This window comes from Fictibacillus sp. FJAT-27399, from assembly GCF_001510655.1.
Classification (GTDB): domain Bacteria; phylum Bacillota; class Bacilli; order Bacillales; family Fictibacillaceae; genus Fictibacillus_C; species Fictibacillus_C marinisediminis.
In genome coordinates this window covers 1,018,152-1,075,822 of sequence record NZ_LMVC01000002.1, presented here as the reverse complement: position 1 = coordinate 1,075,822, position 57,671 = coordinate 1,018,152, and the positions used below count along the sequence as shown (strand labels likewise).

Here is a 57,671-nt window from a genome sequence, read left to right as displayed (position 1 = left end):
ATAGATATCAACCATCAGTTTAGCTTGTGTCGGCGCTGCAACAATAATGTCACCGACTTTGCCGTCACTGTCGAGCGCGAAACCGAATTTTGCGGTTAATCGGGCAGGATCCAGTTCTTTCGCTCCTACAAGCCCTGACTCTTCCCCAACTGTGATGATGAACTGGATGTCTCCGTGTTTAATATTTTGTTCCTTTAAAAGTTTAACGGCTTCGAGCATCGCTGCGAGGCCTGCCTTGTCGTCCGCCCCAAGAATGGTCGTTCCATCGGTTACAACATACCCATCTTTAATCGAAGGTTTTACCCCATTGCCAGGTACGACCGTATCCATATGGGAGGTGAAATAAATTGGATCCACCCCGCCTTTGTTGCCTTTCAGCGTACAAATCAGGTTGCCGGCGCCGTGTTCAGTTTTGGACTCAGCGTCGTCTTCGAATACTTCGACACCAAGATCAGTGAATTTTTTAGTAAGGACTTTGGAGATTTCCTTTTCAAATTTTGTTTCAGAATCGATCTGTATCAATTCCAAAAACTCTTCTAGTAATCGTTGCTCATTAACCATTGTGTCTTCCTCCATTATAACGGGATATTGCCATGTTTCTTCCAGGGCCTTTCCTCATGCTTCGTCCGCAGCATTTCCAGTGCTTGAATACATTTGATCCTCGTATCCCGTGGGTTGATGACATCATCGACCATTCCTCTTGCAGCTGCAACGTAAGGATTGGCAAACTTCGTCCGGTACTCGTCAATCTTAGCCTGCCTTGTCGCTTCAGGATCATCGCTTTGTTCGATTTCTCTGGCAAAGATGATGTTCGCCGCACCCTGCGGTCCCATGACTGCGATCTCCGCATTTGGCCAGGCAAAAACAAGGTCAGCGCCGATGGACTTGCTGTTTAATGCCACATAAGCCCCGCCATAAGCCTTGCGGGTAATGACCGTTATTTTTGGGACGGTTGCCTCGGAATAGGCATACAGGATTTTAGCTCCGTGTCTTATGATGCCGCCGTGCTCCTGTTTAATTCCTGGAAAAAATCCGGTGACGTCCTCAAAGGTGATAATCGGAATATTAAAAGCGTCACAAAAACGAATAAAGCGCGATGCCTTATCCGAAGAATCAATATCAAGGCCGCCAGCCATAACTTTTGGCTGATTACATACTAATCCTACCACTTCACCCTTAATCCTGGCAAAACCAATGACTATGTTTCTGGCAAAATACGCTTGAACTTCTAAAAAAGTATCCTGATCGACCACTTGCTCGATGACCTTACGAACATCGTAAGGTTTTGTGGCATCCACAGGTACCACCTCGGCAATATCCGGGCGGTCATCATTCTTGTGCTCCTGAACTTCTATTCTAGCCGGTTTTTCTTTATTGTTTTGAGGAAGCAAGGCTACCAGCGCCCTAACCTGCTCGAGCACTTGAGCCTCTGTTTCCCCCATAAAATGGGCGTTTCCACTTTTCGTGCTATGTACCTTTGCCCCGCCAAGATCCTCAGATGAAATTTTTTCGCCCGTTACCGTTTCGATGACTTTCGGCCCGGTGATAAACATTTGGCTTGTCTGCTCCACCATGAAAACGAAATCCGTAATAGCCGGTGAATAGACAGCTCCACCTGCACAAGGCCCCAGAATAACTGAAATCTGTGGAATGACACCAGAGTAGATGGAGTTTCTGTAAAAGATCTGCCCGTAGCCGTCCAGAGAAACAACACCTTCCTGAATTCTCGCTCCTCCTGAATCGTTCAGTCCGATAAACGGTGTTCCATTCTTAGCCGCAAGATCCATCACACTGGCGATCTTGTGAGCATGCATCTCTCCTAACGCTCCTCCAAAAACCGTAAAATCCTGAGCAAATAAATAAACCGGCCGGCCGTGAATCTTTCCATAGCCTGTAACAACTCCCTCTCCAGGAGCCTTCATATTCTGCAGACCAAAATCGGTGCAGCGGTGCTCAATAAAAGGATTCAACTCCACAAACGTTCCCTCATCGAGCAAAAGATCGATTCGCTCCCTTGCGGTCAGTTTTCCGCGCTCATGCTGTTTATCAATCTTCTCGTCTCCGCCGCCAAGCTCAATCTCACGTTTCCTGTCATATAATTCGTCCATTTTATCGTACATATCCATCAGGACACTCCTCCTCCCTTTTCGTGTTTTTCGCACAGTTCAAACAGCACCTTATGAGTAGAAGATGGATGGATGAATGCGATGGATGCCCCGCCCGCACCTTTCACCGGCTGATCCTGAATCATGTTAACACCGGCTTTCTTCAATTCTTCGATTCTCGAAGCAATATCTTCCACACCTAGAGCGACATGGTGGACCCCCTGTCCGCGTTTGATAATAAATTGCCGGATCGGACTCTGTTCATCCATTGGCTCTAGAAGCTCCAGCCGTGTCTGGCCGATCTTCAAAAAAGCTACCTTTACCTTTTGAGACTTCACGTCTTCGACAGCTTCAAGCTTAAGACCGAGTGTGTTCACATAAAACGGAAGAACCTCATCGAGGGATTCGACGGCTATGCCGATATGGTCGATTTTTTTTGGCGGTTCCATGCCTGCTGGTGCTGGATAACCATCCCGCTCGAGCACGGCTGCCTCAATGAATTTAGCGGTTTCAACCGTTGGTGTGCCGGGTGTAAATATCTTTCTTACGCCCGCTGATTCAAGGAAAGGAATGTCCTCCCAGGGGATAACACCGCCTCCTATTACGATAATATCCTCTGCTCCCCGCTGTTTTAAAAGCGACATCACCTCAGGAAACAGTTCATTATGTGCTCCAGACAGACAAGATAAACCGATGGCATCCACATCTTCCTGCACAGCAGCAGCTACAATTTGTTCTGGCGTCTGGCGAAGGCCGGTATAAATGACCTCCATCCCATAATCACGAAGAGCCTGAGAGATCACAAGAGCTCCGCGGTCATGCCCGTCAAGCCCTGGCTTTGCTACCAGCACACGTATTTTCTTATTCATTGTTCTTCCCACTCCTGTCTGTCTATATTCCTGTAAATTCCCCAAACTCTTCCCGGAGGATGCCGCAGATCTCTCCGATCGTGCAATAATCACGCACACAGTCCAAAATGAGCGGCATAAGATTTTCTGCTCCTTGAGCACCTTGGCGCAGCGCATCCAACCGAGCGCTCACTCGGTCGTGGTCCCTCGCAGACTTCAAACGGTTCAGCTTTTCTTTTTGCTTCTCCCCCAGTGTTGGATCGACTCTTAAAAGTTCAGGCTGGACTTCATTATCAACCGTGAATGAATTCATGCCTACGATGACTTCATCCCCTTTTTCAATCGCCTTTTGTATTTCATAAGACGTATGATGAATTTCGCGCTGCATGTAACCTTGTTCAACAGCAGCCACTGCTCCGCCCAGTGATTCGATTTTTTCAAGATAAAGTTTGACTTCTTCCTCCATGACATCCGTCAGGTGCTCCACATAATAAGATCCGGCCAGAGGATCCACCGTATCCGCCACCCCGCTCTCATGGGCGATGATCTGCTGAGTTCTTAACGCGATTCTCGCAGAATCCTCGGTCGGAAGGGCGAGTGCTTCATCCCTCGAATTCGTATGCAGGCTTTGAGTGCCACCCATTACGGCTGACAGCGCCTGAAGGGTTACACGGACAATATTGTTATCAGGCTGCTGGGCCGTCAGCGTAGAGCCGCCTGTTTGGGTGTGAAAACGAAGCTGCCAGCTCTTCGGGTTCTTTGCCTGATAATGTTCCTTCATAAGTTTGGCCCATATTCTTCTGGCTGCCCTGAACTTGGCGACTTCCTCAAAGAACTGATTATGGGCGTTAAAGAAAAACGCCAGCCTCGGTGCAAAGTCATCGATGTTCAATCCGGCTTCCAAGGCTGCATCGACATACGCTTTTCCATTGGCAATCGTAAATGCCAGCTCTTGAACAGCATTCGCCCCGGCTTCGCGGATATGGTAGCCTGATATACTTATGGTGTTCCATTTCGGTACCTGTTCCTTGCAATATGCAAATATATCCGTGATGAGGCGCATAGACGGCTTAGGAGGAAAAATATACGTTCCCCTCGCAATGTACTCTTTTAAAATATCATTCTGAATCGTACCGGATATTTTTTCTGAAGAAACACCTTGCTTTTCTGCCACAGCAATGTACATTGCCAGCAAGACGGATGCAGGTGCATTGATTGTCATCGAAGTACTGACCTGATCCAGCGGGATATCCCGTAAAAGCGCTTCCATATCTTCCAATGAATCGATGGCTACCCCTACCTTCCCTACTTCTCCCTTGGACATCGCATGATCAGAGTCATAGCCGATCTGGGTAGGAAGATCAAAAGCGACGGAAAGACCCGTTTGCCCTTGTTTTAACAGGTAGCGGAACCGCTTGTTGGTCTCTTCAGCAGAACCAAAGCCGGCATATTGCCTCATCGTCCAGTAGCGGGCCCTGTACATCGTTGGCTGTATACCCCTAGTATAGGGATATTCGCCAGGCAATCCAAGTTTCTCTATATCGTAATCTTCTGCTTCTGCTCCATAAAGCCGGTCAATCTCAAACTTTGAACTCGTTTCAAATGTTTGCTTTCGTTCTGGAAACCGCTGCATGCTTTTCTCTGTTGCCAGCTTCCAATTCTTTACTCTCTCCTGATGCTTGCTCATATGGCTGCCTCCTATAACCTATCATTCGACATTTTCTTTCTTACATTACTTTCTTTTTGAAAACGCTTTTTCCTGCCAAAATTGCTAAAATTATAGACAGATGGAAGGAAATCTTGTTACACTGTTCAATTCCTTGTACAATAATAATTGGATAAGGAGGGTAATGATGTCTCGAAAATTAATAAAAACCATAGTCTTTATCATGCTTGGCTCCTTGCTGCTGACAACCTTGCTGACGGGGATAAGTGCATTGTTCTAATAAAAACCAAAAAAAATAAGCCTTTGCGGCTTATTTTTTTTGCACTAAATATCACTTTTCTTAAAGCTTTTCTTAATCTGCAAGTAACGCTCAATCTCATTTAAAAGATGAAGCAGCTTCGATCTTGTCTCAAATTCTTCCCGGTCTTTCGGCAAATCCATCTCTCGGAACTTGCCTCTCAATTTTTCAATACTATCAAGATAGATGACTGCCGTATTGCCCGGATGTACGGCTTCGCTCAATTCATTGAAGAAATTTCCAAGGATGTACCCCTGCATATATCTCTGATCAATAGAAGAAAGGATCGGCATCATCCTCTCGATCAGTTCAAGCTGCTTTTCCCTCATCCTGAAATAAAGGTAATATTCATTTTCATAGCGTACCGTATGATTCTCCACATCACGGAAAGCAAGATCCTTCCCCTCATCGATCAGCTGGGCCGCTTTAGTGATCTCATGCCCGTCCCAAAGATGGTTATGGTCATACAGATAGTCCCGAAACTCAAGAAAGATGGATTTGAATTGTTCCTCGAGGTCCGACTGGATCTTCTTAACGGTATGTTCCATGCTTGGCATATACAAGTTGACGATAAGGGCCATGCCGATTCCGATACAAATCAGGGCAACTTCATTCCCTACCGCTTTCCAGCTGAGGTATTCCAGTGTATACAGATGAAGAATGATTACCGAACTTGTAATGATGCCTTCCTTAAGGTTTAAGGCAACAAGGACAGGGATAAACATCAGGATCAGCAGCCCGATGCTCCAAGGATGGTACCCTAGAACATTGAAAAAAACCGCGGCAAACAATATACCGATAATACATGCCGCAAACCGTTCCCAGGAACTGATCAAGGACCGTTTCTGCGTCACTTTAACACAAAGAATTGTTAATATTCCTGCGGAGCTGTAGAATTCCAGACCCAACCACTGAGCGATGCCGATAGCAAGAGCCGTCCCGATTGCTGTCTTTACCGTCCTGTAGCCGATTTTGATTGCTGGCATATTAGCCTTCCTTTCTTGCTGTACTCCCAACGATTATCTCATGTTTAGCATGCGGCAGAAAGAATTTTCACATGCACATAGAAAAGCGGAAGCGCCCTGTTAGGTCCGACAAGCGCTGGAATTCTTACACAGCAACACGTAGTTTGTGTTGTGAAGTAAGAGTGAGGCGACCAAGGATGAAAAAGAGATATTAACTTTTCATCTTTCAAGGACCAGGGATGAAATAAGATTCATATTTCATCTTTTATGCTGAAAACAAAAAACATGTTTTCAGCTTTGGGTGCTGGAGCTGGACATTACTTCCAGCAAAAAAAGAGACCTGAAAAGGTCTCTTATAATACTTTTTCAAGAAAGGATTTCGCTCTTTCTGTTTTTTGCTGTTCAAAAAATTCAGCCGGCTCAGCATCTTCCACAAGCACACCGTCATCCAAAAATAGAACACGGTCCGCCACTTCCTTGGCGAAGCCCATCTCATGAGTGACGATGGCCATGGTCATCCCGCTTTGAGCAAGGGATTTCATAACGTCAAGTACTTCCTTTACCATCTCAGGATCAAGAGCAGACGTGGGTTCATCAAAGAGCATTACTTCCGGATTCATCGCAAGAGCTCTTGCAATCGCTACACGCTGCTTCTGGCCACCGGAAAGCCTGCCGGGATATTCGGCTTCTTTATCAGCAAGACCGACTCTCTTCAGAAGCTCACGGGCAGCTGCTTCTGCCTCGCGTTTAGAAACTTTATTAACGGTAACCGGTGCATACGTTAAGTTGTCCATTACAGTCATATGCGGAAAGAGATGAAAATGCTGAAACACCATCCCGATCTTCTTTCGGACTTGCTGGATTTTAGATGCTTGAGCAGTTACCTCCTGATCCTTGAATAAGATTTTTCCATCCGTCGGTTCTTCAAGCATGTTTATACATCGGAGGAAAGTCGATTTCCCTGAGCCGGAAGGACCGATGATCGCAACGACCTCGCCTTGTCCGATCTCAGTGGAAATGCCTTTTAATACTTCGTTTTTTCCAAATCTTTTATGAAGGTTTTCGATTTTAATCACCGCGGCTCATTCTCCTTTCAAGCTTTCGTCCCAGAACAGTTAATGCCATTACCATCAGATAATAGATGATTCCTGCAGTTATCAGCGGCTCAAAATAACGGTACGTATCCGCCCCGACAATCTGTGCGCGCCTCATGATATCTGTCGTACCAATCACCGCAATGATGGCTGATTCCTTCGTTAGGGTAATAAATTCGTTCATCAGTGCCGGCAGAATGTTCTTCAAGGCTTGAGGAAGGATGATCTGTCTCATCATTGAACCATAGGAGACCCCAAGCGCCATAGAAGCTTCACGCTGCCCTTTATCAACTCCATTGATTCCGGCCCTGATGATTTCGGAAACGTAAGCTGCTGAGTTCAATCCAAAGGTCAGTACACCCGCAAGAAATGGTTCGATTTTATATCCAGTCAGCTGAGGTGTCGCATTATAGATGATGAGCAGCTGAAGAATAAGCGGTGTTCCACGGAAGATGGACGTATAAGCGTCTGCTCCCCATCGAAGCACTTTCACTTTGCTTATTTTGAACAGAGAAAGGATCGTACCAAGCACAAAGCCTAAAAGAATGGACACAACCACAAATTTCAGGGTCGTTAATATGCCTTTTAAAATATACGGTACAGATGGCATGATGGTTGAAAAGTCAACAATCGATTTCTTCTCTGCTTTTTTCTTGGATTTCGGCTCAAACCATTTCTTGGCGATTTTATCCAGCTCGCCATTCTTTTTCATCAGCGCAATCTGCTGATTAAAATCATCCGTCAGCTTACTTCCTTTTTGAAGGGCAACCGCAGAACCGGCAGATGCGGAATCAGGTATTTCAAAAGCACTTAAATCTGAGTTTTTATTTAGATATTCAATAGCGACTCCGTCTTCAATAACGGCTCCATCAAATCTTTTTGACATAATTTCCTGTACAAGGTCAGGAACTTTATTTCTTTTTTCAATATGAACCTTGTCCACTTTATCAGCAATTTTTTTCGCTTCATTTTCCTGGATGGAACCTAGCTGGACACCAATTGTTTTTCCTTTTAAATCCTGAATCGTTTTAATTTTAGGATTATCTGTAACTACCAGTTGCTTAGCTTGATAGTAGGTGTTTGAGAAATCCACCTTCTTCTTCCGCTCTGCATTCGGCGTCATGCCAGCCATGACGAAATCGACCCGCTTTGAATCAAGTGCAGGAACCAACCCGTTAAAATCCATATCTTTTATGACGAGATTATAGCCAAGCTTGTCCGCGATGTGATTAGCCACATCCACATCAAAACCAATGATTTTGTTGCCTTTGGTCGTATCGATATACTCATAAGGCGCATAATCGGCAGATGTTCCCATCACCAGTGTTTTTTTATGTTTTTCTTTTGCTAAAGCCTGGTGCTCGCCCATTGGCAATACAGCCCCCACTGCACTGAAAATGATCAATAGCGCAAGTGAAAGCAATACATAGGTTCTTTTTAGCATTATATCCCCCAACTTTCTTAAAAAGTGTCTCTAAAAAATTTATGCATTCATATTTATTCAATATAATGTATTTTAACACAAAAAGTGAGTGATATTAGTTTTTAGATAATTCCGAATGTATTTCTATTCATGATAGTGCATAATAAAACCCATCCTCTAAAAGAGAATGGGTCTTAAATGTTTATTTGCAATAGGTATTAAACGCACTAATTAATTTATTGACAACTTCCATCGGTTCTTCGCCTTCAATTTCGTGTCTTTGTACCATCGTTTGAATTTCTCCATCTTTTAGAAGCGCAAAGGATGGGGAAGAAGGAGGATAACCGGTAAAATAAGAACGCGCTTTCTCTGTCGCTTCCTTATCCTGTCCGGCAAAAACGGTAACGAGATGATCCGGGCGGATACCCTGCTTAACTGAATAAGAAGCAGCCGGCCTGGCAATACCGCCTGCGCATCCGCATACAGAATTGATCATAACCAACGTTGTTCCATTTTTAGCTAGTGCTTCATCTACCTCTTCAGGCGTCGTTAATTGCGTATATCCAGCCTCTACGATTTCTTTTCGTGCTGATTCAACGGCATCATTCATGAAAAAGTTAAAATTTAAATTCATTGCTGACCTCCCCTTTCTACCTTTATTTTACCCGTTTTCTCTATGAATACAAAGAAAAGACGCTTACCGAAGCGTCTTTTCTTTAGGGGGTTATGGGGTATGGAGGTGTTGATACTTCTTACTTACCCTTTTCATTCCCACATAAACCTCTTTTTAATAAATAGATGTTGTTTCACTCGAAATATTTTCCAAGCGTTCTTTAACACGGGCAAGGAACCTTCCGCAGACAAGTCCGTCAAGTACGCGGTGATCAAGTGACAAACAAAGATTAACCATATCACGGACTGCGATCATACCGTTATTTATAACAACCGGACGTTTTACAATGGATTCTACCGAAAGAATCGCTGCTTGCGGGTAATTAATAATCGGTGTAGACATGACAGATCCAAAAGAGCCGGTATTATTGACAGTGAACGTGCCGCCTTTCATATCATCAGCGCCCAAACGGTTCGTACGGACTTTATCTGCCAGTTCCTTCACTTCACGCGCTATACCTTTGATGCTCTTCTCATCTGCCTGTTTGATAACAGGAACGTAAAGTGCAGTATCGGTCGCTACAGCGATAGAAATGTTAATGTCTTTCTTCTGTATAATCTTATCGCCAGCCCACATGGAATTCAATTGAGGGAATTCTTTCAGTGATTCGACGACAGCTTTGATAAAGAAAGGCAGGAACGTTAAGTTGTAGCCTTCTTTTGATTTAAAATCGTTTTTCACGCCATTGCGGTAAGACACCAGGTTAGTAACATCTACTTCGACCATCGTCCACGCATGAGGAGCTTCGTGTTTGCTCCTCACCATGTTGGCAGCAATCGCTTTTCTTACACCTGTAACTGGAATCTCAATATCGCCAGGCTGGCTTTCAACCGATGCTGCTGGTTTTGGTGCTTCAGTTTGAGGAGCCGCCTGTGGTTCTGGGGCCTTGACGTTTGCTGCCTCCTGAATCGGAGCTTGAGCCGGTGTTGTTCCTTGTGCCGGAATATTACCGGATTCAATCAATTTCATTAAATCTTTGCGGGTAATCCGGCCATTCATTCCGGTACCTTCCACTTGGTTCAGATCAATGTTATGTTCATCCGCTATTCGAAGGACAGCTGGAGAAAAACGGTTTTTCTCAGATTTGTCCCGCTTAGGAAGCCCAGTTTCTGCAGAAGCAGTCGCCGTTCCTTCTTCTTTTTTATCAGAAGAAGAAGCTGCTGGTGCTGCTTGATCATTACTTTTTTCCGCTGTCCCGCTTTCCGTATCGATATAACAGATCAACTCGCCTACAGCGAGTGTGTCGCCTTCCTGAGCAGACAATTCTTTAATAACTCCAGTAAATGAAGAAGGAATTTCTGCATTTACCTTATCGGTCATTACTTCAGCAAGCGGATCGTATTTCTTTATATGATCACCAGGCTGTACAAGCCATTTGCTGATTGTTCCTTCTGTAACGCTCTCCCCGAGCTGGGGCATTAAGATTTTTTCCGTAGCCATTTATTCACCCTCCTGCTAGAGTGCTGTTTTAGAATTCAGCAAGTTCTCTCATTGCTTTTTCTACCTTATCTGGATTCACCATAAAATACTTCTCCATCGTTGGAGCGTAAGGCATTGCAGGCACATCAGGCCCGGCAAGACGTTTAATCGGTGCGTCCAGTTCAAAGAGGCAATGTTCACCGATAATAGCAGAAACTTCGCTCATAATGCTTCCTTCTTTATTATCTTCAGTCAATAGCATTACTTTGCCTGTTTTTGAAGCAGCTTCAATAATCGCTTCTTTATCAAGAGGATATACGGTCCTTAAGTCAAGGACATGAGCGGAAATTCCGTCTTTCTCAAGCTTTTCTGCTGCTTGAAGAGCAAAATGTACACATAAGCCATATGTAATGACCGTAATATCATCACCTTCACGTTTAACATCGGCTTTGCCGATCGGCAGTGTATATTCTTCTTCTGGAACTTCACCTTTAATCAAACGGTAAGCGCGTTTATGTTCAAAGAATAGAACAGGATCTTCATCACGAATCGCAGCTTTCAGAAGGCCTTTTACATCATAAGGAGTCGAAGGCATCACGATCTTAAGTCCAGGAACATTAGCGAACAATGCTTCGACTGACTGAGAATGGTACAGAGCACCATGAACCCCGCCGCCATACGGAGCGCGGATAGTGATCGGACATGTCCAGTCATTGTTCGAACGGTAACGGATCTTCGCAGCCTCGGAAACAATCTGGTTTACAGCAGGCATGATGAAATCAGCAAACTGCATTTCAGCAATAGGCCGCATGCCATACATCGCTGCACCAATTCCTACGCCTGCAATCGCGGACTCCGCCAATGGAGCATCAATTACTCGATCTTCACCAAACTCTTCTATCAATCCAGCAGTGGCACGGAACACTCCTCCGCGTACTCCAACGTCTTCTCCAACCACAAAAACTTTTTTATCCCGTTGCATTTCTTCTCGTATCGCCTGTGTTACTGCATCTATATAGGAAATAATCGGCATGGTTTCTCCCCCTTACTCTGCATAAACAAAGCGCATTGCAGATTCTGGGTCTGCATACGGCGCTGCTTCTGCATAATCAGTTGCTTCATCAATGATCGCTGCAATTTCTTCATGGCATTGCTTCTCAAACTCGTCAGTTAGAACGCCTGCATCTCTTAGATATTGAGCAAACGTAAAGATCGAATCCTTTGCCTTTGCTTCTTCAACTTCTTCCCTTGTACGATAGGCACGGTCATCATCATCACTGGAGTGAGGAGTCAGCCTGTATGACACGGCTTCGATCAATGTTGGACCCTCTCCGCGGCGTCCGCGGTCTGCAGCTTCTTTTACTGCTTCATATACAGCCAACGGATCGTTTCCGTCTACGGTAACACCAGGAATGCCATAGCCTAAAGCACGGTCTGAAACATTTTTGCACGCCAGCTGTTTTTGGATCGGTACAGAAATGGCGTATTTATTATTTTCACACATGAAGATAACAGGAAGTTTGTGAACACTGGCAAAGTTGATGCCTTCATGAAAATCTCCCTGATTGGAGGAACCTTCTCCAAAGGTAGTAAATGTAACAAGATCTTTTCCTTCAAGTTTTCCGCCAAGTGCCATACCGACAGCGTGTGGCACTTGAGTCGTAACCGGGGAAGAACCTGTAACGATTCGATATTTTTTTCCTCCAAAGTGACCCGGCATCTGCCTTCCGCCGCTGTTAGGATCTTCTGCTTTTGCAAAACCTGAAAGCATCAAGTCTTTTGCAGTCATCCCAAACCAAAGGACGACTCCCATGTCTCTGTAATACGGCAATGCGAAATCTTTTTCACGGTCCAGCGCCATCGCGGCTCCGACCTGTGCTGCTTCCTGCCCCTGGCAAGAGATAACGAACGGGATTTTACCAGCCCGGTTCAACAGCCACATACGCTCATCGATTTTTCTGGCCATCAGCATCGTTCTATACATTTCAAGGACTTTTTCGTCCGTTAAACCAAGTCTTTCATGGCGGTTTTCGTCCATGATAGATCCCTCCTATTTTTAGAAATGAATCGCTTTTCCATCGACGGCAAGCGCTGCTTCGCCGAACACTTCAGAAAGTGTAGGATGAGGATGTACAGTCTGGGCGATCTCCCATGGTGTAGCATCCAAAACTCTCGCCAGACCTGCTTCAGAAATCATATCGGTAACGTGCGGTCCAATCATATGGACTCCCAAAAGATCGTCCGTTGCTTCATCCACTACCAGTTTAACAAATCCGTCTGATTCTCCATAAACAAGAGCCTTACCGATTGCTTTGAACGGAAACTTTCCGACCTTTACAGTATACCCTTTCTCTTTCGCTTCCTTTTCCGTATATCCCACACTCGCCATTTCCGGGCTGGAGTAAATACACTTAGAGATCATGGAATAATCAATAGGGTGCGGGTTCTGGTTGGAAAGATGCTCAACTGCTGCAATGCCTTCATGTGATGCCACATGAGCAAGCTGCAGCCCACCGATAACATCTCCGATGGCATAGATATGGCTTTCTGCCGTTTGGTAATATTCATTTGTTTCGATAAACCCTTTTTCTACTTTGATCGCTGTGTTCTCCAGGCCAATTCCTTCCACATTTGCCTGGCGTCCAACGGAAACAAGAATTTTTTCTGCTGAAAACGATGCCGTTCCGCCTTTATGCTCAGCATCAATCTGAACAGATTCCTCTTTTTTCAGCGTTTCTGAAAGAACTTTCGCACCTGTAACAAGTTTGATTCCTTTTTTCTTCAAGATGCGCGCAGCTTCCTTGGAAATCTCTTCATCTTCTGTCGGAAGGATTCTGTCCGCATATTCTACAACCGTAACTTCGACACCGAAATCATTGAGCATGGAAGCCCATTCGATGCCGATTACTCCGCCTCCGATGATCAGGATGGATGCTGGAAGAGTCTCCATTTTCAGTGCATCATCTGAAGACATGACCAATGTGCCGTCAATCTCTAACCCAGGCAGTGTACGAGGCCTGGATCCAGTCGCTACAATAACATTCTGCGGAATGAGGATTTCATTCTCGTCTCCATTGTTAAATTCAACCGAAATGGTTCCAGCCATCGGAGAAAAAATGGATGGCCCAAGGATACGGCCTGTCCCTTCGAAGACTTGAATGTCTCCTTTTTTCATGAGGTGCTTTACACCGTTATGAAGCTGATCAACAATTTTTTGTTTGCGTTCCTGTACTTTATTAAAATCAAGGGACACACCTTCAATGGAAACACCGTATTCAGCTGCTTTTTTAGAAGTAGAATAAACTTCTGCACTTCGCAGCAAGGCTTTGCTTGGAATACACCCTTTATGAAGGCAAGTTCCGCCAAGCAATCCTTTTTCCACTATCGCTACTTTTTTGCCTATTTGAGCTGCACGGATGGCTGCAACATAGCCGCCTGTACCTCCGCCGAGGATGACTAAATCAAAATCAGTTGCCATACTGTTTCTCCTTTATCACTTTAATTCGTTCGGACAGAAACATCTGATGCAGGATATTCTTTGGCTTCTTCCTCGCCCTTTAATACGCGAAGCCCTCCTTCGGCCAAAGCCTGAAGCTCATTTTCACCGGGCTGAACGATAACATCAGCAATCCATTCTACACGTTCTGTAATCTTTTTCACAAATTCCTTGCCGTAAGCTAGTCCTCCGGTAATGATGATCGCGTCAACTTGCCCTTCTAATACGGTACTGGAAGCGCCTATCTCCTTTGCCACCTGGTAGGCCATCGCATCGTAGATCAGCGCCGCTTCTTCATTTCCATTCGCGATCATCGCTTCGACCCTTACTGCATCATTCGTGCCAAGGTATCCGACAAGGCCGCCTTGTCCGACCAGTTTCTTCATGATCTCATCGGCATAGTATTCGCCTGAAAAGCATAATTCCACTAAATCTCCGACTGGAACGGTTCCGGCTCGTTCAGGAGAAAATGGACCTTCGCCGTGAAGACCGTTGTTTACATCAATAACCTTGCCGTAAAAATGAGCACCAACGGTAATTCCTCCGCCCATGTGCGTAACAATGAGCCTAAGGCTAGAGTATGGCTTACCAAGTAGAGAGGATACTCTTCTTGCAACAGCTTTTTGGTTCAATGCATGAAAAATACTCTTCCGCTTAATCTCTGGGATTCCCGAGACTCTCGCTAGCGGCTGCATCTCATCGACGACAACAGGATCAATAATAAATGATGGAATGTTTAGTCCGGATGCGATTTCGTATGAGATGATCCCGCCGAGATTAGAAGCATGCTCTCCCGCATAGCCCTTTCTAAGATCCGCAAGCATCAGATCATTAACATGATACGTGCCGCCCTCGATGGGACGCAGCAAACCGCCGCGCCCTACTACCGCACTTAATTTAGAAATGTTGATTCCTTCATGATCAAGGGTTTCGAGAATTGTATTTTTTCGAAATTCATATTGATCGATAATATTTTCAAATTTATTGATACTGTCGCTGTCATGCCGTATAGTTTTTTCAAAAACAGCACGTTCATTGTCGAAAATCCCGATTTTGGTAGAGGTTGATCCTGGATTGATGACGAGTAAGCGATATTCTTTTGTAGGCACCATATAAACCTCCAATGTTCAAACCGAGATTAGCGGGTCCTGCTGGACAGGATATGACGTTCGTTCAAAAGGAACTGGCTTCTGGAATTGCGCATTCTTTCAATTCGTTCTTCAGCGAGCCTGTCAGCAGCCAAATAAGTCGGAATACCATCGCGTTTAGAAATCTCGATAACTTTCGCAATGTTGTCATAGATTGTCTCAACTTTTTTCATTGCACGGTCGCGGTTGTAGCCATTCAATTCATCTGCTACATTGATAACACCGCCCGCATTGATTACATAATCAGGAGCATAAATGATTCCCATTTCGTGGATCGCATCACCATGACGTGTTTCACGAAGCTGGTTGTTTGCGGCACCCGCGATGACTTTTGCCTTAATCTGACCGATCGTTTGGTCATTGATGATCGCACCTAATGCACATGGTGCAAAGATGTCACATTCAACTCCATAGATTTCGTCAGGGTCGACGGCTTTCGCACCAAATTCTTCAACGACACGGTCAACCGCTTCTTTGTTGATATCTGTAACGATTAGTTGTGCGCCTTCTTCGTTTAAATGGCGGCAAAGATTGTAGGCAACATGTCCCACACCTTGAACTGCAATTACTTTCCCTTCAAGTGAATCCGTGCCAAACTCTTCGTTGGCTGCCGCTTTCATTCCGCGGTAAACACCGTAAGCTGTAACTGGTGATGGATTGCCTGAAGAACCGAAAGCAGGAGAGACACCTGTTACGAATGGTGTTTCTTGGTAGATGATATCCATGTCTTCAACCGTTGTACCTACATCCTCAGCTGTAATGTATCGGCCGTTAAGACCTTGAATAAAACGTCCGAACGCACGGAACATTTCTTCATTCTTGTCTTTTTTCGGATCGCCGATAATAACCGTTTTTCCGCCGCCAAGGTTCAGACCTGCAGCCGCATTTTTGTAAGTCATACCCCGTGCGAGTCTAAGTGCATCTTCAAATGCATCTGCTTCAGTGTTGTACGTCCACATTCTTGTCCCGCCTAATGCTGGCCCAAGTGTTGTATCGTGAATAACAACAATGGCTTTTAATCCTGATTGTTTATCTTGGCAAACCACCATTTGCTCATAATCATAAGTTTCCATGTATTTGAATAGTTCCATTTTATTTTTCCTCCTGGTTGTTGTTATTTTTTTCAAGTGATTTTACAGCAAGAGCAATAGAGTACAGCTTGCTTGCAGCCGTATCCGCTCTGGAAGTCAGAACGATTGGTGCACGGGCACCTGCGATTACTGCTCCCACTTTGGCATTTGCAAAATAGATAAGTGATTTATACAAAGCGTTGCCTGTCTCGATCGCAGGAACAACCAGTACATCGGCATGCCCTGCAACCTCGCTGGATATGCCTTTGTGTTCAGCCGCTTTTACTGAAATGGCATTATCCAATGCAAGGGGACCATCGACGATACACCCGCTGATTTGTCCTCTCTTGTTCATCACCATCAGAGCACTCGCATCCAGCGTTGCCTGCATGGCCGGGTTCACGGATTCAACAGCCGCCAAGACCGCAACCTTAGGCATTTCCACTCCGATACTTCTTGCAACCTGCACGGCGTTCTCGATGATCTGGGCTTTTTGCTGAAGATCTGGAGCAATATTCATTCCTGAATCGGTTACAAACAGCAGCCGATCATAGCCCGGAACTTCAAAGGCAGCGACATGTGACAGAATCTTACCCGTCCGCAGCCCGTTTTCTTTGTGAAGGACTGCTTTAAGCAGGTCAGCTGTAGGAATCAGTCCTTTCATCACGATGTCAGCTTGACCGCTACTAACCACTTTCACAGCTTCAAGTGCAGCGTTTTCAGGTTTTGACTCCATAATCAAAAGCTCTTCATTCTGCTCAAGCTTACTTCGCTGTAGCAAAAATTGGATTTTTTCTTTATTTCCAACAAGGATAAATGATGCAACCCCTTTTTCATAGGCCTGCTTCACTGACCGAATGACTTCTTCATCTTCAGCAGCGGCAACTGCCACTACTTTTTTTGATTCCGTTGAAATGGAGTTGAGCAGATGTTCTAGTTTCAATGTTCAGCCTCCTTTTGCCACCCTTCTATTACCATGCAAGAACCATGCCAACTGTTTCCCCCATTTAAATTGGCTAAATTGTTATTTTTCCTATGAATATAATTGCACACCGTGAACAAAATTGCATGCATTTTCATTCATCCTGGCTTATTCCATACTTTTCAAGTTTGTAGTAGAGGCTTCGCAATGAAATGCCGAGTGCTTTTGCGCACTTGGTTTTATTGCCCTGGACACTAGTCAACGTATCCTGCAGGATGTCTCTTTCAACTTTTTCCATCTGCAGCGCTAAGGGTTTAAACTCTCCAGCCAGTATGGGGCGAGACTTTTGATCCTCAGTTTTATCCAGCGATGGCAGATCAATATGGCTGGAGCTGATGGATTGTTTATGATGATCCATATGAATCATCGCTCTTCCGAGAACATTCTCCAACTCCCTGACATTGCCCGGCCATTCATACTGTTTTAGTATTTCTTCAGCTTGATTTGTTATTTCCTCAATATTTTTTCCATAATCCTGATTGAGCTTATGGATAAGGTGGCTTGCCAATAGCCGGATATCCTGTTTTCTGGCACGTAAAGGTGGAATATAAATCGGCATCCGGTTCAGGCGGTAATAGAGATCTTCCCGAAAAGCACCTTCACCAATTTTCCTTTCCAAGTTAATGTTCGTGGCCGCAATGACCCTTACATTTATTGGAACGGACTTTGTTCCACCTACTCTCCTTATTTCCTTTTCCTGAAGCACTCGAAGCAGTTTGGCCTGCATGGCTGGAGCCAGTTCACCGATTTCGTCCAGAAAGATACTTCCTCCGTTGGACTCTTCAAACAGCCCTCTTTTCCCTCCGCGCAATGCGCCAGAAAAAGCTCCTTCTTCATAACCGAACAGCTCACTTTCAAGAAGGGATTCTGATATGGCAGCGCAGTTGACCCTGATAAATTTATTGTACTTTCTGCTGCTCCCATTATGGATGGCGTGGGCGAAAAGTTCCTTCCCTGTTCCAGATTCTCCTCTCAGCAGTACAGTTGCAGGTGTTGAAGCGGCCAGACGGGCCTGCTCGACGGCAAATTTCATTTCCTCAGACTCACCTTTTATATCTTCAAAGGAATATTTAGCTTCAAGTGTACGGATAATTTGTCGGGCACGGCTCAGCTCCTCAGTAAGGGATTTAATTTCCGATACATCATGGATCACGCCGACACTTCCCTTTAGCACACCGTCTACAATAATAGGTGCCACGTTGACGACAACATCGCGCCGCTGCGGCCCAACTTTTAGCCGGGCACCTCTGACAGGCTTTCTCGTTTTAAGGACCTGCATATGTATACTCTCACCTTCAGAGATATCAATCGTAGCAGGCTTTCCAATCACTTTTTCTGATGTTAGTCCGGTAAGCTTCGTATAGGCAGGGTTAATCATCAACCCTTTTCCTTCTTCATCAACAACCGAGATTGCTTCTTCAGAAGACTGAATAATCGCATGAAGCATGGACTGGATGCTTTTCAGATTGGTGACTTCCTCTGCAAGATCAATCATTTCGGTGATATCCTTAAATACTGCAAATGCACCCATCTTGTTGCCAAAATCATCAATAATCGGGATGCGGGTTGTAATAATTTTTGTGCCATTGTCCAGTATTTGTTCCTGGTTGATTTCTTCCTTGCCATCGGACATTACTCTAGGCAGCTGGCTGTTGGGGATCACTTCATGCACAGGATGGCCAAGTACATCTTCTTTCTTGCTCCCCGTCATTTTTTCTGCACTCTTATTAAATAAAGTGACAGATAAATTTTCATTAATAGCAATCATTCCATCATGTGTCGAATCAAGTATAGTATTAATCTTATGGAGTTTGCTTTTATAAGAAGGGATATAATGTTCACTCGCAGACAGCGTCTGGCAGAACTCCCAGGCAATTGAGGATGGGATAATACTGACCCGGTCCCCAAAATGAAGCATTGCCATTTGTCTTGGCAGTTGATTGGTAAAATCGATCAAAAAATCAACAGAACGGTCAGCAGCTCCATCCAAGCTGTCTTCGATCGGGATATTAAATTGCTCTGCCAGCCGGTTTAATCCTTCAGAAGCAGAAGATCTTAAAATTATGGCACTGATTTGAATCACGCGGGACGAAGCCAAAAGGAGTACCAGAGACTCAAGATGCTCCCCTGTCCCGTAAATAACTGCTTTTTGCATACCCAGCTCCTTAGTTTTGCAATTATTTTCACACCCTAATCATACGTTTTTATGAAAAGGTTTGCAAGATTGGGATTTTCATTCGACACCCAACTACAACTGCAGTAAAATGAAGGAGTAAAAGGAGAGGACAACCATGCAACGTTTAATTGCTCTGCTCATTATGGTGATCCCGGGAATTGCAGGTGTAGTCGGAATAAAATTAATGAGAGATGTTTTGTTTGGCATTCATTACGGATTCGGTGCCCTGTGGCTTCAGTTTGCCGCCGGTTTCATCCTGTTTGTATGCGGTCTGTCATTTGTAGCCGGCTTTGTATTTTACCGTGACCGAAAAAGAAATAAAGTTCAGACCCGTTTCCAAAAAAAATAGTCCGCAGAAGAACTATTCTTCCGTGGACTATTTTTTATTGCACACAAAAACAGAAGACTCTTGCGGAGTCTTCTGCGGAATAAGGAGGTATACATTCAAAGGCTAGGAAGGAATTGAATACAAGTTCGTTCTCCCTATTCCCAAAGCCAGGGCGTTAATTTAAACGGTCATACTGGATTTATGTTCGATTCTCAGCTTGTCTGCGACCATGGCGATAAACTCAGAATTGGTCGGTTTTGCTTTTGACATGGACACCGTATAACCGAACAGGGATGAAATACTGTCGATGTTGCCTCGGCTCCACGCTACTTCAATAGCATGGCGGATCGCACGTTCGACTCGGCTGCTGGTTGTATTGAACTTTTTAGCGATATCAGGATAGAGGACCTTTGTAATGGATCCTAGCAATTCAATATCGTTGTATACCATTGATATGGCTTCACGCAGATACATGTATCCTTTAATATGGGCAGGAACCCCAATCTCGTGGATGATGCTCGTGATGCTCGCGTCAAGATTCCGCGGCTGTTTCATTGTATTTAATGCTGCTGATCGAGCAGTTGATGGACGCTGTACAAAAGACTTTTCCGTTCCGCTGATCTGGCGAATCTGACTAGCGAGATTTTCCATATCAAACGGTTTCAATATGAAGTAAGAAGCACCAAGTTCCACTGCTTTTTTTGTTACGTCCTCTTGGCCAAATGCCGTCAGCATAATGACGTTTGGCTGCGGAAGATGATCGTTTGAACGAATTCTTTCAAGTACTGCAAGCCCGTCAAGATGAGGCATGATAATGTCCAGTACAAGGACATCAGGATTTTTATCTTCAAGGACGTTCAGGCACTCCTGACCATTGAAAGCGACACCAATCACTTCCATATCATCCTGATTTGCCAAATATTCTTTTAACAAACTAATTAATTCACGGTTATCGTCAGCTAAACAAACTTTTATTTTTTGCACGGATATTCCTCCCTATCCAACATTTTCTTCGTTTCTCTTATAAGATTTCCACAAAAAACCTGTTTTCCCTTTATTTTTTCTCAAATTTTTAATTTTGGTTAATATATCACATTTTCTCTTCAATTACCTTAGATTTTCGACACTATATCAGTTTTCTTAACCACGCTTGTCGAATTTTCTTTATCTACTATGTATTGTATAAAATATTCATTCAAATGTCTATGAAAAGGAGAAGGTTTTTCCTTTTGATGGAAAAAAAGCAGAGGCTGCTTTTAACTCGCCTTCTGCTTTTGTTTTCCATATATATTTATACCTGCTTCATCCAGCATCCATTCAATATGAACACCATACCCTGAAGTCGGATCATTTACAAACACATGAGTAACCGCACCAATGAGCTTTCCGTTCTGGATGATCGGGCTCCCACTCATCCCCTGAACGATTCCGCCTGTTGTTTTCAAGAGCTTCGGATCGGTAATTTTTATAACCATCCCTTTTGTTGCAGGGAACTTTTGAGGAACTGAACTGACAACTTCCACTTGGAATGCCTGTACTTTCGTTCCGTTAACGACCGTCAGGATCTTGGCGGGTCCTTCTTTTACTTCATCAGAAAAAGCAACCGGCAGGGGTTTATCCCACCGTCCGTTTGATAAACCGTCATTCAGCTTTCCAAAGATACCGAATGGACTGTTTCTCGAAATACTTCCAATGCTTTCATTTTCGTCAGAAAAACGCGCTAATTTCTCGCCAGGATGACCATTGCTTCCCTTTTCAATAGAAGTAACGGTTGATTTTAAAATTTCTCCTTTGTTCACGACTATCGGCTGCTTCGTATCCATATCTGAGATCACATGGCCAAGTGCTCCATACTTATGTGACTGAGGATGAAAGAACGTCAGTGTTCCGACTCCTGCAGCAGAATCTCTGATATATAACCCGATACGATAAGATAAGTCGTGTTTATCCTGGAGCGGCTGTAATGTTCGATGGTACGTTTTTTTGTTTCTGATCACTGTTACATCCAGCATGCCGCCTGATTTACCGGCTTTTCTTACAAATGGGGCAACATCTCCCATTTTTGCAATGCTTTCACCGTTGATTTTAGTAATAATATCACCAACTTGTATATCTGCGATTTCACCTGGTGATCTTTGTCCTTTTTTAGTATCTACAAGATGATGGCCTACGACCAAAACACCTAAGGTATTCAGTTTAACCCCAATTGATTGTCCCCCTGGCACCACTTTCAATTCCGGCAATACACTTATCCCCATTTTTTTCACCGGAAAGCCTCCTGCTTCGAGCGTGACCACAGAATCACCATCCTCATGAGCATTGACTGAAAATGAGTGTCCGCCACTCGATTTGCCTATTGAAAAGATTGCATTTGTTCCTTTTGCTGAAGCAACCTCAGTTCCCGCAGGAAGGTTGGAAACGATACGATCCTGACCTTTAAACACCTTTAGGGCTGAAGGCAGGCCTACATAATCCTGGACCGGCTCAAGGAAACCAATTCCCACCAGGCAACCAAGGAGAATCACACCTAAAATCCGCCTTAATTTATCTTTAACCATCTTTCACTCTCCTCGCTCCTTACCCACACCTCCAACATGGCTGTACTACTAATTTTGCCTTAGAACTGTAAGATTATAACCGCTTAAAAAGAAAAAGCTATCCTTAAATGGATAGCTTTACATACGTATAATGCCCAAAATGACTTTAACGCTTATGATGTTTTTTTTATTTCTTCGGCAAGATCAAGCAGTTCCCTTGCATGCTGTTTTGTCAGCTCTGTGATCTCAACCCCGGAGATCATTCTTCCGATCTCATTGACTTTTTGTGTTGTTTCCAGTGAGACGACATGTGTCGTCGTCCTTTTCTTCGACGTTTCTTTGGAGATATGCAAATGAGTATCTGCCATGGCTGCCACCTGCGGAAGATGAGTAATACAAAGCACCTGGGAACCTTCTGAGACCCGGAAGATTTTTTCAGCAATCGCTTGTGCGACACGCCCGCTTACCCCTGTATCCACCTCATCAAATATAATTGCAGTAATTCCCTGATGATGTGAGAAGATGGATTTCAGCGCTAGAATAACACGGGAAAGCTCTCCTCCAGAAGCCACTTTTGCCAGCGGCTTCAATGGTTCTCCAGGGTTAGTGGAGATGAAGAACTCCACTTGATCAGAGCCGTATTTACCGAAATCCTGTTCACGCAATTGCTCGGCTTCATGTTGCAATGAAGTAATCTTAATGTCGAACACAGTCTTCTCCATATACAGTTCTTTTAATTCTTGAAGAATTTCAGAAGTCAGGCGCTCGGCAAGGTTCTTTCTTTTTTTACTAAGCTTTTGAGCATGTTTCTGAAGGAGTTTTTCCTGTTTTTGAAGCTGCTGTCTTATTGCTTCGATATTGCCGTCCTTATTCTGCAGAATATCTAATTCTTTTTCAATCTTAGATGCATATTCCAATATCTCATTTACAGTGTTGCCATATTTTCGTTTCAACTTGCTGATTTCGTTCAATCTCGTCTCTATAAAATCCAGTCTTGCCGAATCAAATTCCATGGTTTCAAAATAGTTACGGATGGAAAAAGCCGCTTCTTCCAGTGCATAAAAATGATTTGCCACATTCTCCTGCAGCTGGTTCAACTCATCATCGAGATGGGAAATATTCTGAAGATGGCTCAATGCGACAGAAACGTGTTCAATCCCTTTTTGTTCACCATATAGCGACTGATAAGAATCCTGAAGGCTGTTAAAAAGCTTCTCATAGTTCCCGAGCTTCAGTTTCTCTTCCTGCAGTTCTTCATCTTCATTGGGCAATAGTTCGGCGCTGTTGATTTCTTCAAGCTGATACTGGATCAGATCAACCCTTTGGTTCATCTGCTGTTCGTTTTCTGTCAGATTTCTTAACTGCTTCCTCAAATCCTTATATTCATAATAGACGGATTGATATTGGCTTACAAGAAGCTCCATATCATCATCGCCAAAGCTGTCGAGCAACGAAAGATGCATCTCAGGCTGCATTAAGTATTGTGTCTCATGCTGCCCATGGATATCAACCAGAGATTGCCCGCATTCTTTTAAAAGTGACAGCGTCACAAGCTTCCCGTTAATCCTGCATACACTTTTGCCGGACTCCATAATGTCCCTTTTTAAAACGACCATTCCATCCTGTATATCGATCCCCAATTCTTCAGCTTTTGAAAAAACGGGATGAGGAGCATCCACTAAAAATAACCCCTCAATCTCCGCTTTTGGTGTTCCATAGCGTACGAACTCTGAGGAACCTCTCCCTCCGATCAATAGACCGATGGCATCAATAATTATGGATTTACCGGCACCAGTTTCCCCGGTTAGCACGGTGAGCCCTTTATTGAAGGAGATGGTTAATGCATCAATAATCGCAAAATTGCGGATGCTTAATTCTGCCAGCAATTACATCACACCTTACTTTTTAAGCTTTTGAGGTTAGAAACCCATTGATTTTACAGCATGTCAAGAAACCGCTGTGACACGTCGGGAGAAACATCTTTCGAACGGCATATTACCAGAATCGTATCATCACCGCAGATGGTTCCCATAATCTCTTCCCAGTCCAGATTATCGATCAAGGCACCAATCGCGTTGGCATTACCGGGCAGCGTTTTCATAACAATTAAGTGATCAGCCTGGTCGATGCTTACAAAGCTGTCGATCAGTGTCCGCCTTAGCTTTTGCAGCGGGTTGAAACGCTGATCTGCAGGCAGGCTGTATTTGTACCTTCCGTCTGACATCGGCACTTTTACAAGATGCAGTTCTTTAATATCACGGGAAACCGTAGCCTGTGTCACATTAAAATGAGCATTGCGAAGCTGCTCGACCAGGTCATCTTGTGTCTCAATTTCTTTATGTGTAATGATTTCTCTTATTTTAATATGACGTTGGCCTTTGTTCACGTCTTTCACCTCATTTAATATCAATTGGAGCCCAAATTCTTATGTCATCTGCTCTTATCTTATAATATTGTCCGGTACTTGTACATTTTTTCTCTATTCTTACAATAACCACTATGAGCAAAAAAATAACCCGTATCACTGATTTGTAATACGGGCCATTGTTTATTTATTCTTCTGCATCTGTTTTTTTGAATTGAAGGTGAGCTTCCGAAACGACTTTCGCAATATCTTCCTCTTGAAAGGTATCTGCTGTTTCTTCTTCAGACTTTAAGTGAACAAGAAATTCGATGTTTCCTTCCCCGCCAGTTATAGGAGAAAAAGAAAGATGCTTAACACTGTATCCTTCGTTGCGGGAAAATCGGATGATTTCTCCGATAACCCGTTCGTGGGTAGCAGGATCTCGTACGATTCCTTTTTTGCCAACATCCGCTCTCCCGGCTTCAAACTGAGGCTTGATCAAAGCCATGACCTCTCCGCCCGGTTTTAAGATGGTCTTAAGAACAGGCAGAATCAGTTTTAACGAAATGAACGAAACATCAATCGTAGCAAATTCCGGCAGACCAAAGGCAAGATCCTCTGGTTTGACGTACCTGAAATTTGTTCTTTCCATTACAGCTACACGTTCATCCTGTCTGATTTTCCAGGCAAGCTGATTGTATCCGACATCAAGGGCATATACAAACTTCGCCCCATTTTGGAGGGCACAATCGGTAAACCCACCGGTGGATGCCCCGATATCCAGAACTATTTTTCCTTCAAGGTTCAAGCTGAATACCTTGATCGCTTTCTCCAGCTTTAAACCACCCCTGCTCACGTATGGCAGTGCATTGCCCTTTACCGCCAGAGGAGCTTCAATATCGATCTTTAAACCCGGTTTGTCTAATCGCTCGCTTCCCGAATAGACAAGCCCGGCCATTATTGAACGTTTTGCTTTTTCCCTCGTCTCACTCAAACCCCGTTCAACAAGCAAAACGTCGATTCGTTCTTTCTTCATGTATATAGACCCTTTTTCTTTTTTTCTAGAACGAGCTTCTTCGTCCGTTCTACAACCGCTTCTGTCGTCATCCCGATCTCTTCAAGCAGCTTTGTTACACTCCCATGCTCAATGAAGCAATCCGGTATCCCCATCCTGTCTACCATAGATGAGTAGAACTGATGCTCGTTGGCATACTCAAGAACTGCACTGCCGAAACCGCCTTGCAGGACTGCTTCCTCGATTGTGAGGATCGGCAACCCTTCACGAAGGATTCCCATCATCATCTCATGGTCAAAGGGCTTGATGAAGCGGGCGTTGATCACCCTGGCGGAAACACCTTGTTTTGCAAGGATTTCCCAAGCTTCCAATGCCATCGGAACCGTTGTTCCAAATGTAAGAATGACGGCTTCGTTTCCTTCTTTCAATACTTCCCAGCTTCCGATTGGAATCTCTTCCAACTCAGGATCTAATTCAACTCCGAGTCCGTTTCCTCGTGGGAACCGAATTGCAATCGGGCCATCATCGTAATTCACCGCGGAATGGACAAGATGCTGAAGTTCATTCTCATCTTTCCCCATAGCGATCACCAGGTTTGGAATATGGCGCATGAACGCTATATCAAAAACGCCTTGGTGGGTTTCACCATCAGCTCCAACAAGTCCTGCACGGTCAATGGTTAAGATCACATTTAAATTTTGTCTCGCCACATCATGTACGAGCTGATCATATGCCCGCTGCAGGAATGTAGAGTAGATGGAAAGCACGGGCTTCATGTTTTGAGTAGCGAGCCCTGCAGCCATCGTCATGGCATGCTGCTCTGCAATCCCAACATCATACAGCCTGTCAGGGAACTTTTGAGCATACCCTTGAAGCTGTGACCCTAAGATCATGGCAGGTGTGATCACCACAACCCGTTCATCAGTCTCTGACAACGTACTCAGTGTATCACTGACGAGTTTGCTGTAAGAAGGAGCAGCCTGTTTCGCTTTAATCTTCTCTCCGGATTCAATTTTATATGGCCCAACTCCGTGCCAATGATCCGTAAGGTCCTGTTCAGCCGGTTTATAGCCTTTGCCTTTTTTCGTCAATACGTGGACAATAACAGGTCCTTCTGTCTTTTTCGCATAACGAAGGTTTTCTTCCAGATCAGAAAGGTCATGTCCGTCCACAGGGCCAAGGTAGGTATATCCCAGTTCTTCGAAGAACATTCCTGACACAAGCATGTATTTCAGGCTGTCTTTCACCCTTTCAGCAGTTGCTGCGAGCTTTCCGCCAAAAGCAGGGATTTTGCGGATCAGAGATTCCAGTTCATCCTTTGCTTTATTGTATTTTTTAGCTGTCCTCATGCGGCCGAGCACACTGTGCAGAGCACCGACATTCGGGGCAATGGACATCTCATTGTCATTTAAAACGACGATCAGATCTTTCTTCTCGTGCCCGATATGGTTCAGTGCCTCAAGAGCCATACCGCCTGTCAAAGCGCCATCTCCAATAACGGCTACTACTTTTTCATCTGTCCCTTTTAGATCACGGGCAATGGCCATCCCCATAGCAGCTGATAAGGAAGTAGAACTGTGTCCTGTTTCCCAGACATCATGTTCGCTTTCAACTCGTTTCGGAAATCCGCATAAACCTTTATATTGGCGCAATGTATCAAATTGCGATGTTCTGCCTGTCAGCATTTTGTGGATATAAGCCTGGTGGCCGACATCCCAGATCAGCTTGTCCTTCGGGCTGTCAAAAACCTTATGAAGGGCAAGTGTCAGTTCTATTACCCCAAGATTGGCACCGAGATGCCCGCCTGTAACAGAGAGCTTGCTGATTAAAAATTGTCGGATCTCCTGCGCAAGCTTCATAAGCTGTTCTTGATCGTAGGACTTCAAGAACTGAGGGTTTTGAATATCTTCCAGTTTCATGGAAAATCCTCACTTTCCAATTTAATTCCTTCTCTTTCCTCTATTAGAAGAAGTATCAATTAGTTTAATCTTTAATTTTTCCTCAAAAAAATATATTAAACGGCCCACTTGAAAAATAATGGCTGTGGCATGATGGATCGCATATGATTTTCCGAACGCTTTTCCTCCAACCGTAATAGACGCAATAATCCCGGTAAACAAGATGGAAACTGTATGTTCAAACACCGTTCCTTCTCCACGCCCAAGGTTCATTGTCAATTCAACAATTACCGCGGCCGAAGCCGTTCCGCTGATAATGCCTGATATATCTCCAATCACATCATTGCAGAAATTGGCTACCCTGTCAGCATTCCTTGTAATTAGTATGGCATGTCTGGCACCCGGCACTTTTTCAGATGCCATGGCATGAAAGGGAACTTCATTAGCTGCAGTTGATGCTACTCCAATGATATCAAAAAATACCCCAATAAGAACAATAATTAACACAATCACCATACCCATGCCCCATGATACACCACTCAGCAGCAGGGTGGAAGCTACTGAAAAAATTGCCGCTAACACGAGCGTGATAACGGCAATGCCTGTACTCCATTTTAGCGATTTATGAAAAGAATGTTTCATAAAATCTCCCTAAATATAATGAACGCCTTACGCCAAGATCAAACGTAAGGTTCCATTTGAATTATGTAATAGGAGTGGTCATTCAAAAAGTAAACGCTGCGGCTTAGGTCCAGTAGGTTTTCCCAAGAGGAAACGGAAATGTCGCCATCTCCGCGGTTTCCCTTTACTTCCTCCTTAACGATGTCGCCAAACGTTAGACTGGATTGCCACTTAGTCCGCACTATAATCCTTTTTGAATGTCGGTGGGAACAGTCTAGGAGTTTTCCTCAACAGCCCTTCCCCATTTCCCTAGCCTCTTTTGCAGAGATGATTTCATATAGCATGAACAGATTTCAGGCGGCCAACCATCCATCGTCCCTATGACCATAATCCCCTCAAGCTCCACTCAAGGCAGGCTACGCTGCATGTTTCCGCTGTTCGCAGAACATAAACAGGTTCAAACCCCATTTCACAGCAAGGTATTAGAACGCAAGCCGTAAAGATGGGGGTCTCCGCGGAAGCAGGGTCAACGCCCACATGCCATTGTGGATCGCCCTGCGACCTTAACTCCCAGCGTTAACCCAAGGCTGGGCGCCTCAAGCCAACACCAGGAACTTCATCGATGTGCCCTTTGGCGGATTTTTAGGCCCGCCTTCAAGAATGGGAGACTGACTAGAATACTGCACCACTCCAAAGTATTTTCTATCATACCATAAATCTCGAATACCAACAATATGGCTGAAACACTAGTGGTTTCTACTTACAATATAATCCGTGATCCCTTCAAGTATGACAGGATCCACTTTTGTTTTCCGAAGATTATCTTTAGCCAGCTTGATATGATGAGCTAGCTGTACCTTGGCTCCCTCAAGAGTCAGAAGTTTTGGATAGGTGCTTTTATAGTTATGTTCATCGCTTCCGGCTTGTTTGCCCATGAGCTGGGAATCGCCGGTCACATCAAGAATATCATCCTGTATCTGGAAAGCGATTCCCAGATGCCGGCTGAACACTCCGAGGTGCTCGAATTCTTCAGCATCCGCATCTGCCAGTACAGCGCCAAAAAGAACCGATGCTTCAAGCAATCGCCCAGTTTTCCTTTCATGGATCGATTGCAGTTCCTCAATCGTCAGTTCCTGATTTTCTGATTCCATATCCACAGCTTGTCCGGCCACCATTCCCTCTGCCCCGGATGCTTCGGACAGAATGGTAAGAAGGGCCACTTTCTGTTCGGGGGTATACGTGCTGCTGCCAGCAATCATCTGAAAACTGAACGTTAACAGTGCATCCCCTGCCAGTATGGCTGTCGCTTCTCCGAAAGTTTTATGGTTAGTCGGCTTGCCTCTCCTGTAATCATCATCATCCATACAAGGAAGATCATCATGGATCAATGAATATGTATGCACCATCTCAAGTGCACAGGCGGCTTCAATACCAGCTTCCGAATTCTTTCCGAACGCATCAAGAACAGCCAATGTCAAGATGGGTCTCAGCCGTTTTCCTCCTGCTTGAAGCGAATAGAGCATGGAATCTTTTAATAGGCTAGGAATGGATTTTTCAGCTAAAAAGGAAGGGAGATGATCATTGATGAGCTGCCTTTTGCCTTGCAGGTAATGTTGGATATCCATATTATTGATCTTCTTCCTGAATGATAAACGGTGCAGCATCTCCATTATCTTTCATGATGGTATCCATTTTCTTTTCAATGTTCTGCAGTTTAGAATGGCATACTTTCGAAAGAGCCATTCCCTGCTGAAACAGATCTATGCTCTCTTCTAGAGGAACATCCCCTTCTTCCAAACGCTCAACGATTTGTTCAAGCTGTTCCATTGCTTCCTCAAAGGTAATATTATTTTTTTCAGCCATTGTTCTTCTCCTCCAATCCCCAAACCTGGCAATCCAGTTTTCCATCCTGCAGGCGAACCTTAATGGTATCTCCAGGCTGCACCTGGCTCACATTTTTTACGAGCTGCTCGTCTTCCGTATAAACAAGACTGTAGCCCCTTTCCATAACCGCCAGCGGACTCAAGGCATTCAAGCGTGAAAGTTTGCTTTGAAAGCCTGACTGACCGCCCTTTACTTGCTGTTCCATGTATCGAATCAATGATTTCCTAAGCTTCAGCTGCTTCTCTTTCAATTTAAGGATCTGATCTCCAGGGGAGAAATAGGACAGCTGTTTTTGATTCTGGCTGATCCTGTTTTTCTGGGACTCGATATTCCGCTGCACCTCTCTCGTCATCGCTTCAAGCACCCTGTCGAGATCAACCTCTTTTTGCTTGATCAGCTGATCAGGATAGCGAAAGGCATATGACTTTTGCAGCCTTGACAGCTGCTGGCGATTTTGTGAGATTTGGTCACCCATCGCACGGGTCAACCTCAATTTGCGCTGAGCGAGCCTGTCTTCGAGCTCAGCGATATGAGGAACAGCCAATTCAGCAGCTGCAGTCGGGGTAGGCGCTCTCAAGTCAGCTACAAAATCGGCGATGGTAAAATCAGTCTCATGTCCGACAGCAGAAATAACGGGTATCGAGGATTGATAGATCGCCCTAGCTACCAGTTCTTCATTAAAAGCCCAAAGTTCTTCAATGGATCCGCCGCCCCGTCCAACAATCAAGACATTGGCAGAGCCCCTGTTGGCCTTTTCAATCGCATTTGCGATAGAAGCAGCCGCTCCGGCCCCCTGAACAAGCACAGGATAAACGGTTACTTTTGAAATGGGAAAGCGGCGTTTAATCGTTGTCAAAATATCCCTTACCGCTGCTCCGGTCGGTGAAGTGATGACCCCGATTTCATCCGGAAACGAAGGAATTTTCTTTTTCCGGGAAGATTCGAACAGACCCTCCATTTCGAGCTTTTTTTTCAGCTCTTCATAAGCCAGAAACAAATTTCCTACTCCGTCTTTTTTCATGGTCCGGGCATACAGCTGGTATTGGCCCTGCGGTTCATATACCGAGATTTCGCCCTGAATCAGTACCTTCATCCCATCTTCGGGCTGAAAAGAAAGAAAGCGGTTATTGCCGGCAAACATCACGGCATTGACTCTGCTTTGTTCATCTTTTAGTGTGAAATACAAATGACCGCGGCTATGTCGTTTGACATTGGATAGTTCTCCGCGGACCCAGACGTTATTGAGATTGTCATCTTCTTCGAATACCCGCTTAATGTAACGGGTAACTGAACTTATCGTTACATAACGGTCATTTTGCATGAAACGTCTCCTTTTGATTTTGAGCCTACCGCATCTCTTGCAGGTACGTACCCTATTTTGAAAAATGCTGGACAATCTTTACGAGAACACCGTTGACAAAACGGCCTGACTCTTCTCCTCCGAAGATCTTTGCAAGTTCAATCGCTTCATTCATGGATACATTAACGGGAATATCCCCATGAAACTGCATTTCATAAACTGCAAGGCGCAGAACTGCCTTTTCAACGTTCGCTAAACGGGAGAAGCTCCAGTTTTCCAAATGATTGGCGATGATTTCATCTATCTCCTGTTTGTTTTGAACCGTTCCGAACACGAGGGAATGAAGAAATTCGTCCTCTTTTTCTCCTTCTTCCAAAACATGTGCGATTGCAGCTTCCGGTTCAATATCACTGACCTCGATTTGGAATAAAGACTGAAATGCCTTTTCTCTTGCAAGTCTACGTTTCATTTTTTACTTCCTTTCTCGTTCGTACCTTAATATAAGTGAAATCATATCATATGTCCTTAAGAGTTAACAATCGCAAAAAAATAAAGGGGATATGAGAATCCCCTTTATCAGTATGCTTCAGGCGCTTCCAGCGGCTTTTCTTTTGTCTCAAACTGGACACCGACAACAAAAATGTTAATCTCACTTGCCTCAAGGGCTGTCATATTCTTGAGTCCTTGCCGGATATGGTCCTGGATACTCTGTGCCACTTCAGGTATAGAAACACCATAATTCATGATCACATATACACTGATGGCAATACCTTCTTCTCCCAGCTCAACTTTTACGCCCTTGCTATGAGACTTTTTCCCGAAGCGCTCAGCTACACCCGTCGCAAAGTTGCCTCGCATTGAAGCGACACCTTCAACATCAGATGCAGCGATGCTGGCAATCACTTCAATCACTTCGGGAGATATTTCCACTCTTCCAAGTTCAGATTGATGCTCTTCCATCTCAAATGTAAGCTCACTCATCATTGATTACACCTCCGTGCCTAATTTACAGACTTTGACGTCAAGTCGTGAATTTCTAAAAACTTAGTATTAAAGTCGCCGTTTACAAAAGTGGCATGATTTAAAAGGCGCAGATGGAACGGAATGGTGGTATGCACGCCTTCAATGACAAACTCATTCAATGCCCTTTTCATTCGGTCGATTGCTTCTTGTCTCGTATTGCCATATGTGATCACCTTTGCAATCATGGAATCATAATACGGAGGAATCGTGTAGCCCGGATATGCGGCTGAATCCACTCGGACTCCCAACCCGCCCGGAGGCAGGTACATTTCAATCTTGCCTGCAGACGGCATAAAATTCTTTTCGGGATTCTCTGCGTTAATCCGGCACTCGATGGACCAGCCCTGGAATTCAATGTCTTCCTGCGAAACACTTAAATGTTCACCAGAAGCGACACGAATCTGCTGTTTGATCAAATCAATGCCAGTTACCATCTCTGTTACCGGATGTTCAACCTGGATTCGGGTGTTCATTTCCATAAAGTAAAAATCACCGCTGTTATGATCGAAGATAAACTCAACCGTTCCGGCCCCTGAATAGTTTACCGCTTCTGCGGCCTTCACAGCGGCACTTCCCATCTCCTCACGCTTTTCCGGTGAGATGGCCGGTGATGGTGTTTCTTCTAATAGCTTCTGCAGCCGTCTCTGAATACTGCAGTCTCTTTCGCCAAGGTGGATGACATTTCCGTAATTATCAGCAAGAACCTGAATTTCAACATGACGGAAATCTTCAATGAACTTTTCAATGTAAACTCCCGGGTTTCCAAATGCTGTTGCGGCTTCCTGCTGAGTAATGGAGATGCCTTTAATCAGTTCCGCCTCCGTCTTTGCGATACGGATACCCTTTCCTCCGCCCCCGGCAGTGGCTTTAATAATAACAGGATACCCAATTTCTTCCGCAAGTTCAATTGCTTCTTCTTTCCCCGAAATAATTCCGTTTGAACCAGGTACGATCGGCACACCTGCTTCTTTCATCGTTGCACGGGCAACGTCTTTTATGCCCATTTTATTAATGGCTTCAGCACTCGGCCCGACAAACGTAACATTGCATTCTGCACAAATCTCAGCAAAATCAGCATTCTCCGCTAAAAATCCGTAGCCTGGATGAATGGCATCACTGCCTGTCAGCATCGCCGTACTCATGATGTTGGTGAAGTTTAAATAGCTGTCTTTAGAAGACTTAGGCCCAATGCAATACGCTTCATCCGCTAAACGCACATGCAGCGCATCCTTGTCCGCTTCTGAGTAGACAGCGACTGTTTCTATGTTTAATTCTTTACATGCTCTGATGATCCGGACCGCAATTTCTCCCCGGTTGGCAACTAACAGCTTTTTAATCATAGTAGAAGACACCTCTATTCCGCTTTAACTAAAAAGAGGGGCTGTCCATACTCAACGAGCTGCCCGTTTTCAACGAGGATTTCTACGATTTCCCCGTTTACTTCTGCTTCAATTTCATTAAACAGCTTCATCGCCTCAATAATACATACGATGGAGTCTTTGCTGACTTTATCTCCTGTTTTTACATAAGCAGGGTTTTCTGGTGATTGTGATGCGTAAAACGTACCAACCATTGGAGATTCAATCTTATGTAAGTTGGCATCTTCCTTTTTCTCAGTAACAGGAGCTTGAGGAGCTTCTGCCGGAACCGAAGCTTCAGGAGCAGCCTGAGCAGGCGCCGCCTGAATGGCTGCCGGTGCATCAGCTGGTTCATATCCTTGCTGTACACTCGTTTCATTTTTCTTTAGGACGATTTTTTCACCGTCATTTTCATATTGGAATTCATCAATACTGGATTTGTCAATTAGTTTAATCAATTCTCGGATTTCTTGTATTTTCAACACGCAAATTCCACTCCTTTTTCGATCTATACACGGTGTTGTCTGCCGTAGTTTAGCACCTTCTATTGTTACCTGGTACTAGCAAAGCATATCATAATTTAGGTATAAAGAATAGATTAAATCGCTTTACATGTACATACTACATGAATTCTTTCTGCATTGTAAGCGGTTGCTCTATTTTTTCTTCAGTATCATCTTGACCAATGTTACCAATTGCCATACTACCTGGAATAAATGGAAAAAAATAAAAAACCGGGGCATAATCCCCGGCTTACTTTGCAGGTTTTTGAAACTCAACAGCCACTTGTTTGTTCCCCAGCTGTTCTTCAGCCTTTTTCATAATCTTAACTGCTTCTTTAGAAGAATGTTTTCCTTTTACAATGATTCTGACTTCATCATCCATCGTATTTACGAGAGCATCATCGTAGCCCATTGTTTTAATCAAGGTTTCCAATGTAGACTCTTTCATGGTCAGGGACTGCAGTTCTGAAATTTTAGCAAGCGCTTCCGTTTGAACCTCGGCTGAAGCATTTGGTGAAGCGATAGCCGCTGTATACTTGCTGCTTAGTTCGTCGCGTGATTCGTCTCTCTTCATGCGGAGAGCGGTAAATAGATCATCTCCTGCAGCACTTGTAACGGCTGCTTCAGATCCTTTCTTGTTCTTTGCTGCCTGCTCCTGCTTAGATGACGCTGTATTTTTTCCCTTTTCTAAATAAGCAAGGTCATCTCCCGATCCTGGAGCGGTGATATAGTATACGGACAGGACGATGATCAAGCTAAGCATTGTTAATAGCCAAACAGTTTGTTTCTTTAATAGCATTTCTTATTCCCCCTCAAATTTTTTCGGTATCACTGATACTCTGTCGCTTCCAATATCAAATACTTTTGTAACCGCATCTATGATCATTTCCTTTATGCGCAGGTTTTCCGCACCCTCTGCAGCCACGATTACACCACGGACTTTAGGCTTCTCCGTCGTTATGATGATGGGCCTTTCTTCATCACCGCTTTTAATCGTCACCACTTCTTCATCGGTTTTGATGTCATTGATCGTTCGCTCTCCGCCGTTCTTATCCGTTTCTTTGGTCGTCTGATTTTGCCTTCTCTCGTTCTTCTCAATCTCCTTGATCTCCGTAGTATCAAGAGTAACCATCACCCTGACCTTCTTAACACCGGAGATCTGCTCTAAAATGTCTTTCAATTGTGTTTCATAGTTATCTTCGTACGCTCTGAACTTCTTTGAAGTAGAGGTCCCGGAGGATTTAAATACGGTTTTTGCTTCTTCCGGCGCCTTTATGGCAGCCGTTGGCAAGCTACCGTTCTCCGAAGATGGCGGGGTGAAAATTTTACTTGCGATCATAATGGCAAAACCAAGCAGCAGAAGAAGCCAGATATAAGGAGGCGGCCCTTTTTTGCCGTTGCCGCCGGGAAGCAGGTCCAATATTTTTTGAAGCGACCCCTTACTCCTACCCGGCATTTTCCTCTCCTCCTTCCGTAGAGATCAGTACGTTCTCTTTTTTCATCTGCCATTTCTTTGCTAGGAACGTTTGAACAGGATTAGCTTTAATTTGCGTTTCTTTTTCTTTCTGGACAGGTTGATCTGCGTTTATTTCCACGTTCTTAACAGCCGGTACCATTATGTCTTTCTTATCTCCGCCCTGCCCGATGATGACATGGACTGAATCTATGTCATTTGCTTTCAGCTTACCTTGAGCAGGTCCATTTTTAGGGATCAATTGCAGACTTAGTATCGTTACACCATAGTTTGCCTTCAACTCCTCTTTTACTAGGTTTTCCATGTGGACACGCGTTTGTTCTAAAATATATGCAGACTGGGAGTCTTGTATTTCTCTTTTATTCTTTTCTATCGAATTTTTTATATCATTCTCATTGAACTTATGCTCAACACCGATCGCCTCGAATACTTTGTCCACATTGGATCCAGCAATTTTTAGTATCGGGTTGAGGATCGCCAGGATCAGAAGCAGTCCGACCACCATTTTGATATATTTTTGAAAACTGCTATTGGGTATGAGCAAATCCACGATAACAGCAAGGAGAATGATCAGTACGATATTTGAAATCCAGTCTGTCAAAAAATTCATTTTGGCCTCCTGCTAACGGATCATTAATGATAGATTTCCTGCTGCTACAATAACCGTTACCGCAAGAAAGAACATGATGGAGACCGTTGCCAGGGCTGCAAAAATATACAACACGCTTTTTCCGATAATACCCAGGCATTCGATGATCGGTCCGCCTCCCAGCGGCTGAAGGACTGCAGCTGCAAAACTGTAGATAAACCCCAGAGCAAGTACTTTGATGGCTGGAAAAACAGCCAGGAGAAACAAGATGGCAACGCCTGCAATACCAACTGTATTTTTCAATAGTACTGAGGCACTCATGACTGTATCCGTCGCATCCGTGAACATCCGGCCCACGACCGGGATGAAGTTGCCGGTGATAAATTTGGCGGTTTTTACCGTAATTCCGTCAGCTACCGCTGTCGTCGCTCCCTGTACACTGATCACACTTAGAAAAACCGTAAAAAAAACAGCCAGCGCCCCCATTCCAATAGTTCTCAGCAGCTTTGCCAGCTGGGTGACCTTATGATGCTCAGACAGTGTGCTCACAATGCTCAGCAACGCCGACAGGAATAATAGGGGGAGAACAAAATTGTTGATTAAAAGACCGCTCGAATTGACCAGAAACACGATGACCGGGTGAAAAAATGCAACCGATGTCACGCTTCCTACTGTGGCCATCAGAGCGAGCAGGAGAGGAACGAGAGCCATCATAAAGTTCATCATCGTGCTGATCGATTCCTGGGCATATTGCATGGCGATGTGGAAGCTGTTTAAGGCAAGTATGATCAATACCATATAGATGATAGAGTATGCGACCTTGCTGATAGTATGGTGCTCAAAAGCATTTTGGATCGTCTGCAGCAGCATACTGAAAACAGTCAGTAAAATGAGCGTGCCAAGCAGCTTCCCTTGAATAAGAACTTCATAGAATAAATATTTTAAGATGCCTAATGCCCATGCTTTTATACTAAAATCTTTTTCTCCTTTTATGAATTCCATCAGAGACCCTTTTTGCGTTTCCGGCAAAAAGCCTCCGTAGTCTGTCATAATGGTTGTCCAATATTCTTTAATATCCTCTACCCCAAGCTTGGACAGCTGATCATCCATGATGTTTTGGGTGATGGAAGAGGCTCTGGCCGGCTGCACTCCATTGTTCCATGTATAGAGTCCATATAACAAAAGAAATAAAAAGATTAATTTCTTGGATAATAATTCCTGCTGTGCCGTCTTCATCACCTCCTACTTCGGAATCAAGTTAATGACTGTCTCAATAATGATAGACAAGATCGGGATCGCCATGACAAGAATGAGAATTTTGCCCGCAAGTTCGATCTTGGCAGCGATTGCACCCTGCCCGGCGTCCCTCGTAATCTGTGAACCGAACTCGGCAATATATGCAATACCGATGATCTTCATGATCGTTTCAACGTACATAAGATTGATATGTGCTTCTTCAGCCAGGTGCTCCAGCATCCTTAACACTAGAGCAATCTGATCGATCAAGAATAGAAAGATCGTAATTCCTACAACGAGGGTAAGCAAAAAGGCAAAGGACGTTTTTTGTTCTTTCAGAATGAGAGCAAGAAACGTACCTATTAAACCTAATCCTACAATTTGAAGAATCTCAATGTTGGAAACCCCCTTCAGTTACTGAAAAAGAAAGACGCCTTTCACTTTTTGAAACAGGTCGCTTAAAAGTGAAATAACGATAAATAACGCTACTATGAACCCAAGCAGTGTCACCCAATTTGCATAATCTTCTTTTCCAACCATCTTCAGAACACTGTGCAGCATCGCCACAATGATTCCAAGACCAGCAATTTGAAAGACAACGTTCACTTCAAAACCCATCTGATTTCCTCCCATGACTAGAACAATAAGATGATGAGAAGCAGCCCCGCAAGAATACCGAGACTCTTGTACATTCTTTCATATTTCAACTGTGCTTCGTTCGCTTCAGAAAGTTCTCTCTCCAGATGTACGAGTGTTAACTTGATTTGTCTTTGCTGGTTTTCCCGGTCGTGTCTCCCAAGGGTTGCGCCGAACTGCCTGAGGATCTCGATCTCCTCTTTTTTAAAGGCAGAGGCGTCGGACAGACCGGCTAAACCACTCTCCCAAGCATCCAGTACAGAAGAAGCCGATTCCTCCAGCCGATTCGATACATCGAGAAAAAATTCGGCAACCGGCCCTTTCAGCTGGGTACTGAGATGGAGGAAGGCTTCATCAAGCGGAATGAGGCCGTACATGATTTCAGCCTCCAGCGATTGGAGGCCTACTTTCAGCTGTCTAAGCTGTTTCGGCCTTTCTCTTACTTTTTTAGCCAGCTCAAAGCCGATCCATGTAGTCGACAGTAGAATAAGTACCGCTCCAAACCAGTTCATGGCCTGCTCTTCATTTCTGCAGAGATACGCTTCCTGTTCTCATCATAGATCCCTCGGACGGTGCCAGGTTTGCCTGCCCTTGTCAGTTCAATGTACCTGTCAAAAAGCTTCATATCAGCAAGAGGGGAAATGGCAGGACGCCGGAGCGCTTCTTCAAGGGAGTGTCCGTGAACGGTCATCATCATTCCTACCCCTGCGTTCATCGCTTCCAGAATGGCATCCACATCTTCTTTTCTTCCGATCTCATCAACAATCAGCACTTCCGGGCTCATCGACCGGATCATCATCATCATGCCTTCCGCTTTGGGACAGGCATCGAGCACGTCCACTCTTTGTCCCAATACAAACTGCGGCACCCCCTTCACACTCCCTGCAATCTCTGAGCGTTCATCAACAATGCCTACTTTGCTGGATGGTATATTGTTTTCCGGCCATCCTGCACTGACCGCTCTTGCAAGATCCCGCAGCAGCGTTGTTTTTCCTGTCTGAGGCGCTCCCACGATCAAAGTGTTAAGCCACCGGCGGTTATGGTAGAGAACCGAAAGGAAAGGATCAGCGCTTCCGATTTTTTGTCTGGCGATGCGGATGTTATAAGAACCGATATCTCTAATCGCTTTTACTTCACCTTTTTCCGTGATCACTTTACCCGCGAGACCCACCCGGTGTCCGCCTTTGATGGTGATATAGCCTCTCTTCAGTTCTTCTTCCAGAGCGTAAAGGGAATACCGGCTTAGCTTATTGATCAGCTGAACGCCATCTTCCGGACGAACGATATAATATCCGCTTCCGGTGGAAGGGTATTCAGGTTTGCCATTAATGATCAGCTCAAGCGGTTTTTGCAATCGAAAACGGATTTCCTCAAGTTGATCTAACCGCTCCTTCGGGTACTTTATAATCAATTTACAGACAGCTTCCGGCAACACGGCCATTACATTTTCCAAGCGCACCACCCCAAAAAGAAATAGGTATTATACCTTATGCTTGTCAGCACGCTTTATGACCTGAGGAAATACAAAAAAGCTCCATCCCTCCGATGAGGAATGAAGCTTTTTGCATGTGTAAATTTACGCTCTGGAAACGTAGTCACCTGAACGTGTATCAATGATTAATTTGTCGCCTTGGTTAATAAAGAAAGGAACTTGTACAATCAAGCCAGTCTCAAGAGTAGCTGGTTTTGATCCGCCTGAAGCTGTATCGCCTTTAATTCCAGGTTCTGTTTCTGTAACTTCCAATTCTACCGTGTTCGGCAGCTCAACCCCGATGGTTTCGCCTTGATAGGTCATGATCTGAACGACCATGTTCTCAAGCAGGAATTTTAATTCATGCTCAAGCTGAGCGGATGTGAGTTCGGTTTGTTCATACGATTCATTATCCATGAACGTATGTGTATCACCTGAAGCATATAAATATTGCATTTTTCTATTCTCGATGTGAGCTTTAGCTACTTTTTCACCGCCGCGGAACGTTTTTTCCTGAATGCCCCCTGTACGGAGATTGCGGAGCTTAGAACGAACGAAGGCAGCTCCTTTTCCTGGTTTTACGTGCTGGAACTCCATTACCTGCCAAATCCCGCCGTCTACCTCAATGGTCAATCCTGTTCTAAAATCATTAACTGAAATCATCGCTTTTCCTCCTGATCATACTAACCTAAAATAAGCATTTCTTTTGAAGAATGAGTAAGAGATTCATTCCCCTGTTCCGTAATAAGGGCATCATCTTCAATCCTTACTCCGCCTAAACCGGAAACATAGATTCCCGGTTCTACCGTGACGATCATACCCGCCTCAAGAACGATGTCTGAATGGACAGCAAGACTAGGTCCTTCATGAACCTCGAGGCCAATGCCATGACCCGTCGAATGCCCGAAATTTTCACCATATCCCTGTTCGGTAATATAGTCCCTCGTCAAGGCATCTGCCTGCCTTCCAGTCATTCCGGGTTTTATTCCCTGCATTCCCCTTGCCTGTGCTTCATAAACCGTTTCATAAATCTTCCGAAGCTCCGAAGAAATTTCGCCAACAGCAACCGTCCGTGTAATATCCGAGCAATAGCCTTTATAGTATGCTCCAAAATCAAGGGTGACGAGTTCTCCCTCGCTTATTTTCTTCTGAGAAGCTACTCCATGCGGAAGTGCGGAGCGATAGCCTGATGCCACAATAATATCGAAAGAAGAAGACGATGCCCCATTCTTCCTCATGAAAAATTCAAGCTCATTCGAGACCTCAAGCTCAGTTAGGCCAGGTCTTATGTAAGAAGTGATATGAGAGAATGCTGCATCCGCAATTTGTGCGGCTTCCTTTAATATCTTAATCTCTGAATTATCCTTAATCAAGCGTAATTTTTCAATCAGACCGGAAATCGGCACAAGCTCCGTGTCCTGGCTGCAGATGTACTTCTCGTACGTGCGGTATTGCGCAAAGGTGAGATGATCCTGCTCGAACCCGGCTTTCCTTATTCCCATTTCGGCCGCGGCTTGAACAGCTTTTTCCTGAATAGCAGCAGTGTGCTTAATAACCTCAAAGTCTCTCGCTTGTTCTGCTGCCTGATCCATATACCTGAAATCGGTAATGAGTTTCGCTTCTTTTTCAGAGATGACAAGCACACCAGAACTTCCTGTAAATCCGCTGAGGTATCTTCGATTTTTCCCGGATGTTACGATGAGCCCGTCAATATCATGGTTTTGAAATTCCGCTCTAAATTTCTCTAATCTTGACATGCCTTTTCCTCCCCTAATGCCCTATTTTAGCTGAACGAATCAAGCAGTGCTAAAACCGCAAGCTCATAGCCCTTGAACCCGAGACCTGCGATCTGTCCGGCCACAACAGGTGCGATGACCGAATGGTGGCGAAATTCCTCTCTTGCATGAATGTTTGAAATATGTACTTCAACAACCGGGATGTTCACACTAGCAATGGCATCCCGAATTGCATAACTATAATGTGTAAAGGCCCCTGCATTTAAGACGATCCCGCCAAATTTACTCTCTGCTTCTTGAATCCAGTCCAGTAAGATCCCTTCATGATTGGATTGCCTGCACTCTACCTTCACGTTTTTTATCTCTCCGAAATGAATGAGCCGCTGTTCAAGAGAAGCCAGTGTGTCATCACCGTATATGGAGGGCTCCCTTGTACCGAGCCGGTTCAAATTCGGGCCGTTAATGACCAGTATTCGTTCCATGATTGGCCCCCTTAAAAAAATAGAATGTTCCATGAACATTCTATCATACAGGTATTTTTTTGAATAGTTAGGTACTTTCCCCGCTTTTTGAAGGTTGCCGTTCCTGATATTCGAAAGATATGGAGTACCCAACGAAAATGCCATACAGAATATACAGGCACAGTGTAGTGGCAATCGTATTTCTTCCTATTTTACCCATCGGTTCCAAGCCTGGAAATATGGGGTGGAGCAAGTAAAAAACGATGACCCAGAGAACAATACCGAAAAAGAGGCCGCCAGCCATACTTTTTACTTTTGCTAGAAGATATCGGTAACAAATAGCAACGAGAATGGAAAGAAGAGAAATGGCAATGACACCGATGAGCTGGCCAAGCCATAGCGACTTCCATTTTCCAAGCGCCCATGGTGCAAGGATGAGCCCTGGTCCAATCTTGGACAAATTAAGGTAGTATGCAAAATAACCGACAAGCCCCCAGAAAAGCCCCCCAAAGAATCCAACACTGACCACCCTGGCCATAAAGGACATCGGTTCTTCTCGCTTATTCTTGTCCTGTTTAAAATCATCCATTGGAAAAAACACCTCCATCATACAGTATGTCCCGTTTTCTTTCATTGCTTTCAATAAGTTGAGTTCTATTAATATTCCGTGTTAAAAATGTATAAAATGGGAAAAATAAAGATAACGCACGATTGCCTAGAGGTTTATAGCTTTTTCCTGTAGAATTAAGCTAATAAACATAAAGGGTAGAGGTGTAGAAATGACAGAAAACAAAAAACCGGCATACGGCGGCCAGGCAGTCGTCGAAGGGGTGATGTTTGCCGGCAAGCACACATATGTTACCGCCATCCGCAGGAATGATGACAGTATTGAGTATTTCGAAGTGATTAAGCGCTACAGCCCATGGCTGAACAAGATTAAAAAGGTTCCTTTTCTTCGGGGGATCGCGGCTATTCTGGAGGCCAGTTCAAACGGAACCAAACATTTGAACTACTCTACTGAAAGATATAACGTCCCGCCAGGTGAGGAATTAAAAAAGGAAGAGTCCTCCCCATCCAAAGCGATGTTCGTTTTCAGTCTGGCCATTATTGGCATCGTCTCTTTTCTGTTTGCAAAATTTGTTTTTACCCTAGTTCCTGTTTTTCTCGCAGAAGCATTCAGGCCTTGGGTGCAAAGCCATATCGGCCAAAACCTGCTGGAGGGATTCTTTAAATTTCTTTTTCTCCTATCGTACATTTACTTTGTGTCTTTAACGCCAACAATAAAAAGAGTCTTTCAATACCACGGAGCGGAACACAAAGTAATTAATGCCTACGAGAACGGTTTTGAACTTACCGTTGATAATGTAAAGAAGCAAACCAGGCTTCATTACCGCTGCGGAAGCAGTTTCATACTGTTTACGGTAGTGGTCGGAGTCTTTATCTATCTGTTCGTTCCGTCTGATCCTTTATGGCAGCGGGTTGTTTACAGACTAGTGCTGATTCCGGTAGTCCTCGGTGTTTCTTTTGAAGTTTTGCAGATTACGAACAAACTAAGGAATGTCCCTGTTCTCAAATATCTCGGATTTCCTGGCTTATGGCTACAGCTTCTCACCACGAAAGAACCTGACCGTGAACAGACCGAAGTGGCCATCCTGTCATTTACCGAAATGCTCCGCCGGGATGCCGAACATGAAAAAAGAAAACTCGAAAACAGTACAAAAATCGTTTAATTCTTCAAGGAGGTGAACCTGTTGCATCGAAAATCATTTCATCCAGTCATTTGGGTTATTATCGTGTTGGCAGTAATTGGACTTGGGTCACAATTATTCTTTTCACCTCAAAAGTTAATCACGAATTTGCTCATGATCGGCTTGGTTGTTGCTCTTGTTTATTTTATCTTTCAGCGGTTTCGTCCCGGTGAAAACGGAAAATACAAAAAAGCGGTAAAGCAGTCCAAACGAAAATATAATCAATCTGCCCCACCGATTAAGAAGAGTTCAGCTGCAAACAAACCCGCTCCATTCAAAAAACGTAAAAAAGAACACAACCTCACAGTAATTGAAGGAAAAAAGAATAAGAAAAAAAATCGAGCTTCTTTTTAGGCTCGATTTTTATATGGGGTCCATATTTTTTTTCCTGCCACCCACCGGTTTAAAAACTCTGTTCCCTGCAGATACCCAAAATCCATTAAAGCATTTTTCGTTTCCTCTGCCAGTTCGAAATCAACGACTGAAATTTCCTTTACAGGGATAAAAATAATATCACTCGCATCATACTTGGAAATATGGCGGTTATCATGGGCTTCCATCATCGTCTGAAACAGAGCCTTAAACAAGTTAAAGGCATTGTTCACTTTATGCGCCGGAATATTTCCGTACGATGAACTTAACTGAAACCCAAGGACCGGCCGTTCAGACGTTCGGTCTTTTCGCTGAAACAGCCAAATCGGAAAATTGCTTAAAACACCCCCATCTACAATAAAGCTTTTTTGGCCCAGGCGGTTATAAAGGGTGATCGGATAAAAAAAGTAAGGAATGCTGCAGCTCATCCTTACCGCTCTGGCTACCGGAAACTTTTCTTTCAGCAAACCGTATTCCTGCAGGTCATCAGGCAGAACGACCAGCCTTCCACGGGTAATATCTGAAGCTATAATTTTCAGCGATCCGTCCTGAATATCCGCAAAAGTCTCAATGCCTTTTGCCTTTAAAAGCTCCTTAACCCATCTTTCAAGGGCATCCCCTTTATAAAGACCTAATTTCCAATACACCTTCAGCCAATTCATAAACGGTATGGGCACCCATGATTTCTTTTCATCAAGAAACTGTTTCAAATCGACATTGTGAATAAGATCTTTCAGTTCAGCAGAGGTATATCCAGCTGCTACGAGGGAAGCCACGAGCGCCCCGGCACTCGTTCCGGCTACACGTTTGAATTGAAGGCCCCTCTCTTCTGCTGCCTGAATGGCACCTATCAATGATATCCCCTTAATGCCACCGCCTGAGAATACTCCATCCACCATCATCATGAATTCCCCCCTTTATTATCCTAATCACGAGGGGAAGTACAATATTCAACAAAAATAAAAACAATCACAACGCCTGTTATGATTGTTCCTGATTTTTTTGCTGTATCTCTTTTAATACTTCAACTCTTTGCGGATCTTCCTCAAAATATTGCAAAAGATCCCCGATCCTGTCGATGGCATTCCAGCTTAAATGATGCTCGATTCCTTCTACGTCGTCAAAGATTTTTTCCTGGTCAACACCGATAACTTTTAAAAAGCCTTCCAGTAATTCATGCCGGTAAACGAGGCGTTTGCCGAGTTTTTTTCCGTTTGGCGTTAATACGAATCCGCGATACTTTTCATAGACGAGGTACTTTCCTTTATCCAGCTTTTGTATCATTTTTGTAACTGAGGAGGGATGTACTTCCAGACTTTCAGCAAGATCAGAAACCCTGGCATATCCTTTTTCTTCAATTAACGCATAGATTCGTTCAATATAATCTTCCATGCTGGGTGTTGGGGGCATGCTGTTCCCTCCGATTCATTCTTTCTCTGCTCTGTCTAAAATTTTACTATACAAAAGAAAGGGTGACAAGGCTGTTTGATTTTATATGTAACAGAGTGCACTCTGGGCTCTGCGCTTTCGTGATGAATTTACTGCTTTCGGGCGGCTGAGAAGTTTTTTCGGGCGCCTTAAGAAAATATTCGGGCGGCAGTGGGATTTTGCCTTTCCAGTACTTCCGTCCGTAAAAAAAGAGGCCGACCCGCAGGTCATGCCTCTTTTATAAAAGAACTGTTCTTACAATCCACATTTTAGCTGAGTGTTGCAGTTCGTGCACGTGTTGCAGCCGCCGATTTCTTTTACTTTTCCTTTGCGGCAGACTGGGCATGTATTGCCAACCTCGTTTCCGACTGTAACATCTGTTGAGCGAAGATCTGTAATCGTATCTACAAGTACTACTTTACTTTTTTCTTCTTCCCCAAGGTTCATTTCTGTTTGTTCAAATGACTCCTCAGCCTTCAGCGTTAAGACTTGGGCATCACGGCTTCCGTCCACATACACGGTCCCGCCTTTTGCTCCGCCTTTGTATAAACGCTCATACACTTTTTTCACCTGATCGACAGAATAGCCCTTCGGCGCGTTCACCGTTTTACTTATGGAGCTGTCTACCCAGTTTTGGATCACACATTGCGTATCCGCATGCGCTTCAGGAGACAATTCCATAGCTGAAACAAAGAATTCAGGCAGGTTGTTTTCGTCCGCTTCCGGATTCCGATCCAAATATTCTTTGACGATATCCGCTTTCACTTCAATAAATTTACCCAGTCTTCCGCTTCTGAAGTACGAGAAGGAGAAGTAAGGTTCAAGCCCTGTCGAGACACCAACCATGGTCCCGGTGCTTCCTGTAGGAGCCACAGTTAATAAATGCGAGTTTCTGATCCCGTATTTCAAGATGCCTTGTTGGATATCTTCCGGCAGTTTTTTCATATAGCCGGTTTTAATAAAGTTCTCACGAAGCTGTTTCGTTTCTGCTTCTGTCTTTCCCACCAGGAACGGGAAGCTTCCTTTTTCTTTGGCAAGCTCGATGGATGTACGGTATGCGGTAGTGGCGATGGTTTCAAAGATTTTATCCACCATCTTGTTTCCTTCTTCTGAACCGTACATTGTTTCGCAATAGATGAGTAGATCATGAAGACCCATGACACCAAGGCCGACACGGCGCTCACCGAGTGCTTGGATGCGGTTTGGTTCAAGGAAGTAAGGTGTCGCGTCAATTACATTGTCTTGCATTCTAACGCCAACTTCTACTGTGCGCTCCAATTTCTCAAAATCTATCGTTTTGTACTCTTTGTCTGCCATGGTGCCGAGGTTAACAGCAGCAAGGTTACAGACAGAATATGGTGCAAGAGGCTGTTCTCCACATGGATTTGTCGCTACAACCTTCTGCCCATAGGCAACAGCATTGGTCATGTCGTTAGCATTATCGATAAAGAAGATGCCTGGTTCAGCTGAGTAGGTTGCACAAATGTTAATGAGGTTCCAAAGCTCTCTTGCTTTGATCCTTTTATAAACACGGATGCTGTAGCCCTTTTCTTCCCAGACTCTTACATCACCAGCTTCATGCCATTCTTTGTTGTAAGCTCTCATTTCTTCCGGTGTGTAATTTTCAACGTTCGGGAAGCGAAGAGCGTACTCTTCATCATTTTCTACAGCTTCCATAAATTCTTTCGTGATCGTTACTGAGATATTCGCCCCTGTCAGGAATTCGGAATTGTGAACACTGTATGTTCCCCCATCACGCAGCATACGCTCTGCCTCACGGTGAACATCTGCATCAAATCCACCTGTTCCCGGAATCTCTTTGTAACGTAGAATTCCTTCATACATCGCTTTTTCCGTCGGTGTCAGCGGAGTAAATTTAAGCTTGTCCTGAGCGACCTGCTTAATTTTTTCGTCCTCTGTATTTTCGATCAGGTAACGAAGGATTCTTGGGTTTTGCATTTTTGAAATAATAAAATCGATAATGTCAGGGTGCCAATCCGCGAGCATGATCATCTGAGCGCCGCGGCGACTCCCGCCCTGCTCAACCAGATGGGTAAGCTTCGCAATATCATCCAGCCATGATACCGATCCGGATGATTTCCCGTTTACTCCGCGCGCCAGAGCGTTTCTCGGCCTTAAGGTCGAACCGTTTGTTCCTACCCCTCCGCCGCGGCTCATGATCTCCATTACTTGTTTACGATGATCAGAGATTCCTTCTCTTGAATCCTTTACATAAGGCATCACGTAGCAGTTGAAATACGTAACGTCTGTTTCTGCACCGGCACCATATAGAACACGTCCTGCCGGAATAAAGTTCATCTCGGAAAGTTCTTTGTAAAACTTCTCGAAAGATTCCTGACGTTTTTCTTCAGTGGTTTCCACACTTGCTAGCCCTGTCGCATTTCTCTTTGCGATCTGCTCATAAAACACTTCAAGCGGCTTGTCCATCACGTCCAAAGAACGGTTGATAATTCCTGATTCCGCTTCCTCCGGCTTATCAAGGGCAGACTTGAACTCATCTTCTACCCTGACACGCGCAGTTTTCGCTTCCCAATCGATACTGACGATGTATCCAAGTCCTCTCGCAGGGAATTTCGGGTCTTCTTTGACCGTTAATACAACGAAATCTCCTTCCTTTAATGTTTTCCTCTCTGTATCTTTAAAACTGTACCTGTCCAGCATTACAAGACGGGAAACACCTTTATGCGCTGTTTTCATGTCACCTGTTATGGGGTGTACTTGGGGAAATTGTTCAATATCCTTATTCAGCATTTCAATGTTAATTCCTGAAGGGTCATGTACCGCTACTCCCATCATTCTCCTCCTTATGAAAAAATCCAATCTTTTTTCTATATGTTGTATGTAGTTAAGTTACCACTATACTATATATAGGTAAACCTGTTGTCAAAATATTTATCTTGTCAAACTAGAAAATCCAAGCTTTTTTAAGAAAAACATAGAATTTGATGTTTTTCCCGCTTCAAATCCCCTCAATTCTACACATTTAAAGATTGAAAAAAATACCAACGAAAGGAACCTTGTAACATCGGGCTTTATTGAACATCCTTGTGGACAGCCCAAAAATTTTTTCTGGCTTGACAAGTGCAAAAAATAAAAACCGAGACAGCCATCGTTGTCCCGATTTCCACCTTATCTTCTAAACGTCCATTCTTTACTTCTATATCTTGATTCAGCGATCTGTTCTACTTCTTTCTGCTGCTCTTCATTCAAAGTGTACGGCTGCAGATCGAGCTGCAATCCTTCTTCAAACCCGGCATGGAAAGCTTTCTTCGCTTCTTCTTGTGTGACCGGTGTTTCCCTGAGCTGGTTCATGGCTACCGCCTTATTCTTAAAAGCCTTCTGCATCCGCTCACGGACACGTTCACTGGAGTACACAAAAAGATCAAACAGTTTGTCTTCATCCAGATCCAGCAGGATGGAACCATGCTGCAGAATAACCCCTTTTTGGCGGGTTTGAGCACTGCCGGCTACTTTTCTCCCCTCTACCACGAGTTCGTACCAGGAAGGAGCATCAAAACAGACAGCCGAGCGAGGATTTTTCAATCCCGCCTTCTCTTCCTCTGTACGCGGGATGGCAAAATAGGCGTCCAAACCAAGGTTGCGGAAACCTTGCAGAATGCCCTCGGATATAACCCGGTAGGCTTCCGTCACTGTTTTAGGCATGTTAGGATGCTCTTCGGTAACAATCACACTATATGTAAGCTCCTGATCATGGAGAACTCCGCGGCCTCCCGTCGGACGGCGCACAAAGCCAAGGCCGTATTTTTCAACCGCCTCAAGGTTAATCTCCTTTTCGGCCTTTTGAAAGTAGCCAATGGACAGCGTTGCTGGATTCCAGCCATAGAACCGGATGACCGGTGGAATTTTGCCTTCGCTGTGCCACGTCAGTAATGCTTCATCCAATGCCATGTTATAGGCAGGATCACAGTTTCCTGAATCAATGAATAACCACTTTTCTCTCTCCATATAACTATCTCCTTTTTAGTACCCTACTAGTTTATCAAAACTATGACTCCTGTCAAAACATCAAGTACTGCCAATTTTTTTATATTATTCTTTTGATTCTGGCGGGCTGTGAAGATATAATTGAAGGAGATAGAAAAAAGGAGTGCAAATGAAATGGAATGGATTATCGTTCTTGCTATTTTGGCAGCGGTTCTCGTCTACCTCGTAGTGACCGCGCTGTATCAAAAGAAATATTTAACAACGCTAAGCGAAGAGGAATTCAGAGCTGGATACCGTAAAGCACAGCTGGTTGATGTCCGTGAACCGGAGGAATTTAAAAAAGGGCATATACTTGGTGCGCGAAACATTCCTCTGACACAAATGAAACAGCGTAAAATTGAAATTCGCCAGGACAAGCCTGTCTATCTATACTGCGAGAGCGGTATGCGCAGTGCCAGAGCCGCACAATTCCTGCGTAAAAATAAATATACTGACCTTTCTCATTTGAGAGGCGGATTTAAAAAATGGACTGGCAAAGTTAAATCATCATGATAAAAGGTTCGGGAGTAATCTCCCGAACCTTTTTTATTAGTATTCTACTTTACATAACGTAATACTGGTTTACGGGCAGCCATCGCCTCATCCAGTCTTTTGACAACTGTTGAGTGCGGCGCCTCCTGAACGACTTCTGGAGACTTTTCGGCTTCCTTAGCAATTTGGATCATCGCATCGATGAATTCATCCAGCGTCTCTTTTGACTCGGTTTCTGTCGGTTCGATCATAATCGCCTCTTCTACGCTAAGAGGGAAATAGATGGTCGGCGGATGATAACCGAAATCAAGCAGGCGCTTTGCCATGTCCAGTGTACGTACTCCGAGCTTCTTCTGTCTTCTGCCGGACAGTACAAACTCATGTTTGCAATGCTGTGTGAACGGAAGATCAAAATGGGGCTCAAGCCTTCTCATCAAATAGTTGGCGTTTAGCACCGCATACTCTGAAACATTCTTAAGTCCCTTTGGACCCATCGTACGGATATAGGTGTAGGCGCGGACATTTATGCCGAAGTTTCCGTAGTATGGTTTTACTCGGCCGATGGATTGTGGACGATCGTATTCAAATGTGAATCCTTCTTCTTTTTTCACAAGAACAGGTTTTGGCAGGAACGGGATCAAGTCTTTCTTCACTCCAACCGGACCAGATCCAGGTCCGCCGCCGCCGTGAGGGCCTGTGAACGTTTTATGAAGGTTTAAATGCACGACATCAAAACCCATGTCTCCCGGGCGTGTGTAGCCCATGATGGCATTCATATTGGCACCATCGTAGTAAAGTTTTCCTCCGGCTTCATGGACGATAGCCGCCATTTCAAGGATGTGCTCCTCAAAAAGACCGAGTGTATTCGGGTTCGTCAGCATAAGAGCGGCCGTATCTTCCCCTACAACACGGCGAAGGTCGTCAAGGTCAACAAGTCCGCGCTCATCGGATTTAACGGTAATAGAATCAAAACCCGCAACGGTTGCTGATGCAGGATTCGTTCCGTGAGCCGAGTCAGGAACGATGACTTTTGTACGGTGGCTGTCACCATTTGCTTCATGGTAAGCACGGATCATCATTAATCCTGTCCACTCTCCATGGGCACCGGCTGCCGGCTGAAGGGTTACTTCGTCCATCCCCGTAATTTCAGCAAGAGAGGTCTGAAGGTTATAAAGCATCTCCATCGCACCCTGAACAGTTTCTTCGTCCTGAAGAGGGTGGATCTGTGCAAATCCAGGGTATCGTGCCACATCTTCATTAATTTTTGGATTGTACTTCATCGTGCAGGAACCAAGCGGATAGAATCCGGAGTCTACACCGTGGTTGCGTTTAGAAAGAGCCGTATAATGGCGCATAATCTGAAGCTCGGAAACTTCAGGAAGCTCAGCTGGCTCTTCACGGACATAATCAGAAGGAATAAGACTATCCAGGCTTACTTCCGGAACATCAAGATCGGGAAGACTGTAACCGACTCTGCCCTCTTTGGACAATTCAAAAATAAGTGCTGTATCATGATTGTTCATTATAGCCCCTCCAATACCGTTGCCAGTTTATCAATCTCAAGCTTAGTACGCAGTTCAGTAACTGCAATGAGCATGTGATTTTCAAGGTCAGGATAATCCCGGCCCAAATCATATCCGCCGATCATTCCGTTTTCAATCAATTCTTTATTGATGGCTTTTACAGGTTTGTTCAGTTTTACGACAAATTCGTTAAAGAAAGGTGCACTAAATGGAACGGAAAGACCTTTTTCTTCAAGAACATTCTTTGCGTAATGCGCTTTCTGGATATTCTGTCCTGCAATATCTCTGATGCCCTGCTTTCCAAGAGCGGTCATGGCAACAGAAGCAGCCAGGGCATTCAATGCCTGATTCGAACAGATGTTAGAGGTCGCTTTGTCGCGGCGGATATGCTGCTCACGCGCCTGCAGTGTCAATACAAAACCTCTTTTGCCGTTCTCATCGACCGTCTGTCCGACGAGACGTCCCGGAACCTTTCTCATCAGCTTTTGTGTTACGGCAAAATAGCCGCAATGAGGTCCGCCAAACCCTTGAGGAATTCCGAAAACCTGTGCATCTCCCACGACAATGTCTGCTCCAAACTTGCCAGGTGGAGTAAGTACTCCCAATGACAGCGGATTACTCGAAACAACGAACATGGCTTTTTCGCTGTGAACAATTTCCTCAATCTCTTTCAATGATTCCACTTGGCCAAAGAAGTTAGGATATTGTACGAGTACACAGGCGGTCTCTCCATCCACCGCTTCTTTAAGCTGATCCAGATCCGTCAGTCCATCCTTTGTTCCTACCTCAACAACTTCGAGAAACTGTCCGTTAGCGTAGGTTTGAAGAACAGCACGGGATTCCGGGTGAACACTTTTGGATACGATAATCTTTTTGCGTTTTGTTTGTCCTGCAGATAACAATGCCGCTTCTGCAAGGGCTGTTCCCCCATCGTACATGGATGAATTCGCTACATCCATGCCTGTAAGCTCACAGATCATCGTCTGGAATTCGAAGATTGCCTGAAGTTCTCCCTGAGAGATTTCGGGCTGGTACGGTGTATACGCTGTATAGAATTCAGAGCGGAGTGTTACATGGTTTACGATTGATGGTGTGTAATGGTCATAGACACCCGCACCTAAAAAGCTTGGATAGTCTTTCGTATTTTTGTTTTTTTGCGCAAGTCCTGACATGTATTTTACAAGCTCTGGCTCAGAAAAGGCCTTTTCAATCTGAAGTTCTCCTTTAAAGCGGACCTTTTCTGGAATATCTTTGAACAATTCTTCTGTCGATGCTATACCGACAGCTTTCATCATTTCCTTTTTATCTTGCTCTGTCATCGGCAAATAACGAAACGTCATGTGAATATCCTCCCCAGTGGCTAATTTAGCTGCGTTTATAGAACGGCGACTTAACGATAACCGCCTTTAATCGTTTTTGTCTTACTTGTACTTCCACTTCTGTTCCTAATTCAGTAAACTCGCTTTTTATCAGAGCCAGACCCAGATTCTTTTTCAGAGTCGGTGATTGAGTGCCTGTGGTGACTTCTCCGATGCGTTCTCCATCCTTGAAAACTTCATAATGAGACCGTGGAATACCCTTGTCGATCATCTCAATACCCACCAACTTACGAGGTGCGCCTTCTTCTTTCTGTTGTTTGAGGACTTCCTTGCCGATAAAATCTGCTTCTTTATCCGTTTTTACTGCGAAACCGATTCCCGCTTCGATCGGAGTGATGTCTTTTGTCAGCTCCTGGCCGTAAAGCGCAAGTTTCGCTTCAAATCGCAGCGTATCCCTTGCACCTAAACCGCATGGAAGAATTCCCTCTTCTGCACCTGCTTTGAGGATAAGATCCCAAAGCTTGACTGCAGCCTCAGGACGGCAGTAGATTTCAAATCCGTCTTCACCTGTATAGCCCGTGCGTGATACAAGCGCTCTGTTGCTTTGCAGGTCTACATCATTTTTAAATTTAAAAAAGCCAATGGAGGACAGCTCTGTATCAGTCAGCTTCTGAAGAATCTTCTCTGCAGCGGGCCCCTGCAAAGCGAGCTGAGCTGTAGAATCAGAGATATTGGTCAGCTCAACGCCTTCTGTTACATGTGACTCAAGCCAGTTAAAATCCTTTTCGATGTTGGATGCATTCACAACGAGAAGATAATGCTGATCACTGTGCTTATAGACAAGCAGGTCGTCAACAGTGCCCCCGTTTTCAAAGCACATTATGGTATATTGTGCGCTTCCGTCTTTCAGCTTGGAGATGTCATTGGTGAGCATGTACTGCAAGAAGTTCGTTGCTCCTTCACCTTTCACTTCAAATTCACCCATGTGAGATACATCAAAGAGCCCGGCTTTTGTACGGACTGCCTCATGCTCTTCCCCTATACGGGAAAACTGGACAGGAAGCTCCCATCCGCCAAAGTCGATGACTTTGCCGCCATGGCCCTTGTAAACTTCAAAAAGTGGTGTACGCTTTAATTCCCCCATTACTCTTCCTCCTTTTAATCCATCATTGGTAATATTCAAAAAATTCCAAGTAAAAATCACACAAGTTGATCCGTTGAACAGGATATCACAAAAAAGGACAGAGAAATACCTTTGCTAGGTATCCCTCTGTCCTTTAACCAGTAAGTTTCTCAGGGGCTTGCCCCTTCGTTTCTTCGTTGGTGGCCGCGTGACCGCGGACGCTCTCCAGAGACGCGTCAAACAAGAGTCTTTTTGCCTGAGAGTTTCGCTCCCGCTTGCTCCTTCGGCGCTACCGAAATAGTCTCTCCTCTTGCTTTCATTCGCAAGTATGTAATTATATTCCATCGTCCATACTAAATATATGTTTTTACCTTGGAAACACATTATTATCCTATCATTATTTCAGTTTAAAAAGCAACGCCATTTTGGGAATCTGTATACCATTACCTATAGGTGCGCTATCCGTACAGAGAAAGGAAAGCAGTAGATGAATCTCAACATTAACTTTAACCGGGACTGGCATGAAGACTTTGTGAAAAGAATGGAAGATGACGGACCCTGGACAAAATGGGAGTTATATAATCTTGCGCTTGAAGCGGAGAAGAACCTGTCAATCCCTGATTTTCTCGGCCTTCAGGCACCGGATCATCTTCCGCAGCTGACATTTCTCCCCCATCAGCTTGAGGTCGCAAAAACGGTCATTGAAAAAATGAACGGAAAAGCCATTCTTGCAGATGAAGTTGGTCTGGGAAAGACCATTGAAGCAGGCTTGATTATTAAAGAATATATGATCCGGGGACTCGCTAAAAAGGTGCTCATTCTCGTACCGGCATCTCTTGTTCTTCAATGGACAGGAGAACTGAATCAAAAATTTTTCATCCCTGCAATTGCGCAGAAAAAATCCTATGTGTGGGAGCAGTGTGATGTTGTCGTCTCATCGATTGATACGGCAAAAAGGCAGCCCCACCGGGATATTGTACTCAATCAGGATTACGACATCATTGTCATTGATGAAGCACATAAACTTAAAAACAAAAATACGAAAAACTATGAATTCGTACAGCATCTGAAGAAAAAATTCTGTCTGCTGCTTACCGCCACACCTGTACAGAATCGGGTGGAAGAGATTTTTAACTTAGTGACTTTATTGAAACCCGGACATCTTGGCAATCAGGAGAATTTTGATAAAGACTTCCGCAACGATAAACATTCACTGAAAAATGAAGAGAAGCTAAAACAGCTCGTCAATAAAGTTATGGTCCGGAACCGCAGAGAAGAGACCGGCTTAAAATGGCCGAAACGGCTGGTCAAAACGATTCCAATCACACTCTCTGAGAGTGAGAGAGACTTGTACAATAGCATCTCGGATCTTAAAGAGCAGCCAAACTTTAATAGAAGCAAGTTCTCGATCCTGACATTGCAGCGAGAGGTATGCAGTTCAAGAGAAGCCTGCTTTCTCACTTTAAAGAACATGCTACAGAAAGATGCCGGAAACTTCGCTACTGAACAGACCATTCTCCCATTGATGAAAAAGATTGAGAACGTTTCACAGAATTCAAAAGCACTGCAAACACTGGAACTGATTCAGTCCATTAAAAATAAAGTTATAATTTTTACGGAATATAGAGCGACACAGCTATATTTGCAATGGTTTCTTCAGCAGCATGGCATCTCCTCCGTCCCTTTTCGGGGAGGCTTTAAGCGAAGCAAAAAAGACTACATGACCCACTTGTTTAAAAACCATGCACAGGTTCTTATTGCCACTGAAGCAGGTGGCGAAGGAATCAACCTCCAATTTTGCCAGCACATCATTAACTATGATCTTCCCTGGAATCCTATGCGCATTGAACAGCGGATCGGGCGTATACACCGCATTGGACAAAAAGGAGACGTTCATATTTATAATTTCGCGACACAGGACACCATTGAAGAACGAATCTTAAACCTTTTGTATAATAAGATCAATTTGTTTGAAAGTGTAATAGGTGAGCTTGATGAGATCCTTGCAAAATTCGAACTGAAAAACATCGAAACTTATATCTCGGATATCATGCTGAACTCGGAAAGCGAAGGAGAAATAAAAGTAAAAATGGACAATCTTGCCGCTCTTATTAATCTGGACGGAGGCATTAAAAAGAAAGGATGGGAAGAGCATGCAGCAGCACGAGATTCATCATTTTCTTGAACGTTATTTTGAATCGAACGACTGTATCGTAGAGGAAAAAAATCATAGTTACATGAAGATCCAGCTCACCGTTGAGCTGGATAAACTGCTGATGAACCGGCCCTTTTACTGGCACTATCTAGAGAAAACAGGCGGAACACCGAACCCGATGGCTCTTACTCTCATCACAGGCCAGCAGCATCCCCCCGACGCAAATGGGGAGTTTATTCACTTCGGTTCACCGAGGCTGCATCAGATTTTTGCCTCCACCAAGAAACTCGGTTCGTTCATCCGCATGTACGAAGCGATCCGCCAGGACTCCGGGCAGAACATCCCCTTAAATCCATGGCTCTGTGTGAATTTAAAAACCTCCTATCAATGTGACCGTAAAAAAGATATGATCTCTTCTTACGGCATTCATTTGATTACCGGGAAAATAGAAAGCAACTTTCATGAACAGCTTCGTTCACTTCCTCTTACCCGGAAAATCCCGGATTTCTGCTACACACTGTCTCCCTTCATCCGTCCGGTGAGCGGATTAAAACGAATCGAAGCAATCGTTGAGCAGCAAATACATGAAGATGATCACAGCTGGGCGGAGGATGCCGAAAACAGGTGGCGGGAGGATGAAGAACTATTGGATCGGTTTTATGAGGATGAAATCGAAAAGCCGGAATATTATCAGGTAGAAAAAGAGGCACTCCGTACGCAATACGAACCGAAAATTACCGTGGACATAATAAATGGCGGGCTCTTTTATTTGTCTGATACCTTTCTGTCATCATGAACACCAAAAGAATAGTGCAAAAAAAGGGGCTATCTTTAGCCCCCGATATATGACATTTCAATTTTTTCCTTCTTGCCTGCTCCATCTCTTCTCTCATCAGAATAGCGGTCGCTCCGGTTTTCCCAAACATTTGTGATCATGTTATCAAGGTCATCTTTTGTTGCGCCTTCACGAAGTGGTGTCTTAAAATCCATTCCCTTCGAAGCAAAGAGACAAGTGAACACCTTTCCATCTGCAGAAAGCCTTGCCCGTGTACAGGATGAACAGAAAGAATCACTTATTGAAGAGATGATGCCAATCTCATTTTCCCCATCAGCATATTGATAGCGGGAAGCTACCTCCCCGTAATAATTTTCAACTGCCGGGAGAAGAGGAAGTTCAGTTTGAATGGCTTTAAGAATTTCTTCCTTTGTAACTACTTCCTTCATGTTCCAGCCGTTCGTTGTGCCGACATCCATAAATTCAATGAACCGCAGGATGTACGGGGTTTTTTTAAAATAGGCTGCCATCGGCAAAATTTCCTGATCGTTAACACCTTTGCGGACCATCATGTTGACTTTGACTTTAAGTCCGGCTTCGTGGGCTGCCTTCATCCCTTCTAAAACAGGATCGATACCCAGCCCTCTTCCATTAATTCTGCCAAATAGTTCGGAATCCAGAGAATCAAGGCTTACAGTAACCCGATCCATTCCTGCCTTCTTTAAGTCATGAGCGACACGGGGCAGAAGCACGCCATTGGTCGTCAGAGCAAGGTCCTTCAGACCGTGCAGCTGATTCAACCGGCCGATCAGTTCCGGGAGGTTCTTCCTCATAAGAGGCTCACCGCCCGTTATTCTCAGCTTCGTTACACCCAAGGAGATGAAGCGCTCGGCAATCGTTACGATCTCATCGAAGCTCAGCAGCTCTGTTTTTTCTAAGAATGGATAGTCCCCG

At 44.4% G+C, this 57,671-nt stretch carries 57 protein-coding genes and 1 riboswitch (2 of these 58 cut by a window edge); of the genes, 7 read left to right on the top strand and 50 right to left on the bottom strand.

Translation table 11 applies throughout. From position 1 onward, the window contains the following. The 4 genes in view from AR335_RS10415 to AR335_RS10400 are tightly spaced (at most 22 nt apart) and all read right to left on the bottom strand, a layout consistent with a single transcriptional unit that may run on beyond the window. Positions 1–561, bottom strand: the start of a protein-coding gene (locus AR335_RS10415; protein WP_062235151.1) for a tripeptidase T. 561 nt of this gene lie to the left of the window's left edge; the window shows 561 of its 1,122 coding nt (coding positions 1–561); it begins with the start codon at positions 559–561; its stop codon lies beyond the left edge, outside the window. A gap of 14 nt (positions 562–575) precedes the next feature. Beyond that, on the bottom strand, positions 576–2,126 hold the full coding sequence (locus AR335_RS10410) for an acyl-CoA carboxylase subunit beta (RefSeq protein WP_062235149.1): 1,551 nt from the start codon (positions 2,124–2,126) through the stop codon (positions 576–578). Beyond that, the gene (mce, locus tag AR335_RS10405; RefSeq protein WP_062235146.1) at positions 2,126–2,974 is read right to left on the bottom strand and encodes a methylmalonyl-CoA epimerase; all 849 of its coding nucleotides are present in this window, start codon (positions 2,972–2,974) and stop codon (positions 2,126–2,128) included. The genes AR335_RS10410 and mce overlap by 1 nt, the downstream gene beginning before the upstream one ends. A gap of 22 nt (positions 2,975–2,996) precedes the next feature. Further along, positions 2,997–4,640, bottom strand: coding sequence for an acyl-CoA mutase large subunit family protein (locus AR335_RS10400; RefSeq protein ID WP_062235144.1), 1,644 nt, complete (start codon positions 4,638–4,640; stop codon positions 2,997–2,999). A 166-nt stretch (positions 4,641–4,806) separates the two neighbouring features. On the opposite strand from AR335_RS10400, the gene prli42 reads away from it, so the two are divergent. After that, entirely contained in the window at positions 4,807–4,899 is a 93-nt protein-coding gene (gene prli42, locus AR335_RS23930; protein ID WP_156316366.1) for a stressosome-associated protein Prli42, read from the top strand. Positions 4,900–4,943: 44 nt separating this feature from the next. Here prli42 and AR335_RS10395 read toward each other — a convergent pair whose 3' ends face one another. The 12 genes from AR335_RS10395 to AR335_RS10340 form a co-directional block, all read right to left on the bottom strand. Beyond that, positions 4,944–5,903, bottom strand: a complete 960-nt coding sequence (locus tag AR335_RS10395) for an aromatic acid exporter family protein (protein ID WP_062235141.1) — start codon at positions 5,901–5,903, stop codon at positions 4,944–4,946. A 332-nt stretch (positions 5,904–6,235) separates the two neighbouring features. After that, positions 6,236–6,958 carry an amino acid ABC transporter ATP-binding protein gene (locus tag AR335_RS10390; RefSeq protein WP_062235138.1) on the bottom strand — a complete coding sequence of 241 codons (723 nt, stop codon included), beginning with the start codon at positions 6,956–6,958 and terminating at the stop codon, positions 6,236–6,238. After that, the gene (locus AR335_RS25375) at positions 6,951–8,420 is read right to left on the bottom strand and encodes an ABC transporter substrate-binding protein/permease (RefSeq protein ID WP_062235135.1); all 1,470 of its coding nucleotides are present in this window, start codon (positions 8,418–8,420) and stop codon (positions 6,951–6,953) included. Before AR335_RS25375 ends, AR335_RS10390 begins: the two co-directional genes overlap by 8 nt. A 181-nt stretch (positions 8,421–8,601) precedes the next feature. Beyond that, the gene (locus AR335_RS10380) at positions 8,602–9,033 is read right to left on the bottom strand and encodes a BrxA/BrxB family bacilliredoxin (RefSeq protein WP_053357950.1); all 432 of its coding nucleotides are present in this window, start codon (positions 9,031–9,033) and stop codon (positions 8,602–8,604) included. 153 nt (positions 9,034–9,186) lie between these two features. Further along, positions 9,187–10,512, bottom strand: coding sequence for a dihydrolipoamide acetyltransferase family protein (locus AR335_RS10375; protein ID WP_062235133.1), 1,326 nt, complete (start codon positions 10,510–10,512; stop codon positions 9,187–9,189). A 28-nt stretch (positions 10,513–10,540) separates the two neighbouring features. Beyond that, complete coding sequence (locus tag AR335_RS10370; protein ID WP_062235130.1) at positions 10,541–11,524, bottom strand: alpha-ketoacid dehydrogenase subunit beta; 984 nt, start codon at positions 11,522–11,524, stop codon at positions 10,541–10,543. A gap of 12 nt (positions 11,525–11,536) precedes the next feature. Continuing rightward, positions 11,537–12,529, bottom strand: coding sequence for a thiamine pyrophosphate-dependent dehydrogenase E1 component subunit alpha (locus AR335_RS10365; protein ID WP_062235127.1), 993 nt, complete (start codon positions 12,527–12,529; stop codon positions 11,537–11,539). A gap of 18 nt (positions 12,530–12,547) precedes the next feature. After that, positions 12,548–13,969, bottom strand: coding sequence for a dihydrolipoyl dehydrogenase (lpdA, locus tag AR335_RS10360; RefSeq protein WP_062235124.1), 1,422 nt, complete (start codon positions 13,967–13,969; stop codon positions 12,548–12,550). Positions 13,970–13,989: 20 nt separating this feature from the next. Then, entirely contained in the window at positions 13,990–15,096 is a 1,107-nt protein-coding gene (buk, locus tag AR335_RS10355; protein ID WP_156418994.1) for a butyrate kinase, read from the bottom strand. A 29-nt stretch (positions 15,097–15,125) separates the two neighbouring features. Continuing rightward, entirely contained in the window at positions 15,126–16,226 is a 1,101-nt protein-coding gene (gene bcd, locus AR335_RS10350) for a branched-chain amino acid dehydrogenase (RefSeq protein ID WP_062235118.1), read from the bottom strand. Between the two features lies 1 nt (position 16,227). Next, positions 16,228–17,148 carry a phosphate butyryltransferase gene (gene yqiS, locus AR335_RS10345; protein WP_062235115.1) on the bottom strand — a complete coding sequence of 307 codons (921 nt, stop codon included), beginning with the start codon at positions 17,146–17,148 and terminating at the stop codon, positions 16,228–16,230. Positions 17,149–17,281: 133 nt separating this feature from the next. Further along, positions 17,282–19,342 (bottom strand): sigma-54 interaction domain-containing protein, encoded by a 2,061-nt coding sequence (locus AR335_RS10340; RefSeq protein WP_062235113.1) that lies wholly within the window; start codon positions 19,340–19,342, stop codon positions 17,282–17,284. A 136-nt stretch (positions 19,343–19,478) separates the two neighbouring features. Here AR335_RS10340 and AR335_RS10335 point away from each other — a divergent pair, with 136 nt between their 5' ends. Beyond that, positions 19,479–19,712 (top strand): DUF2627 domain-containing protein, encoded by a 234-nt coding sequence (locus tag AR335_RS10335; RefSeq protein WP_053357941.1) that lies wholly within the window; start codon positions 19,479–19,481, stop codon positions 19,710–19,712. A 159-nt stretch (positions 19,713–19,871) separates the two neighbouring features. Here AR335_RS10335 and spo0A read toward each other — a convergent pair whose 3' ends face one another. From spo0A to AR335_RS10205, 26 genes are all read right to left on the bottom strand, one after another. Continuing rightward, positions 19,872–20,675: a sporulation transcription factor Spo0A gene (gene spo0A / locus AR335_RS10330; protein WP_053357940.1), complete on the bottom strand. Its 804-nt coding sequence runs from the start codon at positions 20,673–20,675 to the stop codon at positions 19,872–19,874. A gap of 272 nt (positions 20,676–20,947) precedes the next feature. Then, complete coding sequence (gene spoIVB, locus AR335_RS10325; protein WP_062235110.1) at positions 20,948–22,249, bottom strand: SpoIVB peptidase; 1,302 nt, start codon at positions 22,247–22,249, stop codon at positions 20,948–20,950. Between the two features lie 152 nt (positions 22,250–22,401). Next, positions 22,402–24,114 (bottom strand): DNA repair protein RecN, encoded by a 1,713-nt coding sequence (gene recN, locus AR335_RS10320; protein ID WP_062235105.1) that lies wholly within the window; start codon positions 24,112–24,114, stop codon positions 22,402–22,404. A gap of 50 nt (positions 24,115–24,164) precedes the next feature. Then, a complete protein-coding gene (gene ahrC, locus AR335_RS10315; RefSeq protein ID WP_053357937.1) occupies positions 24,165–24,614 on the bottom strand; it encodes a transcriptional regulator AhrC/ArgR in 450 nt (149 codons plus the stop codon). A 166-nt stretch (positions 24,615–24,780) separates the two neighbouring features. Next, positions 24,781–25,608 carry a TlyA family RNA methyltransferase gene (locus AR335_RS10310; protein WP_062235102.1) on the bottom strand — a complete coding sequence of 276 codons (828 nt, stop codon included), beginning with the start codon at positions 25,606–25,608 and terminating at the stop codon, positions 24,781–24,783. Next, positions 25,605–27,506 (bottom strand): 1-deoxy-D-xylulose-5-phosphate synthase, encoded by a 1,902-nt coding sequence (dxs, locus tag AR335_RS10305; protein ID WP_062235099.1) that lies wholly within the window; start codon positions 27,504–27,506, stop codon positions 25,605–25,607. The genes AR335_RS10310 and dxs overlap by 4 nt, the downstream gene beginning before the upstream one ends. 21 nt (positions 27,507–27,527) lie before the next feature. Further along, complete coding sequence (locus AR335_RS10300) at positions 27,528–28,127, bottom strand: hypothetical protein (RefSeq protein WP_062235097.1); 600 nt, start codon at positions 28,125–28,127, stop codon at positions 27,528–27,530. Positions 28,128–28,852: 725 nt separating this feature from the next. Continuing rightward, the gene (locus tag AR335_RS10295) at positions 28,853–29,731 is read right to left on the bottom strand and encodes a polyprenyl synthetase family protein (protein ID WP_082683441.1); all 879 of its coding nucleotides are present in this window, start codon (positions 29,729–29,731) and stop codon (positions 28,853–28,855) included. Position 29,732: 1 nt separating this feature from the next. Continuing rightward, the gene (locus AR335_RS10290) at positions 29,733–29,969 is read right to left on the bottom strand and encodes an exodeoxyribonuclease VII small subunit (RefSeq protein ID WP_053357932.1); all 237 of its coding nucleotides are present in this window, start codon (positions 29,967–29,969) and stop codon (positions 29,733–29,735) included. Then, entirely contained in the window at positions 29,962–31,311 is a 1,350-nt protein-coding gene (gene xseA / locus AR335_RS10285) for an exodeoxyribonuclease VII large subunit (RefSeq protein ID WP_062235091.1), read from the bottom strand. The genes AR335_RS10290 and xseA overlap by 8 nt, the downstream gene beginning before the upstream one ends. 52 nt (positions 31,312–31,363) lie before the next feature. Continuing rightward, complete coding sequence (gene nusB / locus AR335_RS10280) at positions 31,364–31,759, bottom strand: transcription antitermination factor NusB (RefSeq protein ID WP_062235088.1); 396 nt, start codon at positions 31,757–31,759, stop codon at positions 31,364–31,366. Between the two features lie 107 nt (positions 31,760–31,866). Then, positions 31,867–32,271 carry an Asp23/Gls24 family envelope stress response protein gene (locus AR335_RS10275; RefSeq protein ID WP_053358532.1) on the bottom strand — a complete coding sequence of 135 codons (405 nt, stop codon included), beginning with the start codon at positions 32,269–32,271 and terminating at the stop codon, positions 31,867–31,869. 20 nt (positions 32,272–32,291) lie between these two features. Continuing rightward, positions 32,292–33,653, bottom strand: coding sequence for an acetyl-CoA carboxylase biotin carboxylase subunit (gene accC / locus AR335_RS10270; protein ID WP_053357929.1), 1,362 nt, complete (start codon positions 33,651–33,653; stop codon positions 32,292–32,294). Positions 33,654–33,667: 14 nt separating this feature from the next. After that, the gene (gene accB, locus AR335_RS10265; RefSeq protein WP_062235085.1) at positions 33,668–34,156 is read right to left on the bottom strand and encodes an acetyl-CoA carboxylase biotin carboxyl carrier protein; all 489 of its coding nucleotides are present in this window, start codon (positions 34,154–34,156) and stop codon (positions 33,668–33,670) included. A 268-nt stretch (positions 34,157–34,424) separates the two neighbouring features. Then, the gene (locus AR335_RS10260; RefSeq protein WP_062235081.1) at positions 34,425–34,973 is read right to left on the bottom strand and encodes a SpoIIIAH-like family protein; all 549 of its coding nucleotides are present in this window, start codon (positions 34,971–34,973) and stop codon (positions 34,425–34,427) included. 3 nt (positions 34,974–34,976) lie between these two features. Beyond that, a complete protein-coding gene (gene spoIIIAG / locus AR335_RS10255) occupies positions 34,977–35,630 on the bottom strand; it encodes a stage III sporulation protein AG (protein ID WP_062235078.1) in 654 nt (217 codons plus the stop codon). Next, positions 35,620–36,258, bottom strand: a complete 639-nt coding sequence (gene spoIIIAF / locus AR335_RS10250; RefSeq protein ID WP_062235075.1) for a stage III sporulation protein AF — start codon at positions 36,256–36,258, stop codon at positions 35,620–35,622. Before spoIIIAF ends, spoIIIAG begins: the two co-directional genes overlap by 11 nt. Before the next feature lie 12 nt (positions 36,259–36,270). Further along, positions 36,271–37,473 (bottom strand): stage III sporulation protein AE, encoded by a 1,203-nt coding sequence (gene spoIIIAE / locus AR335_RS10245; RefSeq protein ID WP_062235072.1) that lies wholly within the window; start codon positions 37,471–37,473, stop codon positions 36,271–36,273. Positions 37,474–37,479: 6 nt separating this feature from the next. Beyond that, positions 37,480–37,869: a stage III sporulation protein AD gene (gene spoIIIAD, locus AR335_RS10240; protein ID WP_082683440.1), complete on the bottom strand. Its 390-nt coding sequence runs from the start codon at positions 37,867–37,869 to the stop codon at positions 37,480–37,482. 18 nt (positions 37,870–37,887) lie between these two features. Continuing rightward, complete coding sequence (gene spoIIIAC / locus AR335_RS10235) at positions 37,888–38,091, bottom strand: stage III sporulation protein AC (RefSeq protein WP_053357922.1); 204 nt, start codon at positions 38,089–38,091, stop codon at positions 37,888–37,890. 17 nt (positions 38,092–38,108) lie between these two features. Continuing rightward, positions 38,109–38,621 carry a stage III sporulation protein SpoIIIAB gene (gene spoIIIAB / locus AR335_RS10230; RefSeq protein ID WP_062235066.1) on the bottom strand — a complete coding sequence of 171 codons (513 nt, stop codon included), beginning with the start codon at positions 38,619–38,621 and terminating at the stop codon, positions 38,109–38,111. Next, on the bottom strand, positions 38,618–39,562 hold the full coding sequence (spoIIIAA, locus tag AR335_RS10225) for a stage III sporulation protein AA (protein ID WP_053357920.1): 945 nt from the start codon (positions 39,560–39,562) through the stop codon (positions 38,618–38,620). Before spoIIIAA ends, spoIIIAB begins: the two co-directional genes overlap by 4 nt. Positions 39,563–39,685: 123 nt before the next feature. Next, the gene (efp, locus tag AR335_RS10220; RefSeq protein WP_053357919.1) at positions 39,686–40,243 is read right to left on the bottom strand and encodes an elongation factor P; all 558 of its coding nucleotides are present in this window, start codon (positions 40,241–40,243) and stop codon (positions 39,686–39,688) included. Positions 40,244–40,263: 20 nt separating this feature from the next. Further along, entirely contained in the window at positions 40,264–41,337 is a 1,074-nt protein-coding gene (locus AR335_RS10215; RefSeq protein ID WP_062235064.1) for a M24 family metallopeptidase, read from the bottom strand. A 26-nt stretch (positions 41,338–41,363) separates the two neighbouring features. Beyond that, positions 41,364–41,798 carry a type II 3-dehydroquinate dehydratase gene (gene aroQ / locus AR335_RS10210; RefSeq protein WP_062235061.1) on the bottom strand — a complete coding sequence of 145 codons (435 nt, stop codon included), beginning with the start codon at positions 41,796–41,798 and terminating at the stop codon, positions 41,364–41,366. 67 nt (positions 41,799–41,865) lie between these two features. Beyond that, complete coding sequence (locus tag AR335_RS10205) at positions 41,866–42,366, bottom strand: YqhR family membrane protein (protein ID WP_062235058.1); 501 nt, start codon at positions 42,364–42,366, stop codon at positions 41,866–41,868. 190 nt (positions 42,367–42,556) lie between these two features. Here AR335_RS10205 and AR335_RS10200 point away from each other — a divergent pair, with 190 nt between their 5' ends. Then, a complete protein-coding gene (locus AR335_RS10200; protein WP_053357915.1) occupies positions 42,557–43,507 on the top strand; it encodes a DUF1385 domain-containing protein in 951 nt (316 codons plus the stop codon). A gap of 12 nt (positions 43,508–43,519) precedes the next feature. Beyond that, the gene (locus AR335_RS10195) at positions 43,520–43,879 is read left to right on the top strand and encodes an SA1362 family protein (protein ID WP_234293245.1); all 360 of its coding nucleotides are present in this window, start codon (positions 43,520–43,522) and stop codon (positions 43,877–43,879) included. On the opposite strand, the gene AR335_RS10190 is transcribed toward AR335_RS10195, so the two are convergent. The 4 genes from AR335_RS10190 to AR335_RS10175 form a co-directional block, all read right to left on the bottom strand. Beyond that, positions 43,876–44,802, bottom strand: a complete 927-nt coding sequence (locus AR335_RS10190) for a patatin-like phospholipase family protein (RefSeq protein ID WP_369795810.1) — start codon at positions 44,800–44,802, stop codon at positions 43,876–43,878. The genes AR335_RS10195 and AR335_RS10190 overlap by 4 nt on opposite strands. A gap of 76 nt (positions 44,803–44,878) precedes the next feature. After that, positions 44,879–45,307 (bottom strand): transcriptional regulator MntR, encoded by a 429-nt coding sequence (gene mntR, locus AR335_RS10185; RefSeq protein ID WP_062235052.1) that lies wholly within the window; start codon positions 45,305–45,307, stop codon positions 44,879–44,881. Positions 45,308–45,580: 273 nt separating this feature from the next. Then, on the bottom strand, positions 45,581–48,139 hold the full coding sequence (locus AR335_RS10180) for a vitamin B12-dependent ribonucleotide reductase (protein ID WP_062235048.1): 2,559 nt from the start codon (positions 48,137–48,139) through the stop codon (positions 45,581–45,583). 336 nt (positions 48,140–48,475) lie between these two features. Next, positions 48,476–49,312, bottom strand: coding sequence for a lipoate--protein ligase family protein (locus AR335_RS10175; RefSeq protein WP_062235045.1), 837 nt, complete (start codon positions 49,310–49,312; stop codon positions 48,476–48,478). Between the two features lie 153 nt (positions 49,313–49,465). On the opposite strand from AR335_RS10175, the gene AR335_RS10170 reads away from it, so the two are divergent. After that, the gene (locus AR335_RS10170) at positions 49,466–49,843 is read left to right on the top strand and encodes a rhodanese-like domain-containing protein (protein WP_053357910.1); all 378 of its coding nucleotides are present in this window, start codon (positions 49,466–49,468) and stop codon (positions 49,841–49,843) included. 44 nt (positions 49,844–49,887) lie between these two features. Here the strand turns inward: AR335_RS10170 and gcvPB are convergent, their stop codons facing one another. Genes gcvPB through gcvT form a run of 3 tightly spaced genes read right to left on the bottom strand, consistent with a single transcriptional unit; the run spans position 49,888 to position 53,808 of the window. Then, entirely contained in the window at positions 49,888–51,345 is a 1,458-nt protein-coding gene (gene gcvPB / locus AR335_RS10165) for an aminomethyl-transferring glycine dehydrogenase subunit GcvPB (RefSeq protein WP_062235042.1), read from the bottom strand. Then, positions 51,345–52,685 carry an aminomethyl-transferring glycine dehydrogenase subunit GcvPA gene (gene gcvPA, locus AR335_RS10160; protein ID WP_053357908.1) on the bottom strand — a complete coding sequence of 447 codons (1,341 nt, stop codon included), beginning with the start codon at positions 52,683–52,685 and terminating at the stop codon, positions 51,345–51,347. Before gcvPA ends, gcvPB begins: the two co-directional genes overlap by 1 nt. A 25-nt stretch (positions 52,686–52,710) precedes the next feature. Next, positions 52,711–53,808, bottom strand: coding sequence for a glycine cleavage system aminomethyltransferase GcvT (gene gcvT / locus AR335_RS10155; RefSeq protein ID WP_062235039.1), 1,098 nt, complete (start codon positions 53,806–53,808; stop codon positions 52,711–52,713). Between the two features lie 213 nt (positions 53,809–54,021). Beyond that, positions 54,022–54,107, bottom strand: a riboswitch (glycine riboswitch). 167 nt (positions 54,108–54,274) lie between these two features. On the opposite strand from gcvT, the gene AR335_RS10150 reads away from it, so the two are divergent. Both AR335_RS10150 and AR335_RS10145 read left to right on the top strand, forming a co-directional pair. Further along, entirely contained in the window at positions 54,275–55,972 is a 1,698-nt protein-coding gene (locus tag AR335_RS10150) for a DEAD/DEAH box helicase (protein WP_062235036.1), read from the top strand. Continuing rightward, a complete protein-coding gene (locus AR335_RS10145) occupies positions 55,941–56,738 on the top strand; it encodes a YqhG family protein (RefSeq protein WP_062235032.1) in 798 nt (265 codons plus the stop codon). Before AR335_RS10150 ends, AR335_RS10145 begins: the two co-directional genes overlap by 32 nt. A 35-nt stretch (positions 56,739–56,773) precedes the next feature. Here the strand turns inward: AR335_RS10145 and moaA are convergent, their stop codons facing one another. Further along, positions 56,774–57,671, bottom strand: the 3' portion of a protein-coding gene (moaA, locus tag AR335_RS10140; RefSeq protein WP_062235030.1) for a GTP 3',8-cyclase MoaA. It continues 119 nt past the right edge of the window; only the last 898 of its 1,017 coding nucleotides appear in the window; the start codon falls outside the window, past its right edge; its stop codon occupies positions 56,774–56,776.

Bases quoted from the DNA above. Each gene is read 5' to 3' on its own strand.
- AR335_RS10170 (WP_053357910.1), top strand. From the start codon at position 49,466: ATGGAATGGATTATCGTTCTTGCTATTTTGGCAGCGGTTCTCGTCTAC.
- xseA (WP_062235091.1), bottom strand. From the start codon at position 31,311: ATGCAAAATGACCGTTATGTAACGATAAGTTCAGTTACCCGTTACATT.
- bcd (WP_062235118.1), bottom strand. From the start codon at position 16,226: ATGGAACTATTCAAATACATGGAAACTTATGATTATGAGCAAATGGTG.
- AR335_RS10400 (WP_062235144.1), bottom strand. From the start codon at position 4,640: ATGAGCAAGCATCAGGAGAGAGTAAAGAATTGGAAGCTGGCAACAGAG.
- AR335_RS10340 (WP_062235113.1), bottom strand. From the start codon at position 19,342: ATGCAAAAAGCAGTTATTTACGGGACAGGGGAGCATCTTGAGTCTCTG.
- AR335_RS10365 (WP_062235127.1), bottom strand. From the start codon at position 12,529: ATGGACGAAAACCGCCATGAAAGACTTGGTTTAACGGACGAAAAAGTC.
- AR335_RS10395 (WP_062235141.1), bottom strand. From the start codon at position 5,903: ATGCCAGCAATCAAAATCGGCTACAGGACGGTAAAGACAGCAATCGGG.
- AR335_RS10375 (WP_062235133.1), bottom strand. From the start codon at position 10,512: ATGGCTACGGAAAAAATCTTAATGCCCCAGCTCGGGGAGAGCGTTACA.
- gcvT (WP_062235039.1), bottom strand. From the start codon at position 53,808: ATGGGGGAATTAAAGCGTACACCACTTTTTGAAGTTTACAAGGGCCAT.
- nusB (WP_062235088.1), bottom strand. From the start codon at position 31,759: ATGAAACGTAGACTTGCAAGAGAAAAGGCATTTCAGTCTTTATTCCAA.
- AR335_RS10295 (WP_082683441.1), bottom strand. From the start codon at position 29,731: ATGGATATCCAACATTACCTGCAAGGCAAAAGGCAGCTCATCAATGAT.
- spoIIIAF (WP_062235075.1), bottom strand. From the start codon at position 36,258: ATGAATTTTTTGACAGACTGGATTTCAAATATCGTACTGATCATTCTC.
- AR335_RS10190 (WP_369795810.1), bottom strand. From the start codon at position 44,802: ATGATGATGGTGGATGGAGTATTCTCAGGCGGTGGCATTAAGGGGATA.
- AR335_RS10275 (WP_053358532.1), bottom strand. From the start codon at position 32,271: ATGAGTGAGCTTACATTTGAGATGGAAGAGCATCAATCTGAACTTGGA.
- spoIIIAC (WP_053357922.1), bottom strand. From the start codon at position 38,091: ATGGGTTTTGAAGTGAACGTTGTCTTTCAAATTGCTGGTCTTGGAATC.
- spoIVB (WP_062235110.1), bottom strand. From the start codon at position 22,249: ATGGTTAAAGATAAATTAAGGCGGATTTTAGGTGTGATTCTCCTTGGT.
- AR335_RS10145 (WP_062235032.1), top strand. From the start codon at position 55,941: ATGCAGCAGCACGAGATTCATCATTTTCTTGAACGTTATTTTGAATCG.
- AR335_RS10180 (WP_062235048.1), bottom strand. From the start codon at position 48,139: ATGGGAGTAGCGGTACATGACCCTTCAGGAATTAACATTGAAATGCTG.
- mce (WP_062235146.1), bottom strand. From the start codon at position 2,974: ATGAATAAGAAAATACGTGTGCTGGTAGCAAAGCCAGGGCTTGACGGG.
- AR335_RS25375 (WP_062235135.1), bottom strand. From the start codon at position 8,420: ATGCTAAAAAGAACCTATGTATTGCTTTCACTTGCGCTATTGATCATT.
- gcvPA (WP_053357908.1), bottom strand. From the start codon at position 52,685: ATGACGTTTCGTTATTTGCCGATGACAGAGCAAGATAAAAAGGAAATG.
- AR335_RS10290 (WP_053357932.1), bottom strand. From the start codon at position 29,969: ATGGCTGAAAAAAATAATATTACCTTTGAGGAAGCAATGGAACAGCTT.
- efp (WP_053357919.1), bottom strand. From the start codon at position 40,243: ATGATTTCAGTTAATGATTTTAGAACAGGATTGACCATTGAGGTAGAC.
- AR335_RS10215 (WP_062235064.1), bottom strand. From the start codon at position 41,337: ATGTCAAGATTAGAGAAATTTAGAGCGGAATTTCAAAACCATGATATT.
- AR335_RS10410 (WP_062235149.1), bottom strand. From the start codon at position 2,126: ATGGATATGTACGATAAAATGGACGAATTATATGACAGGAAACGTGAG.
- AR335_RS10310 (WP_062235102.1), bottom strand. From the start codon at position 25,608: ATGAAGAAAGAACGAATCGACGTTTTGCTTGTTGAACGGGGTTTGAGT.
- AR335_RS10200 (WP_053357915.1), top strand. From the start codon at position 42,557: ATGACAGAAAACAAAAAACCGGCATACGGCGGCCAGGCAGTCGTCGAA.
- spoIIIAG (WP_062235078.1), bottom strand. From the start codon at position 35,630: ATGCCGGGTAGGAGTAAGGGGTCGCTTCAAAAAATATTGGACCTGCTT.
- AR335_RS10370 (WP_062235130.1), bottom strand. From the start codon at position 11,524: ATGCCGATTATTTCCTATATAGATGCAGTAACACAGGCGATACGAGAA.
- AR335_RS10260 (WP_062235081.1), bottom strand. From the start codon at position 34,973: ATGCTATTAAAGAAACAAACTGTTTGGCTATTAACAATGCTTAGCTTG.
- dxs (WP_062235099.1), bottom strand. From the start codon at position 27,506: ATGAAACTGGAAGATATTCAAAACCCTCAGTTCTTGAAGTCCTACGAT.
- AR335_RS10380 (WP_053357950.1), bottom strand. From the start codon at position 9,033: ATGAATTTAAATTTTAACTTTTTCATGAATGATGCCGTTGAATCAGCA.
- aroQ (WP_062235061.1), bottom strand. From the start codon at position 41,798: ATGGAACGAATACTGGTCATTAACGGCCCGAATTTGAACCGGCTCGGT.
- spoIIIAB (WP_062235066.1), bottom strand. From the start codon at position 38,621: ATGAACTGGTTTGGAGCGGTACTTATTCTACTGTCGACTACATGGATC.
- AR335_RS10150 (WP_062235036.1), top strand. From the start codon at position 54,275: ATGAATCTCAACATTAACTTTAACCGGGACTGGCATGAAGACTTTGTG.
- mntR (WP_062235052.1), bottom strand. From the start codon at position 45,307: ATGCCCCCAACACCCAGCATGGAAGATTATATTGAACGAATCTATGCG.
- AR335_RS10205 (WP_062235058.1), bottom strand. From the start codon at position 42,366: ATGGATGATTTTAAACAGGACAAGAATAAGCGAGAAGAACCGATGTCC.
- AR335_RS10335 (WP_053357941.1), top strand. From the start codon at position 19,479: ATGCAACGTTTAATTGCTCTGCTCATTATGGTGATCCCGGGAATTGCA.
- lpdA (WP_062235124.1), bottom strand. From the start codon at position 13,969: ATGGCAACTGATTTTGATTTAGTCATCCTCGGCGGAGGTACAGGCGGC.
- spoIIIAE (WP_062235072.1), bottom strand. From the start codon at position 37,473: ATGAAGACGGCACAGCAGGAATTATTATCCAAGAAATTAATCTTTTTA.
- gcvPB (WP_062235042.1), bottom strand. From the start codon at position 51,345: ATGAACAATCATGATACAGCACTTATTTTTGAATTGTCCAAAGAGGGC.
- accC (WP_053357929.1), bottom strand. From the start codon at position 33,653: ATGATTAAAAAGCTGTTAGTTGCCAACCGGGGAGAAATTGCGGTCCGG.
- AR335_RS10300 (WP_062235097.1), bottom strand. From the start codon at position 28,127: ATGAAACATTCTTTTCATAAATCGCTAAAATGGAGTACAGGCATTGCC.
- AR335_RS10175 (WP_062235045.1), bottom strand. From the start codon at position 49,312: ATGGAGAGAGAAAAGTGGTTATTCATTGATTCAGGAAACTGTGATCCT.
- prli42 (WP_156316366.1), top strand. From the start codon at position 4,807: ATGTCTCGAAAATTAATAAAAACCATAGTCTTTATCATGCTTGGCTCC.